General features: G+C 66.1%; 46 protein-coding genes, 4 tRNA genes, 1 pseudogene and 1 riboswitch (2 of these 52 cut by a window edge). Of the genes and pseudogenes, 34 read left to right on the top strand and 17 right to left on the bottom strand.

Going from position 1 to position 57671, the window contains the following annotated elements; genetic code table 11:
- Positions 1-606, bottom strand: partial view of a monovalent cation:proton antiporter-2 (CPA2) family protein gene (locus tag EL249_RS10120; RefSeq protein ID WP_005672647.1) — the beginning only. Its footprint begins 1323 nt before the window's first position; only the first 606 of its 1929 coding nucleotides appear in the window; its start codon is at positions 604-606; the stop codon falls past the left edge of the window.
- 327 nt (positions 607-933) lie between these two features.
- On the opposite strand from EL249_RS10120, the gene epsC reads away from it, so the two are divergent.
- Positions 934-1908 carry a serine O-acetyltransferase EpsC gene (gene epsC / locus EL249_RS10115; RefSeq protein ID WP_005672649.1) on the top strand — a complete coding sequence of 325 codons (975 nt, stop codon included), beginning with the start codon at positions 934-936 and terminating at the stop codon, positions 1906-1908.
- 2 nt (positions 1909-1910) lie between these two features.
- Entirely contained in the window at positions 1911-3011 is a 1101-nt protein-coding gene (locus tag EL249_RS10110; protein ID WP_005672651.1) for a sulfate/molybdate ABC transporter ATP-binding protein, read from the top strand.
- Between the two features lie 92 nt (positions 3012-3103).
- Here EL249_RS10110 and EL249_RS10105 read toward each other — a convergent pair whose 3' ends face one another.
- The 4 genes from EL249_RS10105 to folD all read right to left on the bottom strand — a co-directional run bounded on the left by EL249_RS10105 (position 3104) and on the right by folD (position 8260).
- On the bottom strand, positions 3104-4048 hold the full coding sequence (locus EL249_RS10105) for a CysB family HTH-type transcriptional regulator (protein ID WP_005672653.1): 945 nt from the start codon (positions 4046-4048) through the stop codon (positions 3104-3106).
- A gap of 172 nt (positions 4049-4220) precedes the next feature.
- Positions 4221-4916 carry a DUF4124 domain-containing protein gene (locus tag EL249_RS10100; RefSeq protein ID WP_005672654.1) on the bottom strand — a complete coding sequence of 232 codons (696 nt, stop codon included), beginning with the start codon at positions 4914-4916 and terminating at the stop codon, positions 4221-4223.
- 109 nt (positions 4917-5025) lie between these two features.
- Positions 5026-7134, bottom strand: a complete 2109-nt coding sequence (locus tag EL249_RS10095; protein ID WP_005672656.1) for a M3 family metallopeptidase — start codon at positions 7132-7134, stop codon at positions 5026-5028.
- A 265-nt stretch (positions 7135-7399) separates the two neighbouring features.
- A complete protein-coding gene (folD, locus tag EL249_RS10090; RefSeq protein WP_005672658.1) occupies positions 7400-8260 on the bottom strand; it encodes a bifunctional methylenetetrahydrofolate dehydrogenase/methenyltetrahydrofolate cyclohydrolase FolD in 861 nt (286 codons plus the stop codon).
- A 192-nt stretch (positions 8261-8452) separates the two neighbouring features.
- Between folD and EL249_RS10085 the strand changes: the two genes are divergently transcribed.
- Together EL249_RS10085 and EL249_RS10080 are read left to right on the top strand one after the other, a co-directional pair.
- A tRNA-Ala gene (locus tag EL249_RS10085) sits at positions 8453-8528 on the top strand.
- A gap of 182 nt (positions 8529-8710) precedes the next feature.
- Positions 8711-8786, top strand: a tRNA-Glu gene (locus tag EL249_RS10080).
- Between the two features lie 564 nt (positions 8787-9350).
- On the opposite strand, the gene EL249_RS10075 is transcribed toward EL249_RS10080, so the two are convergent.
- Positions 9351-9437, bottom strand: a tRNA-Leu gene (locus EL249_RS10075).
- Positions 9438-9577: 140 nt separating this feature from the next.
- Positions 9578-9664, bottom strand: a tRNA-Leu gene (locus EL249_RS10070).
- 48 nt (positions 9665-9712) lie between these two features.
- Here EL249_RS10070 and rnr point away from each other — a divergent pair.
- Positions 9713-12331: a ribonuclease R gene (gene rnr, locus EL249_RS10065; RefSeq protein WP_005672662.1), complete on the top strand. Its 2619-nt coding sequence runs from the start codon at positions 9713-9715 to the stop codon at positions 12329-12331.
- A gap of 227 nt (positions 12332-12558) precedes the next feature.
- Entirely contained in the window at positions 12559-13302 is a 744-nt protein-coding gene (gene rlmB / locus EL249_RS10060; RefSeq protein ID WP_005672663.1) for a 23S rRNA (guanosine(2251)-2'-O)-methyltransferase RlmB, read from the top strand.
- A gap of 45 nt (positions 13303-13347) precedes the next feature.
- Here the strand turns inward: rlmB and EL249_RS10055 are convergent, their stop codons facing one another.
- Together EL249_RS10055 and EL249_RS10050 are read right to left on the bottom strand one after the other, a co-directional pair.
- The gene (locus EL249_RS10055; protein WP_005672666.1) at positions 13348-14850 is read right to left on the bottom strand and encodes a sodium:solute symporter family protein; all 1503 of its coding nucleotides are present in this window, start codon (positions 14848-14850) and stop codon (positions 13348-13350) included.
- A 174-nt stretch (positions 14851-15024) separates the two neighbouring features.
- Positions 15025-15167: riboswitch (TPP riboswitch) on the bottom strand.
- Positions 15168-15229: 62 nt separating this feature from the next.
- Positions 15230-16171, bottom strand: a complete 942-nt coding sequence (locus EL249_RS10050; protein WP_197721583.1) for an Acg family FMN-binding oxidoreductase — start codon at positions 16169-16171, stop codon at positions 15230-15232.
- 237 nt (positions 16172-16408) lie between these two features.
- Here EL249_RS10050 and thrS point away from each other — a divergent pair, with 237 nt between their 5' ends.
- From thrS to tfpB, 5 genes are all read left to right on the top strand, one after another.
- Positions 16409-18319 (top strand): threonine--tRNA ligase, encoded by a 1911-nt coding sequence (thrS, locus tag EL249_RS10045; RefSeq protein WP_005672672.1) that lies wholly within the window; start codon positions 16409-16411, stop codon positions 18317-18319.
- A gap of 18 nt (positions 18320-18337) precedes the next feature.
- Positions 18338-18913 (top strand): translation initiation factor IF-3, encoded by a 576-nt coding sequence (gene infC / locus EL249_RS10040; RefSeq protein WP_005672674.1) that lies wholly within the window; start codon positions 18338-18340, stop codon positions 18911-18913.
- A gap of 676 nt (positions 18914-19589) precedes the next feature.
- Complete coding sequence (locus EL249_RS10035) at positions 19590-21011, top strand: hypothetical protein (protein WP_126348190.1); 1422 nt, start codon at positions 19590-19592, stop codon at positions 21009-21011.
- A gap of 11 nt (positions 21012-21022) precedes the next feature.
- On the top strand, positions 21023-22078 hold the full coding sequence (locus EL249_RS10030; protein ID WP_005672679.1) for a hypothetical protein: 1056 nt from the start codon (positions 21023-21025) through the stop codon (positions 22076-22078).
- A gap of 237 nt (positions 22079-22315) precedes the next feature.
- Positions 22316-24154, top strand: coding sequence for a type IV pilus assembly ATPase TfpB (gene tfpB, locus EL249_RS10025; protein ID WP_005672680.1), 1839 nt, complete (start codon positions 22316-22318; stop codon positions 24152-24154).
- A gap of 31 nt (positions 24155-24185) precedes the next feature.
- On the opposite strand, the gene EL249_RS10020 is transcribed toward tfpB, so the two are convergent.
- From EL249_RS10020 to EL249_RS09995, 6 genes are all read right to left on the bottom strand, one after another.
- On the bottom strand, positions 24186-25478 hold the full coding sequence (locus EL249_RS10020) for an APC family permease (RefSeq protein ID WP_005672681.1): 1293 nt from the start codon (positions 25476-25478) through the stop codon (positions 24186-24188).
- A gap of 81 nt (positions 25479-25559) precedes the next feature.
- Positions 25560-26171: a peptidylprolyl isomerase gene (locus tag EL249_RS10015; protein WP_005672682.1), complete on the bottom strand. Its 612-nt coding sequence runs from the start codon at positions 26169-26171 to the stop codon at positions 25560-25562.
- Positions 26172-26262: 91 nt separating this feature from the next.
- Positions 26263-27633, bottom strand: a complete 1371-nt coding sequence (locus EL249_RS10010; RefSeq protein ID WP_005672683.1) for a molybdopterin molybdotransferase MoeA — start codon at positions 27631-27633, stop codon at positions 26263-26265.
- Between the two features lie 54 nt (positions 27634-27687).
- Positions 27688-28314: a molybdenum cofactor guanylyltransferase MobA gene (mobA, locus tag EL249_RS10005; protein WP_005672684.1), complete on the bottom strand. Its 627-nt coding sequence runs from the start codon at positions 28312-28314 to the stop codon at positions 27688-27690.
- Entirely contained in the window at positions 28307-29452 is a 1146-nt protein-coding gene (moaA, locus tag EL249_RS10000) for a GTP 3',8-cyclase MoaA (protein ID WP_005672685.1), read from the bottom strand. Before moaA ends, mobA begins: the two co-directional genes overlap by 8 nt.
- A 58-nt stretch (positions 29453-29510) precedes the next feature.
- Positions 29511-32717, bottom strand: a complete 3207-nt coding sequence (locus tag EL249_RS09995; protein ID WP_005672686.1) for an Rne/Rng family ribonuclease — start codon at positions 32715-32717, stop codon at positions 29511-29513.
- Between the two features lie 685 nt (positions 32718-33402).
- Between EL249_RS09995 and EL249_RS09990 the strand changes: the two genes are divergently transcribed.
- From EL249_RS09990 to EL249_RS09980, 3 genes are all read left to right on the top strand, one after another.
- Entirely contained in the window at positions 33403-34407 is a 1005-nt protein-coding gene (locus EL249_RS09990; protein WP_232002010.1) for an RluA family pseudouridine synthase, read from the top strand.
- 293 nt (positions 34408-34700) lie between these two features.
- Positions 34701-35381, top strand: a complete 681-nt coding sequence (locus EL249_RS09985) for an HAD family hydrolase (protein WP_005672690.1) — start codon at positions 34701-34703, stop codon at positions 35379-35381.
- A 182-nt stretch (positions 35382-35563) separates the two neighbouring features.
- The gene (locus EL249_RS09980; RefSeq protein ID WP_005672692.1) at positions 35564-36553 is read left to right on the top strand and encodes a S49 family peptidase; all 990 of its coding nucleotides are present in this window, start codon (positions 35564-35566) and stop codon (positions 36551-36553) included.
- Positions 36554-36582: 29 nt separating this feature from the next.
- Here the strand turns inward: EL249_RS09980 and EL249_RS09975 are convergent, their stop codons facing one another.
- The gene (locus tag EL249_RS09975) at positions 36583-37320 is read right to left on the bottom strand and encodes an SAM-dependent methyltransferase (RefSeq protein ID WP_005672694.1); all 738 of its coding nucleotides are present in this window, start codon (positions 37318-37320) and stop codon (positions 36583-36585) included.
- On the bottom strand, positions 37317-37925 hold the full coding sequence (locus EL249_RS09970) for a Maf family protein (RefSeq protein ID WP_005672696.1): 609 nt from the start codon (positions 37923-37925) through the stop codon (positions 37317-37319). Before EL249_RS09970 ends, EL249_RS09975 begins: the two co-directional genes overlap by 4 nt.
- A 120-nt stretch (positions 37926-38045) precedes the next feature.
- Between EL249_RS09970 and EL249_RS09965 the strand changes: the two genes are divergently transcribed.
- The 20 genes and pseudogenes from EL249_RS09965 to pgsA form a co-directional block, all read left to right on the top strand.
- The gene (locus EL249_RS09965; protein WP_005672698.1) at positions 38046-38591 is read left to right on the top strand and encodes a YceD family protein; all 546 of its coding nucleotides are present in this window, start codon (positions 38046-38048) and stop codon (positions 38589-38591) included.
- 77 nt (positions 38592-38668) lie between these two features.
- Entirely contained in the window at positions 38669-38851 is a 183-nt protein-coding gene (gene rpmF / locus EL249_RS09960) for a 50S ribosomal protein L32 (protein WP_005672700.1), read from the top strand.
- Positions 38852-38948: 97 nt separating this feature from the next.
- Positions 38949-40016: a phosphate acyltransferase PlsX gene (plsX, locus tag EL249_RS09955; protein ID WP_005672702.1), complete on the top strand. Its 1068-nt coding sequence runs from the start codon at positions 38949-38951 to the stop codon at positions 40014-40016.
- A 23-nt stretch (positions 40017-40039) separates the two neighbouring features.
- Complete coding sequence (locus EL249_RS09950) at positions 40040-41083, top strand: beta-ketoacyl-ACP synthase III (RefSeq protein ID WP_005672704.1); 1044 nt, start codon at positions 40040-40042, stop codon at positions 41081-41083.
- An 85-nt stretch (positions 41084-41168) separates the two neighbouring features.
- The gene (gene fabD, locus EL249_RS09945) at positions 41169-42119 is read left to right on the top strand and encodes an ACP S-malonyltransferase (RefSeq protein ID WP_005672706.1); all 951 of its coding nucleotides are present in this window, start codon (positions 41169-41171) and stop codon (positions 42117-42119) included.
- Positions 42116-42886: a 3-oxoacyl-ACP reductase FabG gene (fabG, locus tag EL249_RS09940; RefSeq protein WP_005672708.1), complete on the top strand. Its 771-nt coding sequence runs from the start codon at positions 42116-42118 to the stop codon at positions 42884-42886. Before fabD ends, fabG begins: the two co-directional genes overlap by 4 nt.
- A 150-nt stretch (positions 42887-43036) precedes the next feature.
- Positions 43037-43276 (top strand): acyl carrier protein, encoded by a 240-nt coding sequence (acpP, locus tag EL249_RS09935; RefSeq protein WP_005672709.1) that lies wholly within the window; start codon positions 43037-43039, stop codon positions 43274-43276.
- Positions 43276-44511 (top strand): beta-ketoacyl-ACP synthase II, encoded by a 1236-nt coding sequence (fabF, locus tag EL249_RS09930; protein WP_005672710.1) that lies wholly within the window; start codon positions 43276-43278, stop codon positions 44509-44511. Before acpP ends, fabF begins: the two co-directional genes overlap by 1 nt.
- Positions 44512-44632: 121 nt before the next feature.
- Positions 44633-45286, top strand: coding sequence for a hypothetical protein (locus EL249_RS09925; RefSeq protein ID WP_040529678.1), 654 nt, complete (start codon positions 44633-44635; stop codon positions 45284-45286).
- Between the two features lie 39 nt (positions 45287-45325).
- Positions 45326-46876, top strand: coding sequence for a DegQ family serine endoprotease (locus tag EL249_RS09920; protein ID WP_005672712.1), 1551 nt, complete (start codon positions 45326-45328; stop codon positions 46874-46876).
- A 226-nt stretch (positions 46877-47102) separates the two neighbouring features.
- Positions 47103-48896 carry a translation elongation factor 4 gene (lepA, locus tag EL249_RS09915; protein ID WP_005672713.1) on the top strand — a complete coding sequence of 598 codons (1794 nt, stop codon included), beginning with the start codon at positions 47103-47105 and terminating at the stop codon, positions 48894-48896.
- Between the two features lie 225 nt (positions 48897-49121).
- Positions 49122-50003, top strand: coding sequence for a signal peptidase I (lepB, locus tag EL249_RS09910; protein WP_005672714.1), 882 nt, complete (start codon positions 49122-49124; stop codon positions 50001-50003).
- 67 nt (positions 50004-50070) lie between these two features.
- Complete coding sequence (locus EL249_RS09905; RefSeq protein ID WP_005672715.1) at positions 50071-50454, top strand: DUF4845 domain-containing protein; 384 nt, start codon at positions 50071-50073, stop codon at positions 50452-50454.
- A gap of 54 nt (positions 50455-50508) precedes the next feature.
- Positions 50509-51192: pseudogene (gene rnc / locus EL249_RS09900) on the top strand (ribonuclease III); the annotation flags it as partial.
- Positions 51193-51221: 29 nt separating this feature from the next.
- Entirely contained in the window at positions 51222-52151 is a 930-nt protein-coding gene (gene era, locus EL249_RS09895; RefSeq protein WP_005672717.1) for a GTPase Era, read from the top strand.
- 82 nt (positions 52152-52233) lie between these two features.
- Positions 52234-52938 (top strand): DNA repair protein RecO, encoded by a 705-nt coding sequence (recO, locus tag EL249_RS09890; protein WP_005672720.1) that lies wholly within the window; start codon positions 52234-52236, stop codon positions 52936-52938.
- A gap of 25 nt (positions 52939-52963) precedes the next feature.
- Positions 52964-53740: a pyridoxine 5'-phosphate synthase gene (locus EL249_RS09885; protein WP_005672721.1), complete on the top strand. Its 777-nt coding sequence runs from the start codon at positions 52964-52966 to the stop codon at positions 53738-53740.
- Positions 53741-53864: 124 nt separating this feature from the next.
- Entirely contained in the window at positions 53865-54899 is a 1035-nt protein-coding gene (gene nagZ, locus EL249_RS09880) for a beta-N-acetylhexosaminidase (protein ID WP_083799449.1), read from the top strand.
- Between the two features lie 28 nt (positions 54900-54927).
- Complete coding sequence (uvrC, locus tag EL249_RS09875; RefSeq protein WP_005672726.1) at positions 54928-57237, top strand: excinuclease ABC subunit UvrC; 2310 nt, start codon at positions 54928-54930, stop codon at positions 57235-57237.
- A 335-nt stretch (positions 57238-57572) separates the two neighbouring features.
- Positions 57573-57671, top strand: the beginning of a protein-coding gene (gene pgsA / locus EL249_RS09870; RefSeq protein WP_005672728.1) for a CDP-diacylglycerol--glycerol-3-phosphate 3-phosphatidyltransferase. The gene runs 480 nt beyond the window's last position; 99 of the gene's 579 nt are visible here — the first part of the coding sequence; it begins with the start codon at positions 57573-57575; its stop codon lies beyond the right edge, outside the window.

The raw sequence follows: 57671 nt of genomic DNA, 5'->3' as shown, positions 1-57671 counted from the left end.
GGTGATGCCCGCCTTTTCGTAGGCGGGCAGGCCGGCCAGCAGGTTGACTGCATCGGCATGGTGTGCGGCCTCGGTGGCCTGGCCGGCCAGCTCGGGCAGCGCCAGCAGCGGCAGCAGCGCCAGCATCGGGATCACCGCGATGTCCTGGAAGAGCAGTACCGAGAAGCTGGCCTGGCCGCCCTGGCTGGCCAGCAGGTTCTTCTCGCCCAGCGTCTGCAGCACGATGGCGGTGGATGACATCGACAGCACGCAGCCCGCCGCCACGCCCACCGTCCACGACAGCCCCATCAGCATGGCAATGCCGGTGATGGCGGCGATGGTGAGCACCACCTGCAGTCCCCCCAGCCCCAGCAGCTGCCAGCGCAGTTGCCACAGCTTGTGCGGCTCCAGCTCCAGACCCACCAGGAACAGCATCATCACCACGCCGAACTCGGCCACGTGCTGGATGCTCTCGGTCTCCTGGCCCACCAGGCCGAAGACCGGACCGATCAGGACGCCGGCGATCAGGTAGCCCAGGACGGAGCCCAGCCCCAGTCGCTTGGAAAGCGGCACGGCGACGGCCGCCGAAGCCAGGTAGATGAATGCGCTGAGCAGCAGGGAGGTCATGCAGGATCCTTCGGGGAGCGGGCCCGGGGGCAAGGGGCCCGTGCGCTCCGATTCTAGCGATTGATGACGGTGAGGGGCCGCCCGGTTGCGATGACCGGACAGTCTGCAGACGATATCCGGACGGATCGTTGCCTGCGCACTGCAGGAGGAACGCTAATGATGCGGCTCAGGAGGACTTCCGTCGACGGAGCGTCTGGCGGGGACAAGGGCAGTTCGTCATGCACGAAGCGCATCTCATGATGCAGTGCATCGGCACACACCCTGGGGGTGAGGCGGTATATTCCCCCTTTGCCTTGCAGACAACATCCTTTCAAGGGGAGAACGGCGATGGTTTCCCGATCGATATGCCAGCCGACCCGCTTCGGCGTGGACGAGGTGGTGGCGCAGCTGCGCGAGCGGCGCGAAAGCGCGTTGCGCGCGCGTCAGAATGGCAACGGCCGTCCGCCGCTGCTGCCTTCGCGGCCGGTGCTCGCCGAGGTGGTCAACGGGCTGGCGGCGGCCCTGTTCCCGCACCGGCTGGGCCGGCCCGACCTGTGTTCCGAGAACATCGACCACTACGTGGGCTACACGCTGGACCTGGCGCTGTCCGCGCTGCATCAGCAGGTGCGGCGCGAACTGCTCTTCCGGGCAGGCGGTGAAACGCTCTCGCCGCAGGACGATGAGCGGGCCATGGATGTGGTCCGTCATTTCAGCCAGGCGCTGCCTCGGGTGCGTGAGCTGATCGACAGCGACGTGACGGCGGCCTTCCAGGGGGACCCGGCCGCCAGCAGCAAGGACGAGGTGCTCATCTGCTACCCGGGCATCTGGGCGATGCTCCACCACCGGCTGGCGCACCTGCTCTATCAGGAGGGCATCACGCTGACCGCGCGGGTGATGTCGGAACTGGCCCATTCCTCCACCGGCATCGACATCCACCCGGGCGCACAGATCGGTGACCATTTCTTCATCGACCACGGCACGGGCGTCGTCATCGGCGAGACGGCCATCATCGGCCGCCATGTGCGCCTCTACCAGGCCGTCACGCTGGGTGCCAAGCGCTTCACCCAGAGCGAGGACGGCTCGCTGGTCAAGGGCGAACCCCGCCATCCCATCGTCGAGGACGAGGTGGTCATCTATGCCGGCGCCACGGTGCTGGGGCGGGTCACCATCGGCCGCGGCTCGGTCATCGGCGGCAACGTCTGGCTCACGCGCAGCGTGCCGCCTGGCAGCATGGTCTCGCAGGCGGGCGCCGTCACCGCGCCGGAAGTGGCCGAGGGCCGCATCCCCAACGACGCGGAACTCTGGCGCGCCTTCGGGATCTGATCATGAGCATCCTCATCGAGCACCTGAACAAGCGCTTCGGTCAGACCGTGGTCTGCGACGACATCTCCCTGGAGATCCCGTCGGGGTCGCTGGTGGCGCTGCTGGGGCCGTCCGGATCGGGCAAGACGTCGCTGCTGCGCATCATCGCCGGGCTGGAAGTGCCCGACAGTGGTCGCGTGCTGTTCCATGGCGAGGACACCACCCATGCCGATCCGCAGGCGCGTGGCGTGGGCTTCGTCTTCCAGCATTACGCGCTCTTCAACCACATGACGATCTTCGAGAACGTCGCCTTCGGGCTGCGGGTGATGCCGCGCAAGCGCCGCCCCGACGAGGCCGAGATCCAGCGCCGCGTGCACGCGCTGCTCTCGCTCGTGCAGCTGGACTGGCTGGCCGATCGCTACCCGTCGCAGCTCTCGGGCGGGCAGCGCCAGCGCATTGCGCTGGCCCGCGCCCTGGCGGTCGAGCCCCGCGTGCTGCTGCTGGATGAACCCTTCGGGGCACTGGACGCCCAGGTGCGCAAGGAGCTGCGTCGCTGGCTACGTCGCATGCACGACGAGATGAACATCACCAGTGTCTTCGTCACCCACGACCAGGACGAGGCCATGGAGGTGGCGGATCGGGTCGTGGTGCTCAACCGGGGGCGCGTCGAGCAGGTCGGCACGCCCGACGAGGTCTACGACCGTCCGGCCACGCCCTTCGTGCTGAAGTTCCTGGGGGATGTGAACCTGTTCCGCGGGCATTTCCATGCCGTGCACGCGACTGGGCAGAAGGCTGAAAATCCTGCGGCCGACCAAAACACGGTCTATGTGCGCCCGCACGAGATCGAGGTGGTGGACGAGCCCGCCGCCGACACGCTGGCCGTCGAGTTCTCGCAGGCGCTCACCGTCGGCCCGCGAACCCGGCTGGAACTGCGTCGTCCTGACGACGGCAGCTTCATCGACGTGGAGATGCCGCGCGAGGCCTGGCTGCAGCTGCAGCAGCGCCAGGGCATCGAGCGGGGCCGTCTGCTGCACCTGCGCGCCCGCCAGGAAACGCGCTTCGAGGCGGGGGCCGACTGGTCCAATGCCCATCCCCAGCCGATGGATCCGGCCGCGATGATCTGACGACGCTGCGCGCTGGCCCGTATCCATGCGCAGGACCGGCCGGCGGTCTCGGGACGGCTCTCGACCGGCACGGGTGCCGTGCCGGCTGCCGTTCAGATCTGGAAATCGATGCCCGGCATCTGCAGGGCAGCCTGTTCCACGACCTCGCGGGTCAGTGGCGAGGCGAAGGTCTCGATGAAATCGTAGACATAGCTCCGCAGGAAGGCGCCGCGCCGGAAGGCCAGGCGAGTCACGTTGACCGGGAACAGGTGGCCGGCGTCAATGGCGCGCAGCCGCGTGTCGCGTTCCTCGTCGAAAGCAATGGAGGCGATGATGCCGATGCCCAGACCCAGCTCCACATAGGTCTTGATCACGTCGGCATCCATCGCCGTCAGCACCATGTTGGGCTCCAGACCGCGTACCCGGAAGGCCTCGTCGATGTGCAGCCGCCCCGTGAAGCCGGGGCTGTAGGTGATGACCGGAAAGGTGGCCACCCGCTCCAGCGTCAGCTCCGGATCGTCCAGCAGCGGATGATTGGGCGGCACGATCACGCTGTGCGTCCAGCGATAGCAGGACAGCGTCACCAGGCCGTCATAGTCGGTCAGTGCCTCGGTGGCAATGCCGATGTCGGCTTCGCCGCTGAGCAGCATCTCGGCCACCTGCTGAGGCGATCCCTGGTGCAGGTTCAGCTGCACGTCGGGGTAACGGCGGCGGAAGTCATGGACAGCATCGGGCAGTGCGTAGCGTGCCTGGGAATGCGTGGCCGAAATCGACAGCTTGCCGGCCGACTGCTGCGAGTATTCCTCACCCACCCGAAGCAGGTTCTCGGCACCGCCCAGAATGCCTTCGATGATCGGAACGGCCACCGAGCCGGCATGCGTGAGCGAGGTGAGGCGCTTGCCGGCACGCACGAACAGTTCGAAGCCCAGCTCCTGTTCCAGCTCGCGGATCTGGCGACTGACGCCGGGCTGCGATGTGTGCAGCGCCCGCGCCACTTCGGTCAGGTTGAAGCCGCGTCGGACGGCCTCACGGACCGAACGCAATTGCTGGAGATTCATGGTGTCGTGTCAGGCAGATGGGACGACACCGATGATAGCTGCAACGACAGCAAGGATATTGGCGCAGCCCGCTGCAGGCCGGCGCCTGCATCGGTCCGCAAATAAGTTCATGCGGAAAGCGCATGACCGCCTCGGGGCAGGCGGCTGGTCGATCTTCCCGGTGGATCAATGCTCAGAAGCGGAAGTCGGACGGCGCCGCCGTGCCACCCGAAGCACCACCCGACGTGCCACTCGGATCCCGCCGCTCGCCACCGGCCGGCAGCACTTCGCTGGCATCGATGATCCGTGGGGGCTGGCGGAAGGCCGTGGCGCCCTGCATCGGAATGTCGGGCGACAGGTTGGCGGCCGGCGGGTACTGGTAGGAGGAGGGCAGCACCGATTCGGTCGGATAGCGTGCGCTATCCAGCATCCGGTTCCAGGCATTGGCCTCGTAGCCCACGCTGCGCTGGCTGCCCACGCTGATGGCGGGGAAGCCGTTGCCGGAAAAGCCCAGGGCCTTGAAGCGCTCGAAGTCGGCGTTGCTGGTCACCTTCCATTCCTGGAAGGGAATGCCGCGCAGGCGCAGGTGCTGGGCGGCCATCTGGCAGGGCTGGCAATCATTGGCCACGTACAGCGCCACCGGGTTGGCCCGTGCTGCCTCGCGCAAGGCCAGGGGAAACTGCAGGGTGGGATCGACGGGGGCCTTGACCGTCTGTGTGACCGTAAGGCCGCCCGGACGGCGCAGTGCCACCGCACTCTCGTCCGGCGGGTGGTCACCATAGACGACGTTGCCGTTCTGGTCGATCCACTTGTACTCGGCTGCGGCACCCGGCAGTGCTGCCAGGCCACCGGCCGTCACCACGAGCAGGGATGCCGCAAGCGCTTTCATCGAAATCCTTGTGTTCAGGGGATATCGGGAAGGGCACTTCGTGCATCAACCATCCTCCCGGAGTACGGAGCGCCCATGGCGTTCCGATCCCCGGGGGGCGCTGCCTTCCCTAGGCTTCTTCTACCATCCCATTATGCCGAAGCAGGGCATCCAGCTCAGGGGCCCGTCCTCTGAACGCACGGAACGAGTCGATGGCCGGTCGGCTGCCACCCACAGAGAGTATCTCTGCCAGGAAACGCCGGCCCACGGCAGGCTCGAACAGGCCTTCCTCCTCGAAGGCGGCATAGCAGTCGGCCGACAGCACTTCGGCCCACTTGTAGCTGTAGTAGCCTGCTGCATAGCCACCGGCAAAGATGTGGCTGAAGCTGTTCTGGAAGCGGTTGAAGGCAGGTGGCAGCAGCACGGCCACCTCGGTGCGCACCGCATCCAGAATGCGCTGGACCGGGTCGGTCTCGCCGGCGGCCAGTGCCCGCGCTGCCTGCTGGTGCAGCGTCATGTCGAAGAGCGCGAACTCGATCTGCCGCAGCGTCTGCAGGCCGGCCTGGAAGTTGCGGGCGGCCAGCATCCGGTCAAAGAGCGCACGCGGCATCGGCTCGCCCGTCTTCACGTGGTGGGTCATCGATTCCACGATGTCCCATTCCCAGGCCCAGTTCTCCATGAACTGGCTGGGCAGCTCCACGGCATCCCATTCCACGCCCGAGATGCCCGAGACCGCCAGCGTGTCCACCTGCGTCAGCATGTGGTGCAGGCCGTGGCCGAACTCGTGGAAGAGCGTGGTCACGTCGTCGTGGGTGAGCAGGGCAGGCTGGCCGTTGACCGGCGCCTGGAAGTTGCACACCAGGTAGGCCACCGGCGTCTGCACGACGGCGCCTTCCTCGTGCTGGCGGCCGCGGCAGTCGTTCATCCAGGCGCCCGGCTGCTTGGCCTCGCGCGCGTACAGGTCCAGATAGAACTGGCCCACCAGCCGGTCACCCGCGCTGATGCGATAGAAGCGCACGTCCGGATGCCAGCCCTCGGCGTGGTCCTCGGTGATCGACACCCCGAAGAGCCGTTCGACCAGCCCGAACAGACCGTCCAGCACGCGGGGCAGCGCAAAGTACTGCTTCACCTCGTTGTCCGAGAACGAATAGCGCGCCTGCTTGAGGGCCTCGCTGGCATAGGCGATGTCCCAGGCCTGCAGCTCGGGCAGTCCCAGCTTCTCGGCCGCAAAGGCGCGCAGCTCGGCCAGATCGCGCTCGGCGAAGGGACGGGCACGTCGCGCCAGGTCCCGCAGGAACTGCTCCACCTGGGCCGGGGAGTCCGCCATCTTCGGCACGAGCGACAGCTCGGCGTAGCTGGCCAGGCCCAGCAACTGTGCCTTCTCCTCGCGCAGCGCCAGGATCTTCTGGATCAGCGCGGTGTTGTCCTGCGGGCTGCCTTCGGCCGCCCGGGTGGCATAGGCACGGTAGAGCGCCTCGCGCAGGCTGCGGTCGTGCGCGTACTGGATGACCGGGAAGTACGACGGGAACTGCAGCGTGAAGCGCCAGCCCGTCTTGCCTTGCCGTTCGGCATCGGCCCGGGCCGATGCAATGGCATCCTCGGGCAGGCCCGCCAGACGTGCCTTGCCTTCTTCCGTATCGGGCACCAGCAGCTCGAAGGCATTGGTGGCGTCCAGCACGTTTTCCGAGAACTTCTGTTGCAGCGCGGCCAGTTCTTCCTGGATGGCTGCAAAACGCTCGCGTGCAGGCGAGAACAGCTCGGCGCCGCTCAACCGGAAGTCACGCAGCTCGTGCTCAATGGCCGTCTTGCGGGCGGCATCCAGCGCCTCATGGGCCGGGCTGGCGCGGAATGCGCGGTACTTCTCGAAGAGCGCCTGATCCTGCCCCATCCGGGTCCAGAACTCCACCACGCGCGGCAGGTTCTGATTGAAGGTCTCGCGCAGTTCGGGCGTGTCCATGACCGAATTCAGGTGCTGCACGATGCCCCAGGCGTGCCCGAGGCGCTCGGTGGCATGTTGCAGCGGCAGCACGAAGTCCTTCCAGGTGGTGGGCGTGTCCGCTGCCGTGGCCTTGGCCAGTGCCTTCTCGGCGTCGGCCAGCAGCACATCCAGCGCGGGTCCCACATGCTCGGGCTTCACGGCGGTGAAGCGGGGCAGTCGGCCGGGACCGTCCAGCAGCGGGTTGTCGGAGGGGGCGGCGTCTGCCGTCGACTGTGCAGCACGGGAAGCAGGAGTGGTCATGGCAAGAAGAAAGAGGGAATCGAAGAAAGCCTGAAGGAATGAAAAAGATGGCCTGAGAAATCGGGCCTGAAAGAGAAGCCGGATGATGGGACGGCCTTGCGCCGGACCCGTTCATCGGCATTTTCCCGAGATGGGGGTGGGGCGCCCTGAAGACAACCGACGCAAGGTGCGGCCCGCATGCCCAATGGCACACAGGCCGGATGGCTGTGCAGACCGGGTGCCCGGCCTGCGTCCGTCGGGGCGCCGGCCTGCGGCCAGGCAGTCGTCAGGCCAGCTTCAGGTGACGACGGGCGGCCGTGATGGTGTTCTGCAGCAGCATGGCGATGGTCATCGGGCCCACGCCGCCCGGCACGGGGGTGATCCAGCCGGCCACGTTGCGGGCACTGTCGAAGTCCACGTCACCCGTCAGCTTGCCGTCAGGCAGCCGGTTGATGCCCACGTCGATGACCACGGCACCCGGCTTGATCATGTCACCGGTGATCATGCGGGGACGGCCCACGGCCACCACCAGGATATCGGCGCGCCGGGTCTGCGCCGCCAGGTCGCGCGTCTTGCTGTTGCAGAGCGTCACGGTGGCGCCGGCCTGCAGCAGCAGGTGCAGCTGGGGCTTGCCCACCAGATTGCTGGCACCCACGATGACGGCCTCGGCGCCACGCAGCGGCACGCCTGTGCTTTCCAGAAGGCGCATCACGCCCAGCGGGGTGCAGGGCACCAGCTGCGGCGCACCGGTCATCAGTGCACCGGCATTGGCCACGTGAAAGCCGTCCACGTCCTTGTCCGGCGAGATGGCCTCGATCACGCGGCGCGTGTCGATGTGGGCAGGCAGGGGAAGCTGCACCAGGATGCCGTGCACGGCAGGATCCTTGTTCAGTTCATCCAGCCGGGCCAGCAGGGCGGCCTCGGTGGTCTCCTCGGGCAGGTGCTCGCTGACCGAATGGAAGCCTGCGGCCTCGCAGGCGCGGATCTTGTTGCGAACATAGACCTGGGAAGCCGCCGAATCACCCACCAGGATCACGGCCAGGCCGGGGCGTTGCCCGGTGGCATTCAGAATCTCTTGGGCAGCCTCGCGCACTTCTTCGCGCACCTGGGCGGAGATGGCGGTGCCATCAATCAGTCGAGCAGTCATGGGTGGAGTCCAGTAAGACAGGGAAAAGATGGTCAAGGGAAAACGGAATCGTACCCAAAAGCGTGCTTGGGCCCCTGAAAATCAGCCAATAAGGTTAAAGAAGGTTAAGAAACAGCAGTTTCTGCACTTTTTTGCTGGAAAGGACTTGCAAGGCCCAAAACCACGGGGTAATATCCTGTTCATCGATCGCTTGGGGGTATAGCTCAGCTGGGAGAGCGCTTGCATGGCATGCAAGAGGTCAGCGGTTCGATCCCGCTTACCTCCACCATCTTTCCTGATCGATCAAGGTCTCCGGAACTTCCGGAGATTTTTGATAGAGAAGAAGGGCGGTAGCAGTCGATAAGGTCTTCGGAAGGTTTTGAAAAAAATTTTCTGAAAGACTTGAAAGTAAAGATTTTCAGTATATAATGCAGTGCTTCGGTGCTGATGAGTACTGAAACAGTTCTTGAAGTCCCGTTCGTCTAGAGGCCTAGGACATCACCCTTTCACGGTGAGTACAGGGGTTCGAATCCCCTACGGGACGCCATCTCTCGGTAGCTGGTTCATCTGGCTGCTTTCTCTGCAGTAAATCCCCGCTTTCGTCATTTTCACTGCATAAGCTTTTGCTTGGCTTTGCGATTTTGTTTGCGCAAGTCGGCTTGGCTGTTGCAACGTCTCTTTGCGTCTCCTTTCCATGGCGCGCGCGGTCTGTGCGGCTGCCTGACGTGTGTTGGTGTGTCGGCCTGGGCGTTTTCTGCCTGTTGTCTTGGCCGCCAGTCGTTTACAGAGCGTTCAATGAACAGGGAAGCTGCTTCACGAAGAGGGTAGCGGCTTCATGCACAGTGTGGTCTCACGAAGAGGGGGCAGCCTCATGTGCAGCGTAGCTTCACGGCCAGCGTGGTGTCACGAAGACAGAGGTGTCACAAACAAGGACTGAGGCTTCATGAAGAGAGAAGCTTCGTGACCGAAGGGGCTTGTGGCTGAAGAAGCTTTGCCGTGTTTGCCGTGGAAGAGAAAATGTATGGGCAAAAAAAATCCCGCCGAAGCGGGAGTTTTCCTGGCGGATTTACCGCCTCAGGGCGCGCTGCAAGACATTTGCGACCTGATGAATTGGTGCCCAGAAGAGGACTCGAACCTCCACACCGTTGCCGGCGCTAGGACCTGAACCTAGTGCGTCTACCAATTCCGCCATCTGGGCGTGTACTGCTTCAGGTTTTTTCCAGTTTTCTGAATGCCCCGGAAGAGGGGAAAGCAAAAAGCTGGTGGGGCAAAAAAATCCCGCCTAAGCGGGAATTCTCTGCTTCAAGCCAGACTGCCAAGGCAGCTGACCTGTTGAATTGGTGCCCAGAAGAGGACTCGAACCTCCACACCATTGCTGGCGCTAGGACCTGAACCTAGTGCGTCTACCAATTCCGCCATCTGGGCTAATCAATAAAGTGGTATTGTAAGTACTTTCGTAGGCTTGTCAAATCGATGACAGAAAAAAATTTGGATCCCCCCAGCCGACAGGCCATCCTGGATACGCTGGCCGAGGAAGGCGCGCCGCTTTCCATTGATCAGCTGATCGAGCGCATGCGGGTGCCTGAAGGGGCCCTGGTGGGAATGCGGCGGCGTGTCGCCGCCATGCAACGTGACGGTCAGATCCTGGCCGGGCGCAAGGGCGCCCTGATGCTGGTCAGTCGCATCGACCTCATTCCCGGCCGCGTGTCGGGGCATCGAGACGGCTTCGGTTTCATGCTGCCTGACGATGGCAGCGCCGATATCTTCCTGCCGCCGCGCGAGATGGCCAAGGTCATGCACGGTGACCGGGTGCTGGTGCGCCGCGTCGGGACTGACAACCGGGGGCGGCCGGAAGGCAAGGTTGTCGAGGTGACGCAGCACAACAATCGGCCCGTGGTGGGCCGCTTGGTGCAGGAACGTGGTGTGCTGATCCTGGCCCCCGAGGACCAGCGCATCAAGCACGACATCCTGATCGAGGCGGGGGGCGCCCAGGGCGCGAAGCCCGGGCAGGTGGTGTCGGTGGAGATCACCACGCCGCCGGGCTGGAACACGCCGCCCATCGGCCGCGTGATCGAGGTGCTGGGCAACATGGACGATGCGGGCATGGAGATCGAGATCGCCGTGCGCAAGTTCGATGTGCCGCATCGCTTCAATGACGCCGTGCTGGCCGAGGCGGGGGCGCTGCCCGACAGCCTGCGGCCGGCTGACTACCGCAACCGCGTGGACCTGCGTGACGTGCCGCTGGTGACGATCGACGGCGAGGACGCCCGCGACTTTGACGACGCCGTCTACTGCGAGCCCGTGACCGACGCGAAGAGTGGCAAGCCCCGTGGCTGGCGGCTGCTGGTGGCCATTGCCGATGTCAGTCACTATGTGCGCCCAGGCAGCGCGCTGGATGCCGAGGCCCAGGAGCGCACCACCTCGGTGTATTTCCCGCGGCGCGTCATTCCCATGCTGCCCGAGAAGCTCTCCAACGGGCTGTGCTCGATCAACCCGGAGGTGGACCGGTTGGTGCTGGTGGCCGACATGGTGATCGACGCCGACGGCGAAGTGATTGCCTATCAGTTCTATCCGGCCGTCATGTATTCGGCGGCGCGGCTGACCTATAACGAGGTCTGGGGCATCCTGACCGGTGAGGACGTGGCTGCCATCGAGCGCCGAAAATCGGTGCTGCCGCAGATCTACGACCTGCATGCGCTCTACCAGGCGCTGGAGGCTGCGCGCCAGAAGCGGGGCGCCATCGAGTTCGAGACGCCCGAAACCAAGATGCTCTGCGATGAGCAGGGGCGCATCACGGAGATCGTCGCCCAGAGCCGCAACGATGCCCACAAGCTGATCGAGGAATGCATGCTGGCCGCCAACACCTGTGCGGCCGATTTTCTGGAGAGCAACAAGCATCCGGCGCTGTACCGGGTGCATGAGGGCCCCAGCCCCGACCGGCTGGCCAAGCTGCGCGAGTTCCTGGCGGGTACCGGCCTTCGGCTGGGCAACGCTCAGGTCGAAGCGCGCGAGAAGCGCGGCCCACGCCCGCAGGACTACCAGGTGCTGTCGCAGCAGATTCAGGGGCGGCCCGATGCGGCACTGCTGCAAACAATGATGCTGCGGTCCATGCAGGCCGCCGTCTACACGCCCGACAATCAGGGGCACTTTGGCCTGGCCTACGATGCTTATGCACACTTCACCTCGCCCATCCGACGCTACCCGGACCTGCTGAACCACCGCGCCATCAAGGCGCTGCTGGAGAATCGTCGCTACCTGCCGGTCATCGAGGCCGATGCAGGCAAGCCAAACGACGAAGTGTTCGAGACGGAAGGGGCGCAGGCCAAGGTGGCGGCGCTGGCCATCGAGGGGGAGGCTGCAGCGGGGCGTCCGGCCACGCGCAGCACGCGAAGCCGTTCGCAGACGTCGCGCCGCCAGAAGGCTGCGCAGGCGCAGGCCGAATCCCATGCCGTGTGGGAGCGGCTGGGCACTCTCTGCTCGGCCAACGAGCGCCGGGCCGATGAGGCCAGCCGCGATGTGCAGGCGTGGCTCAAGTGCGTCTACATGCGCGATCGCATCGGTGACCGTTACCGAGGCCACATTACCGGCGTGGCGCCCTTTGGCGTGTTCGTCACGCTCGACGACCTGTATGTCGAGGGCATGGTGCACGTCTCCGAGCTGGGCAGCGAATACTTTCGTTACGACGAGGCCGGCCAGGTGCTGATCGGCGAGCGTACCGGCCGCCGCTACGCGCTCACCGACGAGGTGGAAGTGCAGGTGATGGCCGTCAACCTGGAGGCACGCCGCATCGACTTCCGGCTGGTCGAGGATATTGGACGTGGCAATGCGCGCGCTGAAGGCCGTGGACAGCGCAGTGACGATTCTGGCGGACGCCGTGATTCCAATGGCCGGCCTTCTGCAGGCAGACGTCGCAGCAAGGCGCCCACGCAGGCGCTCCTGACGGCACCGGCCAAGGTGGCGGCCAAGGGTGTTGCCGGCACGGAAGAAAAGGCTGCATCGCGCAGCAGCGCCAGCAGCCGCGCGGGCCGAAGTGCAGCACGTACCCCGGCTGCCGCCGTGCGCCGCCGTCGCAGCAGCAAGGCCGGCGGCTGAGGTTGGCGGCTGAGGTTGGCGGCTGAGGCCGGCCCGCACCATGACGATCTGAGGCTGCTCCGCTCGGCTGCCTGTCGGGTGCGGCCTCAGTGCCCGTACAGGAGGCCCGATTCGCCGGCGTGGACGGAGCGGTCGTTGATCCGCCCTGGCGGTGGCTCTTGCCAGTTGCGCCCGGGCATGGATGTACCATCCCGGGCAATCTCATTCCTTTCTGTTCCAGTCCCATCATGCTGCTCTACGGCTTTCATGCGGTGATGGCGCGTCTGCGCCAGGCACCAGCCAGTTTCAAGTCGCTTTATGTCGACCGGCACCGCGACGACAATCGGGTGCGAGACCTGCTGAAGCTGGCGCAGCAGCAGGCCGTGCAGGTGACGCGCGTGGAGGCCGGACGGCTGGACCGGATGGCGGGGGGCAAGCGTCACCAGGGCGTGGTGGCCCAGGTGGAGACGCAGACCATCAGCACGGATCTGCCCACGCTGCTGTCGGATCTGGAGGGGCGCGAGCGGCCGCCGTTCCTGCTGCTGCTGGACGGCGTGACCGACCCACGCAATCTGGGGGCCTGTCTGCGCAGTGCCGACGGTGCCGGGGTGGATGCCGTGATTGCGCCGAAGGACCACGCGGCGCCGCTGACCGATGTGGCGATGCACACGGCCAGCGGTGCCGGCGAGTCGGTGCCCTACATTCTGGTGACGAACCTGGTGCGCACGGTGGAGCAGCTGCAGGACGCGGGCTTTCGGGTCTACGGCCTGGCCGACGAGGCCGACGCCGATCTGTACCGTACCGATTTTGCGGGGCCGGTGGCCATCGTGATGGGAGCCGAGGACAAGGGCCTGCGTCGTCTGGTCAGGGAGCAGTGCGATGCACTGGTTTCCATCCCGATGATGGGGTCGGTGTCCAGCCTGAATGTCTCGGTAGCCACCGGTGTGGTGCTGTACGAGGTGCTGCGGCAGCGGCAGGCGACCCAGGCCTGAGTCAGGCCCGGGTCACGTCCGAGTCACGCCAGAGTCACGCCAGAGTCACGCCTGGGTCGGCAGGGGCGCCTTGTCGTCACTGGCGGGCTGGGCGTCCTCGCGGTCGAAGCGCCGCACGCCGTCATCCAGCGATTCCAGCACGAAGGTCTGGCGCTGACGGCGCAGCAGTCGCATCAGGCCCGTCACGACGATCGGCACGCAGGCGGCCAGCAGGAACGATTCCAGAAGCGTGTCCAGCGGCTGCCCCGGGCGCGGGAACATCCACAGGCCTGCGGCCAGCCCGGCCAGCGTGGCCACCAGGGCATCCACGCCGTCATGCCGGCGGCTGTAGAGTCCCAGGAACACCGGGAAGGCGGCGGCAGCACACAGCAGGTCGGCCAGCAGGAACAGGTACAGCACGCTGAGTCCTTGCGCCGCCACGACGACCACCGGGATGGCCAGCACCAGCACGAGGATGCGGGCCAGCCGCAACAGGCGGGCAGGGCGTGCCTGGGGCAGCAGCCGGGCGCCGTCCACGGCAATGATGCTGGTGATGGCGCTGATGGCCGTGTCGGCGCTGCTCATCACCAGTGCCAGACCCAGCGGGATGAAGGCCAGGGCCACCCAGGCCGGCAGGTTGGGCATCACCAGGGCGAAGAGCGCCACCGAGGCTTCGCCACCCGGCTCCATGGCCACCCAGGCCAGGCCGAACAGGCCCATCAGCAGGATGAACGGCACCACGAACAGGCCGCCCAGCAGAAAGCCGCGCTGCATGTCCTGAATGCTGCGTGCGGCATAGATGCGCTGCCAGTTGCCCTGGTGGAAGATGCCGGTCAGCAGGATGGCCACGAAGAAGGTGGCGCCCGCCTTCAGGCCGCCGGCATCACCGAAGTCCAGCAGGGCCGGTGCCTTCTCGGCCAGGCGGCTCGTCACGCCGCTGGCGCCCCCCGATACATGCCAGCCGATGGCGACCAGCGCCAGCAGCATCGGCACGATGATCAGGATCTGCACCTTGTCGGTGAAGATGGAGGCACGCAGGCCGCCCACGGCCGTGTAGAGCAGCACCGTGCCCATCACGACGGTGGCCGTCAGGCCCATCGGTACCGGGGCCAGCAGCGTCATCAGCATCGAGATGGCGGTGATTTCGGCCGTCAGCTCGATGAAGACGTAGAACACCATGATGGCGAGGGTGAGCGCATACATGGGCCGGCCATAGCGGGTCAGCAGGAACTCGGTCAGCGTGTGGCCGTGGGGCATGAGCTGGCGCATGCGACGGCCCAGCAGCAGCATGGCCACCAGCGGGGACATCGAGCCCAGCGCATAGCCGATCACGGCCGGGATGCCGCCCCAGGTGGCTGCTTCAGGGGGCGAGAACAGGATCCACGCGCCCAGGGCGGAGGCCAGCAGCGTGGCGAAAGTGGCGATGGGGCCCTGCGTGTTGCGGGCCACCACGAAGTCTTCGAGGCTCTCGCGCCAGCGCCGTGCGTAGAGAATGCCGGCCGCTGCGAAAAGGGCCGAGAAAAGCACCAGCCAGAAGATGGCTGGCCCGGTGCCGATAGAGGTGTACATGGTCTCTCCCAGAGGGATGTCGTGAGTTGCAGGCCGGTGGCTGCACGACGGGGGAGGGACGACGTCGGACCGGCAGAGCCTGGTCCGCGGGCGCATGCAGGCGATGATCCCTTGCAGGGGCGCTGTCCTGCATGGGAGCCGCCTGGCGGCCCTTGCTGAACGCGGACGCGGAGGTCTGCATGCGATTTCCTTCCCTTCGCCGGCATGATCCGGATCAGGTTCTAAGGGTCTTGGCCAGTGGCCGACTCTCAGTCCTTGGATGGCAAGGCACGGCAGGTGCCGATGCGCCATCGGGTAGGACTCCCCCAGGAACGGACGTGATTATAGGAATGGTTGTGGCGCAGGAAAGGCCGGGAATCATGGTTATCCCGAATGCTGCTCAGCCCTCGTCGACGATCAGGTCCTTGATGCTGCGGCGCAGGGCGTATGCCGAGGCCTTGGCATACCCCAGACGGATGAGGATGGTCGGATACTCCTCGTTGATGCCCAGCGTTTGCGCCATGCGCTCTGTCAGCTCGGGGTTCTCGTTGGGCTGGTTGGCATAGGCGTGGGCGATGCCTGCGGCAGTGCTGGCCAGCAGGAAGCGCTGCAGCGTTCTGCCAAGCGCCACCCATTGTTCCCGGCGGTTGTCGTGCGTGGCGAACAGCGCAAAATGGGAGGCGGAGGCGATGTTCCGGCGATCGGTCCTGTTCTGTTTTGCCGCATCCAGGCTGTGGGCAATGATGAACTCGGCCATGAAGCGGGGCAGGTTCGGCGCACCGAAAACGGCATAACTCAGCCCATCGGCGGTTTCGTCCTGGTGTTTTCTGTTATAGCGCATCCACTGTCGCAGCTCGGCCTTGAATGCAGGGTCGCCCATCTGTCGCCTGTTGCCTTCACATACCAGCGCGGCAATGTCATCGAAAGCTTGCGTCCCTTTCTGGTAAAGGTGAATGCCGATGCCAGGTTCGATGGGAATCTTTTGCAGCAGGGCGAGGGTGTTGTCGGGAATCATGCTGCCGTTGTAGCAGCGCCGGTTGGTCTGTCGCCGCGCAATCTGCTCAAAATGGGGTGCCTCAATGCCGTCCTGCCGGCTGAGTTCAATATGAATGATGCCGTCAGTGCTGGTGGAAACCTTGCCCAGCCAACCCTTGTGCGCGGCTGCAATGCACAGATTCTCTGCAGCACACCCCAGGCTCACGAATAATTCCCGATGATCGGGATCGACAACGGGAAGTGCCCTGGAAAAATCGGGCAGGATGTCGATGTGGTCAGGAAACAGTCTGAACTTCCAGGGTTGGGTATTATGCCCGGAGGGGGCCCTGACCGCCTGTTCGATCATGAACAGATAATCCGCGCGGATGGAGGGGGAAATGCGGGAATCTGCATTCATTTCCTATGTCTCCTGTGAGCATCTCCATTTTGCAGCGAAAATGAACAGGCATGGGAAATAGTTATTGATAATGTGAGTGTTGCCTGTCTGGTACAAATTGTGCGGTATGGTGTGAGTGTGATATGATGGAAAGCTTGCTTCAATCGCCTTTCTGCGTTTTCAGAAAACCTCTACCTTCATTTCGTCGTGCCCATCATTACCCTGCCGGACGGCTCGCAGCGCCGTTTCGATGATGCTGTCACGGTGGCGCAAATTGCCGCCGCCATTGGTCCCGGACTTGCCAAGGCCGCCATTGCCGGCCGCGTCAACGGAAAACTGGTCGATCTGTCCCGCACCGTCAGCGAGGACGCCGAGGTGGCCATCGTCACCGACAAGGACCCGGAAGGCCTGGACATCATCCGGCACTCCACGGCACACCTGATGGCCTACGCCGTGCAGGATCTGTTCCCCGAGGCGCAGGTCACCATCGGCCCGGTCATCGAGAACGGCTTCTACTACGACTTTGCGTACAAGCGCCCGTTCACGCCCGAGGATCTGGCCGCCATCGAGAAGCGCATGCACGAGCTGGCCAAGCTGGACGAGACCGTGGTGCGTGAGGAATGGGACCGGCAGGAAGCCGTCAAGTACTTCGAGTCCATCGGCGAAAAGTACAAGGCCGAGATCATCGCGTCCATTCCGGCCGAGGAAGGCATCACCTTCTACCGCGAAGGGCGTTTCGTGGACCTGTGCCGCGGGCCGCACGTGCCGTCCACCGGCAAGCTGAAGGTCTTCAAGCTGATGAAGGTGGCGGGCGCCTACTGGCGCGGCGACGCCAACAACGAGATGCTGCAGCGCATCTACGGCACGGCTTGGGCCCGCAAGGAAGACCAGGACGCCTACCTGCACATGCTGGAAGAGGCCGAGAAGCGCGACCACCGCAAGCTGGGCAAGGACCTGGATCTGTTCCACACCCAGGCCGAAGCCCCGGGCATGGTGTTCTGGCATCCGCGTGGCTGGACCATCTGGCAGCGCATCGAGCAGTACATCCGCGAGAAGTACCAGAAGAACGGCTATCAGGAAGTGCGCTGCCCGCAGATCCTGGACGTGGACCTGTGGAAGCGTTCCGGCCACTGGGACAACTACAAGGAGAACATGTTCTTCTCCGAGTCGGAAAAGCGCGAGTACGCCGTCAAGCCGATGAACTGCCCGGGCCACGTGCAGCTCTTCAATGCGTCGCTGCGCAGCTACCGCGATCTGCCGCTGCGCTATGCCGAGTTCGGTTCCTGCCACCGCAACGAGCCGTCGGGTGCGCTGCACGGCATCATGCGGGTGCGGGGCTTCACGCAGGATGACGGCCACATCTTCTGTACCGAAGAGCAGGTCGAGGCCGAGGTGACCGCCTTCCACCAGCAGGCCATGGCCGTGTACCGTGACTTCGGCTTTACGGATGTCTCGGTGAAGCTGGCGCTGCGCCCGACGCAGCGTCTGGGAACCGACGAGGCCTGGGATCGCGCCGAGAACGCTCTGCGTGCGGCGCTTTCCGCCTGCGACGTGGCCTGGGAAGAACTGCCCGGCGAAGGCGCCTTCTACGGTCCGAAGATCGAGTACCACCTGAAGGACTCCATCGGTCGCGCCTGGCAGGTGGGCACCATCCAGTATGACCCGATGATGCCCGAGCGCCTGGACGCTGAGTACGTGGCGGAGGACAACAGCCGTCGTCGTCCCATCATGCTGCACCGCGCCATCGTCGGATCCATGGAGCGTTTCATCGGCATGCTGATCGAGCACCATGCCGGGGCCATGCCCACCTGGCTGGCACCGGTGCAGGTGGCGGTGCTCACCGTCACCGACACGGCCGCCGACTATGCCGAGGACATCCGGCAACGGCTGATAAAACAAGGATTTAGGGTTATTTCGGATTTGCGGGGCGACAAGATCGGCTATAAAATCCGGGAGCACAGCCTGCAGAAGATCCCCTATCTCGTCGTGGTCGGCGAGAAGGATCGGCAGGCAGGCACGCTGGCCGTCCGCGCCCGTGGGGGCAAGGATCTGGGCAGCATGAGTTTCGAAGGTTTCGCCAGCCTGCTGGCGCAGCAGGTGGCAGAGAAGGCGAACTGAGGTCTTTTCTCATCGCCCTTGGGCCGGCAGCCTGCTGCCGGCTTTCGTCCAGTTCATTCGGAGATAATCAGCATCGCTACCGAACGCAACCACCGCATCAACGGTGAAATCCACGCCCCCGAGGTTCGCCTGCTGGGCAAAGAGAACGAGCAGCTGGGGGTCTTCCGGCTGGGTGAAGCACGCCGCATGGCCGAAGAGGCCGATGTCGACCTGGTCGAGATCGCGCCCAACGCCACCCCGCCGGTCTGCCGGCTGATGGACTACGGCAAGTTCCGCTACCAGGAACAGAAGCGCGCTGCCGAAGCCAAGGCCCGCCAGAAGGTCGTCCAGATCAAGGAAGTGAAATTCCGCCCGCAGACGGACGACGGCGACTACAACATCAAGCTGCGCAACATGATCAGCTTCCTGCAGGACGGCGACAAGGTGAAGATCACCCTGCGCTTCCGCGGCCGTGAGATGGCCCACCAGGAGTTCGGCATTCGCCTGCTGGAACGGGTGCGCAACGACATCGAGGAAATCGCCCAGGTCGAATCGATGCCCCGCCTGGAAGGCCGCCAGATGGTGATGATGGTGGCACCCAAGAAGAAGAAGTGATCGCTTCCCCGATGAAAAGCGCCTCCTTGTGAGGCGCTTTTTTGTTTGCTGGGGCTTGTGAGGCTTTGGTACGGCGGAAGAGGGGGCTTCGTTCACGGCTTGCGTCAGACGAATAGCGGCTTCGTTGGTAGGCGTTTGCTTGTTGGAAGACGGCTTCGATGAAGGGCGCCCCGTGACCGGGTACCTTCCTCGGCTCATGCTGTCCGCTTCGCTTCCAGAGCGCCTGTGGAGGTACCCAGTCCCGGTGCGCTTTGGTTTGTGTTGGTTGTCGTTCTGGTGAGGGCGGCTTCGTTGACGGGCCTGCGCCTTTTTGGAAGATCGCTTTGACGAGTGCTCCGCATCGAGAAGCCGCTATCAAGGGAAACAACACAAGAGGCCAAGGGGGCGGAGGTCTTGTGTCACGCCTCCCTCATATAGCTGCCCCCGTACAGCTGCCGAGGCCTTTGGTGGCTTCGCACTTCCGGGCCTTGGTATGGGCAGTGTGCGCGCCGTTCGGCCCTGCCGTCCGTCTGTCTGCTTGCGGAAGATGAAGGCGCTAGGTGCTTGCTAAGGTCATGCGGGGCTGTCCGTGTCTTTCCCATGAAAGCGGGCATCGGACGCAAGGCCGATGCACCGAACCCCATGAATGACGGTGATGGCCGCAGGTGGATGCGCCTTGGGCAGGCAGGGGTAGAGCATGAAGAAGGTGTGGGACTTTCTGTTGCTGGTGGTCAGCGGATTGCTGGTCTTTGTGGCCATCATCGCGGTGGCGCTGTGGCTCAGCCAGGATGATGAACCGCCTGCGACGGCTGATTCCCGAGGCGACAGCACGGAGAAGGTGGTGCCAGCACACGCGACGGTGCCATCGGCATCTACGACCGTGCCGGAATCACCCGCGACGGTACCTGAAACACCCGGTGCAACGCCCGCCGCGGTGCAACACCATGAGTCCATGGCAGGAGCGCCGGCGTCTGCTCCTGCGGACAGCCTGTCCCGTCATGAGGAGACGCGTGAGGCGTCCCCCGAGGGGACGGACCAAGGGGCATCCGGCCTATCCGTAGCCCTGGTGTCCGCAGCCCCATCCACAGCCCCGACATCGGCAGCACAGTCTTCAGCCCCACCGCCAATGTCGGAAAGGGGTCCTGCCGAACAGCAGCTGATCGAACGGTACGAGGCGATGGCCGCGCGGGAACGGGCGCTGCGGCAGGCCGAAGACCGCATGGCGAAGGCGCATGAACGGCTGGTGGTGTGGTTTTCCACGAACCGCAAGGCGGTGCTGGAAGATCTGGCGTATCTGGAGGAGAAGGGCCGCTACCAGGAATTGCATGACCGGGCCGGGCTGTTCGAGAGCCTGAATGACAGTGAGGTCCAGCGCTATCGGCAGAAGGCGGCGGAGAATCTGCAGCAGGTCGTGAGTGGTAACGCGACGGTGGCCGGTACTGGCACGGCCGTCGCCAACCGGGGCGAGGATGACGCCGGCCGTGCAGGCACGATGCCCGGGACGGCGGGGCGCAATGACAGGAAGCCGCCCGTGGAGGATGCCGTTTCTCTGGCACGTGCGGATATGGCCACAGCCGTCGCGAAGGGAAAGGCCCGGATACGCGAGCAGCTCAAGGGCTTGAAGCGCTGGCCGTGTGTGGGACCGACACAGGGGGCCATGACCTGGTATCACGACAGCGAAGGCGTGCGATGCAGTACGGGAACCGGATTCTTCCTGCTGCTGGGCATGCAGGATGGGCAGAAGCCCGTGTTGATGCTGCGCGTGCAGTATGACGGGCCGAATGCCCTGCCCATCCGCAGTTTCGAGGTCGAGATCATCTGGACGCCGGAGGAGGTGCCGGCTGGCATCGGTGCCGAGTCCGGAGAGCAGGGCAATGTGGTGTGGTGGGCCAAACCGGTGGGCAAGCGCGAGGCCAAGCTGGTGCTGGACATCATCGACCGGAGCAGGAGCAAGCTGCGGATCGGTGGCCAGAAGGGCATGATCGAGCGTGAGATCAGCGCTCAGGAAAGGAATTCCCTGCGTCGGACGCTGACGCTCTACGAGGCGGCCCTGTCCAGCTACGAAGAGGAGCAGCGACTGGCGAACGCCAGCGCTGTGGGCACTGGCGTGGCCGATTAGGAGCGTGCAGCATGGTCTTGGGCAGCGTCTTGCTGTTGATCATCATGTTGGGGGCCTTGGGGCTTTATTTCCTCTCTGTTGATGAAGAGGACCGGGTCTTCGTCGGCATTGTCCTGTTTGTCCTGTTGGTGAACCTGCTGCTGTATCCGTTCGGCAAGGGGGTCTTCGCACCATCGGTGCCGGTGCCGACGCCGGAGCTGGCCGGGTACGAGGTGGTGGTGGAGCACCAGAAGGCGCTGTCCGAGCTGCGCTGGCATGTGGCGGCACAGCGGGAGGAAATTCTTCAGGGGATCGACAACCAGCTGGCGCTGGGCGACACCGCGGGGGCTGTCCAGGTCATCCAGGGTCTGAAGGTGCTGAATGATCCGGAGATTCTCCAGCTGGAGAAGGCTGTCAGACAGCGGGAGCAGGAAGAGCAGCGTGTGCGCCAGCTATGGCTGGCATACGGGGCCGAGGAGGCGCAGACAGACGCGCTGATCCGGGACTCGCTGGCGAAGATGAAGGAAGAGGAGCGAAAGCGCGGCGTGTGGCAAGAGAAGATGGCTGCACAGACCGCAAAACGGGATGCGGCCCTGCGCTTTCTGGTCAGCCAGAAGGACCGGGTGGGTGGCATTGTCTGGTACCAGGACCGAAGCACGCCGCCCGGGCGGGAGCAGGAACCCATCTTTCTGGTCATCCGGGATGGGCGCCATGCCCGGGACGAATCGCAGGAAGGCCTTCATCTGGGGCTGCAGGTCCATCGTCGTCAGAAGGTAGCGCCCCGAAAGGGGGCGGCACGGGACGTGAAGGTGAGCGTCCTGGCCGATGGCAAGGATCTTGGTTTCTATCTGCATGCCCGCGAGGATCTGGATGGGCTGTGGTGGTCGGACAATGCGCTTGACGACTATGATGGACTGGAGCGGCTGGACCGGTTGCTGCAGGCGCGCAAGGTTGTGCTGCGTTTTGTGGATGGACAGCGTGTCGTCGAGGTGCCGGTGAGCCCGCGTGCAAGGACGGCCATGCGGCATGTGCGCGATGCCTATCAGGCGATGAATGCACTGAAGGGGCTGGAGTTCCGGGGGCCGTGAAGACCCCGGGTGGGCGATGACGGCCGCACATGCCTGCCGTCGCCCCGGCTGTCCGGGCCCCATCCGCTCCCGGCTGTCCGACCCCATGTGCATCGGGTGTCCTGGCGTTTTGATGTTTTTCCTGGTCCGGGTGTCTGACCTTGCACCGGTCTGTGCTGTCCTTCTGTCTTGGGCACGCGGTGACGAAGACGCTGACGGGGTCTAATCGGAAACCATGGACACGATGGGGTGGTGCGCATGGTAGAGGCCGGGATGGAGGTGCGGGCGCCGGAGGGGCGTGCGCAGGCGGCGGGCACGCGGCTGATGCCGGGTGAGCCCGGCCGGCGGCTGATGATCGACCGGCTGCTGGCGCTGCTGGCCGAGCAGGGCGAGATCAGCGAGGAAACGCGCCAGACGCTGTCGCGTGATGCCTTGCTGTCGTCGGCTGACCGGCATCCGCTGGTGATGATTGCCGAGCGCAAGCTGAAGGGGCTGAACCCTCCGCATGCGATGCTGGATGTGGACTGGCTGTGTCAGTGGCTGGCAGGGCAGATCGGCTGGCGGCATGTGCGCATCGATCCGCTGAAGGTGGATTTCTCGCGCATCGGTGAGGTGATGAGCAAGGCCTATGCCAATCGCTATCGCATCCTGCCGCTGGAGGTCACGCCGGATTCGGTGACGATCGCCACGGCCGAGCCCTATCTGACGGCGGAATGGGTGGCAGAGCTGTCGCACACGCTGCGCCGGCGGGTGATGCCGGTGCTGGCCAGTCCGCTGGAGCTGCAGCGCTATCTGGCGGAGTTCTTCGATCTGGCGGGGACGATCCGCAGTGCGCAGCGCAACGGCCAGACAGCGGTCCAGAACAATTTCGAGCAGCTGGTGGAGCTGGGCCGCAATGGCCGGCATTTCGATGCCAACGACCAGCATATCGTCACGGTGGTGGACTGGCTTTGGCAGTATGCGTTCGAGCAGCGGGCCAGCGATATCCATCTGGAGCCCCGGCGTGATCTGGGGGTGGTGCGCTTTCGCATCGATGGCCTGCTGAACAACGTCTACCAGGTGCCGCCGGGGGTGATGTCGGCGATGACCAGCCGCATCAAGCTGCTGGGCCGTATGGACGTGGTGGAAAAGCGCCGGCCACAGGATGGTCGCATCAAGACGCGCGCGGGTGATGGCCACGAGATCGAGCTGCGGCTGTCCACGCTGCCCACGGCCTTCGGCGAGAAGCTGGTGATGCGGGTCTTCGACCCGGAGGTGCTGTCACGCAACTTTGCGCAGCTGGGGCTGCAGGGCGAGGATCTGGCGCGCTGGCAGGACATGACGGGACGGCCCAACGGCATCGTGCTGGTGACGGGGCCGACCGGCTCGGGCAAGACGACCACGCTCTATGCGACGCTGCGGGCGCTGGCCACGGAGGCGGTGAACGTCTCCACCATCGAGGATCCGATCGAGATGGTGGAGAACAGCTTCAACCAGATGCAGGTGCAGCCGGCCATTGATCTGGGCTTTGCCGACGGCATCCGGGCGCTGATGCGTCAGGACCCGGACATCATCATGGTGGGCGAGATCCGGGATCTGGAAACGGCGGAGATGGCGGTGCAGGCCGCGCTCACGGGTCACCTGGTGATCTCCACGCTGCATACCAACGACGCGCCCAGCGCCATCACGCGACTGCTGGATCTGGGGGTGCCGGCGTATCTGCTGCAGTCGACGCTCATTGGGGTGATGGCGCAGCGGCTGGCACGCACGCTGTGTCCGGAGTGCAAGCAGCCCGATGATTCGGTGACGGACGAGATGTGGGCAGACTTCGTGAAGCCCTTCCGCAACGTGCCCCGGCCGGCCTCCATCTACCGGCCGGTGGGGTGTCCGTCCTGCCGGATGGGGGGCTTTCGCGGGCGGACCGGTCTCTACGAGATCCTGGCCAACAACGAGAGCATCCGCCAGTACATCACCGAGCGGCCGGAGCTGCGCAAGCTGCGGTTGGCGGCCATCAAGCATGGCATGCGTCCCCTGCGGATGGCGGGTGCCGCCGCGGTGGCGGCCGGGCTCACGACGATCGATGAGGCGCTGCGGCACGCGCCACCGGTGGAGCTGTAGGCCCGTCCCGCTTCAGGTGGGATGATCCGTCTCAACCGGAGACGACGTCACGGGGTGTTCTGCGGGCGCCCCAAAGGCCCAGCAGGGCCAGCGCGCCGCAGTAGAGAACGTCGGGCAGGCTGAACAGGCTCATCATGGCCAGCACCAGCAGGATGGCGACGAGGCCCAGAAGACGTGGGCCGGTACGGTGTTGCAGGCGGGTGTAGCCCACGGCCGCCAGCAGATACAGCACGAAGAAGTTCTGGCCGGCCAGCTGCAGCAGCATCTCGACGCCCAGGCCGGACGTCTGCGTGACGAGAATGACGACCACGTACAGTACCCAGCCTGTCAGCATGGCGCGCACGGGCAGTCCCCGCTGGTCCACGTGGGCCAGTGCCCGGGGCAGCAGGCCATCGCGCCCGGCCGAGAACAGGGCGCGGGAGGTGGACAGGAAGGCGCCGGTGACATTGGCCAGAATCAGCAGGGTGGCGATGATCCCGGTCAGCCGAAGCCCGGCAACGCCCAGCCAGCTGTCGGCCAGCTGGGCGATGGGGGCGAGTCGCCAGCCTTCGTCGGCGGAGGCGGCGCTGGCTACCGTCCAGGCGACGAAGACGTACAGCAGGGTGACGATGACGAAGCTGGCCCAGATCGAACGCGGCAGGTTGCGGGCGGGATCCTGCATGTCCTCGGCCAGGAAGGCGGTGATTTCCCAGCCCGTGTAGGCAAAGAGCACCAGGGGCAGCGCCGACAGGACGCCGAGCAGTGCATTGGCGGACAGCATGGGCAGCATGTCGCTGCCTGTCAGGAGGGACGTGCCGGGAGCGGTGTCCGAGGGGGCATGAAGCCAGTAGCCGGCGCAGAGCCCCAGCAGGCCCAGAACGATCAGCGTCGCGATGGCGGTCTGGACGGCGCCGGATACTCGGAGGCCGAACATACCGAAGAGCAGCCCGATGGTGACCATGCCGATGGCGGTGGCGGCCACGGGCAGAGCCGGCAGCGTCTGCTGCAGGTAGGTGGCGCCGATCAGGGCAATGGCGGGCAGTCCCAGCGAGAAGGTGCCGATGACGATGGCTTCGCTGGCGGCACCCAGCTGGGGCCCGAGGCTGAGGCGGATGTAGCCGACCACGCCACCGGCGGACGGGTGCCGCCGCGCAAAGAAGGCGAACACGGCCAGCAGCGGCAGCATCAGGACGGACATCAGCAGCCAGGGCAGGTGCCCCAGGCGCCCGGCCTGGGCGTAGCTGAGTCCGGGCAGCGTCAGCAGGCCTGCGCCCACGACGATCGTGACCGACATGGCTGTGGCGGCCACCAGGCCCATCCGGTGGCTGTCGTTGTCGTGGTCCATCGTCGCCGTCCTGCTGCTCACACAAATCCCCGTTCTGTCAGGTCGGGGCTCTTAGGGGTGATCAGGTCCATGCCGTGTGGCTCAGGGTTCACGCGGCACGCCCACCGTCACGGGGGGCACCCACGGGCATTCGGGTTTGAAGGTGGCCGACAGCAGCTGTTCCTTGTATTGCGCGTAGCTGATCGGTTCGAGGGCCTTGACGGCATCCAGGCGATAGATGCCCCAGCCGGCGCTGGCCTTGACGGGCTTGGCGTAGATCTGCCCGGGCTTGAGGGTGTCCAGCAGCTGCACGGTGTCCCTGGCCCAGCGGCAGGTGGCGAAGGTGCCCAGCTTGCCGCCCTCCTTGGCACTGAGCGGGTGCCTGGAGTGCTCTCGTGCGGCCTTCTCGAAGGAGGCGCCGCTTCGGAGTCGGGCGATCCACTGGCGGGCTTCCGTTTCGTCGCTCAGCAGGATGTAGCTGACGGTATACATCTTCTGGCCCTTCACACTCTGCCGGTAAGCGTCGTATTCCTGGCCGATCACCTCATCGCTGATGGGCTGTGGGGGCGGTACGTCGGTATCCGGCTGGATGGCGGCCGGGTCAGCCTTCTCGATGGGCTGGCTGCCGGTGGTCTGGGCGGCCTGCACGCTGCCGGCCGACAGCGCCAGGGCTGCTGCCAGCAGCAGGCGGTGGGAATGGGGAGTGGCGTTCATGCGGTGCGGGATCCTGGTGAAAAGGCGGTGTTCGCCGGCCCTGGCTGATCGAACGTGCTGATCGGAGACGGTCTGCGGATGGGGGCGCAGATTACAGCAGGCCGTGCAGCGGCACCACGTCCAGCCGGTCGCCTTCGGCGACCGGGCCCTGGTCTTCGGGCAGCACGGCGATGCCGTCGGCCTCGGCGACCGAGCGCAGCTGGGCAGAACTCTGGCTGCCGGCAGGCATGGCCACCGGCAGATCGTCCGATTCATGGTAGCAGAGCGTCACGCGCAGCAGCTCCTGCCGGCCCGGGCGCTTGCGGATGGCCGTGCCGGCGCGGGCGCGGATGCGCGGCAGCGGGCGCGGGGCGGTGATGCCCGCCATTTTCTGGAGGGCGGCGTCGATGACGAACAGGAAGCTGAGCAGCGCCGCCACCGGGTTGCCGGGCAGGCCGAAGACCGGCGTCTGGCCGATGCGGCCGATGACCAGGGGGCGCCCCGGGCGTAGCTTCAGTTTCCAGGCGTGGGCTTCGGTGGGCAGCGCCATGCCCTGGTGGTGCATGGGCTGTGACAGCACGTGCCAGAGCAGATCGGCATCTCCCCCGGCGGCACCGCCGGTGGTCAGCAGCACATCGACCTGATCGATGCTGGAGGCCAGGGCCTTCGTCAGGATGGCGGGATCGTCGGGCAGCCAGCCCAGGTCGATGGCTTCGAATCCTCGATTGCGTGCCAGCGCCAGCAGGGTCGGACGGTTGCTGTCATGGATCTGGCCAGCGGCCAGCGGCTGCCCGCTCTGGACCAGTTCGTTGCCGGTGGAGAAAACGCCCACTTTCAGCGGGCCGAAAACGGGCAGATCGACGATGCCCTGCGAGGCAGCCACACCCAGGTCCATGGGCGAGAGGATCCGACCGGCAGGGAGGGCGGTCTGGCCTGTGCGGATGTCCTCACCCCGGCGGCGCACATTCTGGCCGGGTTTCTGGCCGGCCGGGAGGGTGATCGTTTCCTGCGGGTGGGTGCCTGTGTCCGGCTGGGCGCGTGTGTCGTGCGGGGCGGTGTCATTGGTGCGGCGCTGGACGTGCTCCTGCATCACCACGGTGTCGGCGCCGGCCGGCATGGGGGCGCCGGTCATGATGCGCCAGGCCTGCCCGGGGGGCAGTGTGGCCGGGGGATCGCCGGCCAGCGTGCGGCCTGCCACCGGCAGCGTGGTGTCGCCCTCGGGCTTCAGGTCGGCATGACGCAGGGCGTAGCCGTCCATGGCCGCGTTGTCACAGGGGGGCAGATCCAGGCGGGCAACGACGTCACGGGCCAGCACGCGGCCGAGGGCTTCCGCCTGAACCAGCATCGACCGCGCCTGGACACGCGGTGCCACCCAGTCCGCCAGCAGCTCGCGGGCCTGGGCCACAGGTACGGCGTCCGGGTTGAAGTCCGGCAGGCGGGCCAGCAGGGAAGCGAGGGAGGGCCAGTCGGTCGAGGTGCTCATGAACGGGTCTCGGGCGAGATGGGGGTGCCAGCCGGGCGTGGTTCCGGATGGGGCTCAGGGTGAAGGATGCGGATGGGCAGGCGAGCGCAGGTGGCTTTCGGCAGCCTGCCATTCCTCCGGGGTGTTGAGGTTCTGGAAGGCTTGCGGATCGGGAAAGGGTACCGCCTGAGCGCCGTGCTGGCCATACCACTGTCGCACCCGGTGGTTGCCGGCTTTCAGGAAGGCATCCAGTGAGGGCAGCAGGCTGCGATGCAGTACGGCCACCAGCGGGTGGGGCTGGTCGGGATCGTGGGCGTAGGCAATGGGGGCGCTGCTGCCCGTCAGGGCGTGCTGCAGCCGGGCAACCCAGTCGGGGGGCAGAAAAGGGGTGTCGCAGGCGGCCACGGCCAGCCACTCGGTGGGGCAGACGGACAGGGCAGCATGAATGCCGGCCAGGGGGCCGGGCATGTCGGGCAGCCGATCCGGCAGGACCGGATGGCCCAGCTGGCGATAGTCGTCCAGGTGGCGGTTGGCGCTGATGACGAGGCTCTGCACCTGCGGGGCCAGGTTGTCGATGACCCAGGCGATCAGCGGCCTGCCCGCCAGGGGCAGCAGTCCCTTGTCGGCGCCGGGGTGGGCAGCCTGCAGGCGCCGGGCTGCTCCACCGGCCAGCACCAGGCCGGTGATGGGATCTTCAGCCACCGATGTAGCTCATTTCCACCCGCCTTTTGCCGTTGGAGGTTGGACTGGCGGATTTCTGGCTGCTGCGCAGCTCGGAATAGCGGTCGTCACGTCCCTGCCAGAGGTTCATCAACGCGGTACGGATGTCTTCATCGGGCAGCTGACGGCGCAGCAGGCCCCGCAGGTCATGGCCCTGGTGGCCGAACAGGCAGGTGAAGAGCTGGCCTTCGGTGGTCAGCCGCAGACGCGAGCAGTCGCCGCAGAAAGGCTGGGTGACGGAGGAGATGACGCCGATCTCGCCAGCGCCGTCGAGGAAGCGCCAGCGTTGGGCCACCTCGCCGGGATAGTTCGGATCGACAGGGGCCAGCGGATGCACGGCGTGGATGCGCGCGATGATGTCACGGCTGGGCAGCACTTCTTCCATGCGCCAGCCGTTGCTGGTGCCCACGTCCATGTATTCGATGAAGCGCAGGATGTGTCCGGTGCCGCGGAAATGCTCGACCATCGGAAGGATCTCGCCGTCGTTCAGGCCGCGGCGCACCACCATGTTGACCTTGATGCCCGAGAAACCGGCCTGGGCAGCGGCCTCGATGCCGGCCAGCACGCGGGAAACCGGGAAGTTGGCGTCGTTGAGCTTGCGAAACAGTGCATCGTCCAGGCCGTCCAGGCTGACCGTGACGCGATCGAGTCCGGCCTCGCGCAGTGACTGCGCCTTCTTGGCCAGCAACGAGCCGTTGGTGGTCAGGGTCAGTTCGACGGGCTGGCCGTCGGGCTGGCGCAGGCAGCTGAGCTGGGCGATCAGCGTTTCCAGGTCGCGTCGCAACAGTGGCTCACCACCGGTCAGGCGGATCTTCTTCACGCCCAGACCGACCATCAGCCCGGCGACGCGGGTGATCTCCTCGAAGCTGAGCAATGAGCCGTGCGAGAGGAATTCATGGTCCTTGCCAAAGACCTCGCGCGGCATGCAGTACGAGCAGCGGAAGTTGCAGCGGTCGGTGACCGAGATGCGCAGGTCGTGCAGGGGGCGGCCACGGGCGTCAAGCAGGGCGCCGTCCGGAGACATGGGCAGCGCCGATGGGCCGTCCTGCAGGCGGAGCGGCTGCATCGGCAGGATACCGCGACTGCGCTGGTCGGCAATGGGTATGACTCGTTCTGCCATGAAGGGGAAAGAGAGTGAACCGGCCCGACAGGCGAGGCCTGCCGGGCCGGCGAGGTGGTTACTGCTCGTCCGACGGTTTGCCGGCCTGGGTTTCCACCTGTTGCAGCGGTTCAGCGGCGACCGGCGTGCGCGGCTTGCGCTGCCGGCGCGGCCGGGGAGCAGCGGGCGCGGTCACGACAGGCTCGGCCTGCGGGGCCGCGCTGGTCTGCACCCATTCCAGTCCTGCCGACTGTACCACTTCCTCCAGTGCCCGGGTGGGGACAGGCTGGGCAGGTGCTGCCTGTGGACGGGGCGACGGTGCCTGGGCAGTGTCATCCGCGTTGCCACGGCGGCGCGCCGGTGCTTCGGCGGGCTTGTCGGCCTTCTCGGCACGGGCGTCCTCCTGGCTGCGGGGCGCGGCGCTGCTGTCGGCCTCCTGAGCGGGGACCTTCTCGGCGGCTGCCCGGGGGGCACGACGCTCGCGCGGCTCGGCACGCTCACGACCTTCGGCCGGAGTCGTCACGGCGGCGTCGGCTCCTTCGGAAGCAGCCGGGGCTGCCTCGGTCGTGCCGGCGGTCTCGGCCGGTGCAGCGCCTTCACGGCCGGCATCGGCTTCGGTCCGGTCGCGGCGGTTGCTGCGACGGCGACGGCGGCGCTCGCCTTCCTCGGCAGCTGGGGCTTCCTCGTCGTTTGCGGCGGCCGACGGGGCGGTCTCCTGACGGGGAGCCTGCTGACGCGGGGCGCGGGTCGAAGCGGCTTCTTCGGCCGGAGCGGCCTCGGCGGCGGGTTCGTCCGACGTCACTGCGTGACTGTCGCTGGCGGGCTCGGCCGAGCGGCGGCCACGGCCTTCGCGCGGTGCGGGGGCCGGGGCTTCGTCAGCGGTCTCGGCCGGAAGGGTGTCCAGGCCTTCGGTCTGCACGCCCTCGGCGTTGTCGGCCTGACGGCGACGACGGCCCCGTTCCGGACGCTGACGCTCCTGGCCTTCCGCCGAGGTGGCCTCGACGCGCTCTTCGGTGGCTTCGTCACGCACGTTGCGCTCGGCACGCTCGCCCCGGTTGCGGCGCTCGCCGCGTTCACCGCGGGCTGGGCGTTCGCTGCGCTCCTGGCCGGTGGCCTCGGCGCCTTCGGGTCGCTCGTTGCGTTGGATGCGTTCGTTGCGCTCGGCCGGTTCCTGGCGCTCGGCGCGCTCGTTGCGGCCATTGCGATCGGCGCGTTCGCCGTTCTGGCGCGCGTCGCGGGTGTCACGACCTTCGCGGGATTCACGCGGCTCACGGGTGTCGCGGGCCTCGTCGCGCTGGCGACCGTTGCTCCGTTCGCCACGGGTACGCTTGCCGTTGTCGGAGGCTTCGGCACGTTCGGTCCGCTCAGCACGTTCCGTGCGCTCGCTGCGGCCATTGCGCTCGTTGCGCCGACCGTTGCGGCCTTCGCTGTCGCTGCGCTCGCCGCGACGGTTGCCGCGTTCACTCCGACTCGTGCCGTTGCCGGCGTTGCGGGCGGTGCGATTGCGACCATCGTCGGACGGACGCTCCGCTGTTTCGGCGGTCTCGGCACCGTGGGCGGCGCCCCAGCCGAACAGGTTCAGGATGCGATCAAGCAGGCCACCGTGAGTGGACGAAGCGGCAGGTGTCGAGGATGCGGCGGGCGCTGCAGCCGGACGGGCGGGCGGCGGTGCCGGCGGCTGGTCGCGGGTGATGCCCTTGACCACGGCCTCCTGGCGGTTGCCGGGCTGCTTGAACTTGTTGGCGAGGTAGGTGTTTTCCTCGTCGTTGGCCTCGGCCATGGCGTAGCTGGCACGGTAGGTCAGCAGACGCTCGTCGTCGTGCTTGAGGCGCTCCAGGCTGTAGAGCGGGGTCTCGATCGACTTGTTGGGGATCAGCACGATCTCGACCTTGAGGCGTGCTTCCAGCGTGGCGATCTCGGTGCGCTTCTCGTTGAGCAGGTAGGTGGCGACCTCCACCGGCACCTGCACGTGCACGGCGGCGGTGTTCTCCTTCATGGCCTCTTCCTGCAGCACGCGCAGCACGTGCAGGGCCGAGGACTCGATGTCGCGGATGACGCCGGTGCCGTTGCAGCGCGGGCAGGTGATGTGGGTGCCTTCGTTGAGCGCCGGACGCAGCCGCTGGCGCGACAGCTCCATCAGGCCGAAGCGGGAGATCTTGCCGGTCTGCACGCGGGCACGGTCCAGGCTGAGCGCTTCTTTCAGGCACTGCTCGACCTCGCGCTGGTTGCGGCTGCTCTCCATGTCGATGAAGTCGATGACGATGAGGCCGCCCAGGTCGCGCAGTCGCATCTGGCGGGCCACTTCCTCGGCCGCCTCCATGTTGGTTCGGAAGGCCGTTTCCTCGATGTCGGAGCCACGGGTGGCGCGAGCCGAGTTCACGTCGATGGCCACCAGCGCCTCGGTGTGGTCGATGACGATGGCGCCACCCGAGGGCAGCGGCACGACGCGCGAGTAGGCGGTCTCGATCTGGTGCTCGATCTGGAAGCGCGAGAACAGCGGGGTGGCATCGCGGTAGTACTTGACGCGTGCCACGTAGTCGGGCATCACGTAGCTCATGAACTGCGTGGCCTGCTGGTAGATGTCCTCGGTGTCGATCAGCACCTCGCCGATGTCGGCCGTGAAGTAGTCACGGATGGCGCGGATGACCAGGCTGGATTCCTGGTAGATGAGGAAGGCGCCCGGTGCCGACTTGGCGGCCGATTCGATGGCCTGCCACAGCTGCAGCAGGTAGTTCAGGTCCCACTGCAGCTCCTCGACCGAGCGACCGATGCCGGCGGTGCGGGCGATGAGGCTCATGCCGGAGGGCACCTGCAGCTTGTCCATGGCCTCGCGCAGTTCCTGCCGGTCCTCGCCCTCGATGCGGCGCGACACGCCGCCGCCACGGGGGTTGTTGGGCATGAGGACCACGTAGCGGCCGGCCAGCGAGATCATCGTGGTCAGGGCGGCGCCCTTGTTGCCGCGCTCTTCCTTCTCGACCTGGACGATGAGTTCCTGGCCTTCGCTGATCACGTCCTGGATGCGCAGCGGCTTGCCGCCTTCGACATCCTGACGGAAGTAGGATCGGGAGATTTCCTTGAAGGGCAGGAAGCCGTGACGGTCTTCGCCGTAGTTGACGAAGCAGGCTTCCAGCGAGGGTTCGACACGAGTGACGACCCCTTTGTAGATATTGCTCTTGCGACTCTCGCGTCCGGCGGACTCGATGTCAATGTCGATCAGCCGCTGGCCATCGACGATGGCAACCCGCAGTTCTTCCGAATGGGTTGCGTTGAACAGCATGCGTTTCATGCCATGACTCCATGCACACGTTGGCGTGGTGTGTAGGACCAGCGAGCATGGGTCGACCCCCGAGCCGTGCGCAGGGGCAGGCATCATCGAAACAGTGACGGCGAGAAGGCCGCAAGGGCACGTCGGTGGCGCGCACGACGGCACGGCAGCGCGCAGACGGGATCGTCTGACGGCCGGCAAAGCCGGCAGGGAGGCTGCGGGCGGGGGTTGTCGTGATCATCGGGCCGGATGGGGTGACGTGAAGGGCCTTTGGGTTCCGTTGTTCTTGTCCCGACGAGCGTTGGCGGCTCATCGTGTCGAATCGTGCTCGCGCGCCGAACCTTTCGACGCCGCGTTTTGAATCCAATGGTCGTCATCCGGGCAAGCCGGGCACAGGCCGGACAATGCGGCCCATGCGGGGCTTGTCGCGCGGCGTGCAGGGGCTGCAGCTGGAAGGGCGGGTGCAAGCGCCGGCGCACCCGGGAAGGGGTGCGGGCGGGCACGGGAAAAAATCCAGCCCTTCTTTTACACTGCAGACTGCACGACAGCCAGCAGGCGGGTCCTGACGCCGAAACCGGACCCTTGCACAAGTCGCCGAAAACCGGCGAATTTTCAAGGGTATGGCCCGGTTGGCGACGCCCAGCCTGCATGACCGACAACCGCCCGCGATTATAGCCGGATGAAAGACGCCGACACAAAAGCGCCCATGGCGCAAACAACACCCATCCAGTGGCTGACGGTGGACGAGGGCCACGAGGGTCAGCGCCTGGACAACTACCTGCTGGCCATGCTGCGTGGCGTGCCCAAGACGCGCATCTACCGGATGATCCGCAAGGGCGAGGTACGCGTCGACGGGCGCCGGGTCAAGGCCGAGCAGCGCGTGGCCGCCGGTGAGCGGGTCCGTGTGCCGCCGCTGGCCAGCGTGCCGCAGACGGCACTGCGTCCGGGGCCCGCCCGGGGTGGTCCCAAGCTGGACGACCGTCACATCCGCATCCTCTTCGAGGACGAGCACCTGCTGGTGGTGGACAAGTCCGAGGGGCTGGCGGTGCATGGGGGCAGCGGCATCTCGGCCGGTCTCATCGAGCGGTTGCGTGCCACGCGCCCGCCCGGCCAGTTCCTGGAGCTGGCCCATCGCCTGGACCGCGACACCTCGGGTCTGCTGGTCATCGCCAAGCGGCGTTCGGCGCTGCTGGCCCTGCACAGGATGTTTGCCGCCGGCGAGGTGAAGAAGCGTTACCTGGCCATCGTGAAGGGGCACTGGGGAAGGCCCCGGCCGGTGCTGGTGCAGTTTCCGTTGCTGCGCTACCTCACGCCGGCCGGCGAGCGCCGGGTGCGAGTGGATGTTCAGGGGCAGCCCTCGGCCACGCGCTTTCGGCGCCTGCAGGCGCTGGACTTTGGTGGCACGCCAGGTCTGCCGCCTCATGGGGCGCTGCTGGAATGCGAGCTGCTCACCGGACGCACCCACCAGATCCGGGTGCATCTGGCACATGGGGGGCATCCCATCCTGGGGGATGAAAAATACGGAGACTTCACTTTAAACAAGGTGCTTGATGACATGGGGGCTAACCGCATGTTTCTTCATGCCTTTCATCTTGAAATGAAGCATCCGAAAAAAGAGGAGATGCTGGTGCTGGACGCGCCCATGCCAGCCGCCTTCGAGGCACTGCTGGCCCGTTTCGGGGTGACGGCAGATGGGGTGAGAAGCGAGTAGTTATATGGGCTTTCTCAAGTGAAGTCTCAAGTTTTCATGATGATTTACCGCTGTATATTGAAGTGATTTCTGAGAATTGCATGGCTGGACGCGGTACGCGCCTGACGGGTGAGTGCGCCTGCATTCAGGGAGGCGGGCCCTGTGTATCATCCGTGACAGAGATGGTCTCCATGTGATTCATTCACCACGGTGTTTTCACTCATATGCGGGTGCGTATCGTTGTCTGGGGCTTCCATGCAACAATGCCAGCACCCGGAAAATCAATGACTTGATCCAGAAAGGGGGGCTATGGGATGACGAGAGCTGGCGTCGAGAAAGACTTGTGTCGTCGTGAGGTCGTGGTGTTCGACTGGGACGGCACGGTGGCCGACTCCGTTGCACAGGTCGTTCAGGCCATCCGGAAGACCGCCGAGTCATTGGGGCTGACGCCACCCTCGGCCGAGACCATCCGGCCCCTGGTGGGGCTGGGGCTTGGCGAGATGCTGCAGCAGTTCGTGCCGGATTTTCCGGCCGAGCGTCACGCCGAGTTCCTTGATACCTATCGACGCCACTATTTCGGCAACCGTCAGCGCGTCGACATCCCGTTTGCCGGCATCCCTGAGCTGCTGCAGGCGCTGCGGGCGCAGGGGCGGCGGCTGGCCGTGGCTACCGGCAAGTCCCGCGCCGGCCTGGACCGAGTGCTGGCCGGCGGCGAGCTGGGGGCGTTCTTCGAGGCAACGCGTTGCGCCGAAGAGGGGGCCTCGAAGCCTGATCCATGGATGCTGCAGAGCCTGGCCGAAGAGATGGGGGTCAGCCCGACGCAGATGGTGATGGTGGGCGATTCGATCTATGACATCGAGATGGCACGCGCTTTCGGTTGTGCCAGCATCGGGGTCTATTACGACACGGGAACCCTGCTCATGCTGCAATCCAGCGAGCCGGATGCCATGGCGGCAACCGTGGTCGAACTGGGCCGACTGCTCGGCTGCGCCTGAGCAGACCGGACACAAGGGATCGTGCCCGGACGTGTCGGTTCATGGCGCGGAGTGTTGGGCTCCGCCTGAAATTGGGGGTTCCCCCGTTTCGTGCGGGCCGCTTTTCCCTGATCATTCAGGGTGATCACGAATCACTATTTTTCCCCTGAGGCAGCAAACCCTCTTGGGAAGGGAGGCCATGCATGGCAGAGCAGAACGATAGAAACATCCTGGGCACGGCGGAATGGGGTCGTGGCTTCGTCGAGGAACTCGCGCGCGAGACGCTGAAGGAGCGCAAGGCGAAGCGTCGCTGGCGCATCTTCCAGTGGCTGGCGTTCCTGGCGGTGCTGGCTTTCGGCATCCAGCGCTGCACCTCGGTGGCCCAGGTTGATGAGGATCAGCGTCGGCCAGCCAGCTATGTGGCTTCCATCAACATCGAAGGGGTCATCGTTGGTGGCTCGGGCGAGGAGGGGGCCTCGGCCGACCGGATCAACAAGGCGTTGCGCCGGGCCTTTTCCGATCCGCGGGCGGTGGGCGTCGTCCTGCGCATCAACAGCCCGGGAGGCAGCCCCGTGCAGTCCGGCATGATCGTCGACGAGATGCGGCGTCAGCGCCGTCTTCATCCCGAGAAGCCGCTGCACGCGGTGATCGAGGAGGTCGGTGCCTCGGGCGGCTACTACATCGCGGCAGCGGCTGACAACATCTACGTGGACAAGGCCAGCATCGTCGGGTCGATCGGGGTGCTGCTCAGCTACTATGGCGTGCAGGACACGCTCAAGATGCTGGGTATCGAGCGTCGCACGCAGACGGCTGGCAAGAACAAGGCTTTCTTGGATCCCACGGCGCCCATGAGTGCCGAGCAGAAGGCTCATGCCCAGGCGATGCTGGACGAGGTTCATCGTCAGTTCATCGACGTGGTCAAGCAGGGACGCGGCCAGCGGCTGAAGGAAACCCCCGAGACCTTCAGCGGGCTTTTCTGGACCGGTGAGCGCAGCATCCAGCTGGGACTGGCTGATGGTCTGGGGTCGGTGGATTCGGTGGCGCGTGACGTGCTCAACACCGAGAACGTGGTGGACTTCAGCGAATACTCGCGCTGGCAGATGCTGGCCAGGCAGTTCGGGGCCGAGGCCTTCGGCGGCTTCTGGAAGCAGGTCCAGACCCGCGTCGGCGGCCAGGAGCCGGTGCTGCGCTGACGTCCTTGGCCAGGGCCCCTTCGTGGGGCTCAGGCCAGGAACAGAAAGAGTGCGGGCCGCTTGTCGGGCATGACAGGCGGCTTGCGTCGCCAGTCCTGCACAGTGCGTGTCTCGACGCGCTGCGCAGGACCCGTCAGGTCGGTGGCCACGCACAGCCGAGCGTCTTCGGGCAGATGGGCCACCAGGGCGTCGGCCATGGCCTGGTTGCGATAGGGCGTCTCGATCAGCAGCTGGGTCTCGCGTTCGTGTCGTGAACGCTGCGCCAGCCGGGCAATGGTCTGGGCACGTTCATCGGCAGCCTTGGGCAGGTAGCCCTGGAAGGCAAAGCGCTGCCCGTTCAGGCCACTGGCCATCAGCCCCAGCAGCAGCGATGAGGGGCCCACCAGTGGCACGACCTCGATGCCCAGCTGATGTGCTGCCTCCACCAGTAGCGCCCCCGGGTCAGCCACGCCAGGGCAGCCCGCGTCCGACAGCAGGCCCATGTCGCGGCCTTCCAGAGCAGGCGCCAACCAGTCGCGTGCGTCCAGTCGGGGCGCCTTGCCTTCGGACTTGCCGGGCAGGGCGCGCAGCTGCAGGTCCCGGATGGGCTGCTGCATGCCCAGAAGGCCCAGCCAGCGCCGTGCGGCCTTGGGGGTTTCCACCAGAAAGTCGGTCAGCGCCGAGACCCGCTGCCTGTCCGGCTCCAGCAGCCAGGGCTGCTGACATTCCTCGGGCTGCTGCAGCGGCGTGGGAATCAGCAGAAGGCGTCCGTGGGGTGTCGGTTTCATGATGCCCGTTCCGATGAAGGGGTGGTGGCAGCCGGGACATCCACCCCCAGCTGCCGCAGGTGGGTGCTCAGCCGGATCAGCGGCAACCCGATCAGGGCGGTGGGGTCATCCGTGCGGATGGATTCCAGCAGGCTGATGCCCAGCCCCTCGCAGCGGGCCGAACCGGCGCAGTTCAGGACATCCTCCTGGGCCAGATAGCGGTCGATCTCGGCGAGGGTCAGCGTCCGGAAGGCGACATCCACGCAGACGGCATCGTCGATGGGGGGGAGTCCACGGCCGCGCAGCGCCAGCGCCGTATGAAAGTGCATGGTTCGCCCCGAGGCCGCCTGCAGCTGAAGGCGGGCGCGTTCCAGGGTGCCCGGCTTGCCGATGGGGGTGATGCCGTCCAGCGTGCCCACCTGGTCCGAACCGATGACCAGCGCATCCGGATGCCGAGCCAGGATGGTTTCGGCCTTCAGGGCCGCCAGGCGCGTGGCCAGGTCGGCAATGGGCTCATGGGGCAGGGGCGTCTCGTCGACATCGGCGGCCACGGCTTCGAAGGGCAGGCGCAGACGCGCAAGCAGTTCCTGTCGATAGGGCGAGGAGGAAGCAAGGATCAGTCTCATGGGCTGCTATGATAAGCGCGCCTGCTTTTCGGGGTCCGGTTCGTGGATCCCGGGAGGGGGTGCATCCGCGGCGTGAACGCATGCCCGCAGATCCGAATCCAGAACGGGGAGAATGTGTCGATGAAACCCACCGCGGCCAAGCCGCCTCACAGCTCGTCTGCCACTTCCGCCCAGTCCGGCGAGGGCTGGGAGGCCGATTCCCTGCCCGAGGGGCTGGCACCCGAGATCGACCCGGCCCGCTTTGCCCGTGCCGGCGAACGGCTGGCGGGCAGCACCTCGGTTGCGCGGATGCCACGCCTGCTGGCCAGCGGTCTGCTGGATGAAGGCACGCTGGTGCACTGGCAGGTGCAGGGGGAAAGTGCGCGTGACGAGCTGGACCGGGTCCGCCAGTTCCTGGTGCTGTCACTGCAGTTTGCGCCAGTGGTGGCCTGCGGGCGCTGTCTGGGGCCGCTGCCGCTGGATGAACTGTCGATCACGCGCCGTTTCCGGCTCGCCGCTTCCGAGCGCCAGGCCGGGCTGGAAGATCCTGAAGCCGGGGTGGATGTGGACGTGATTGCTGTCGAGCCGCGGCTGGCACTGGCCGGCCTGATCGAGGACGAGGCCATGCTGGCGCTGCCCATGGCGGTCTTCCATGAGGTCTGCCCCAGTCCGGCGACGCTTAATTGAAGCAGGCGACTTGTTCAAACTTTCCCGGACTCGTTATAATCTTGGATTGCCCGCCACATGGGCTGGAGAGAATTCACATGGCCGTTCAGCAAAACAAGAAGACGCCGTCCAAGCGCGGCATGCATCGTTCGCACGATCACCTGGAAAACCCGCCGGTTGCCGTTGAGCCCACCACGGGCGAAGTGCACCTGCGTCACCACATCAGCCCCAATGGCTACTATCGGGGCAAGAAGATCGTCAAGACCAAGTCTGACGATTGATTCCTGCTGCTCGATCAGCTGATTGCGGCCCGTTTGCACCCCGAGCCCTCGGGGTGAGCGGTGCTGCATCCTTGCAACCAACCATATTCGTAGCGCCATGAGCGTTCGCCTGGCCATCGATGCCATGGGGGGAGACCATGGTCTGACGGTGACGGTTCCGGCCGCATTGTCATTCCTGCAGTCTCACCCGGATGCCGAGCTGTTGCTGGTGGGTCGCCCCGACGAGGTCGAGGGCGCACTTCAGTCATCCCGTCAGGCGGGCGGGCACGGCTCGGATCCTGCGCTGTCGTCACGCATCCGCGTGGTGCCGGCCAGCGAAGTCATTCGCATGGACGACAACCCGGTGCAGGCCCTGCGCAACCGGCGGAACTCCTCCATGCGCATCGCCATCGAACAGGTCAAGGCCGGTGAGGCCGATGCCTGCGTCAGTGCCGGCAATACCGGTGCCCTGATGGCCATCTCCCGTTTCGTCCTCAAGACGCTGCCGGGCATTGATCGACCCGCCATCGCCACCCAGCTGCCCACCCAGAAGGGGGGGTTCACCACCATGCTGGACCTGGGTGCCAACGTCGACTGCGAACCCACGCATCTGTTGCAATTCGCCATCATGGGCAGTGCGCTGGCCTCGGTGCTGGACGGTACCGAGCGTCCCAGCGTGGGGCTGCTCAACATCGGCGAGGAGCTCATCAAGGGCAATGACGTGGTCAAGGAGGCAGCTCGCCTCATTCGCGAGACGCCTCTCAATTTCGTGGGCAACGTCGAAGGCAACGACGTCTATGGCGGCAAGGCCGATGTGGTCGTCTCGGATGGCTTCGTCGGCAACGTGGCGCTCAAGACGTCCGAGGGTGTCGCGCAGATGATCGGCGCCTTCCTGAAGCAGGAGCTCTCGCGCAGCTGGTTCACGAAGCTGGGCGCGCTGTGCGTCATGCCGGCACTCAAGCGTTTTCGTCAACGGGTCGATCATCGACGCTACAACGGCGCCTGCCTCATCGGGCTGCGTGGTATCGTTCTGAAGAGTCACGGCTCGGCCGATGTGCTGGCCTACGAGGCCGCCCTGCGGCGTGCCTATGACGCGGCGCGCAACGGTCTGCTGGGCCGCATCGAGGCTGCCATGGCAGCTGCGAGCCCGGCAGGGCATGCCGCCAGTCCGCCGCCCCTTTCCTGACCCTTTTCGTGGATCCGGTACCCATGTCCCAGACCGATACAGCCGCCTCTGCTGCTTCCCGTTCCCTGCCGGGCATCCCGGCATCCGCAGGCGCGCGCTTTGCGCGGGTGATCGGTGTAGGGTCTGCACTGCCTGCACGGCGTGTCACCAACGACGACCTGGTGGCTGATCTGGCTGCCCGGGGCGTCGAGACCTCGGACGAGTGGATATCCACCCGTACCGGCATCCGTCAGCGCTGGCTGGCCGGTCCCGACGACACCACCACGTCGCTGGGCGCGCGCGCTGCGCGTGCGGCCATGGAGATGGCAGGTGTCGGCCCCGATGACATCGATCTGGTGGTCTGTGCCACCTCCACGCCTGATCAGATCTTCCCCAGCACGGCATGCCTCATCCAGAACGAGCTGGGCATCCATCAGGGCGGTGCCTTCGACGTGCAGGCGGTCTGCAGCGGCTTCGTCTACGCCATGGCCAACGCCGATGCGCTGATCCGCGCCGGTGTCGCGAAACGCGCGCTCGTCATCGGTGCGGATGTCTTTTCCCGCATCATGGACTGGAACGACCGCTCCACCTGTGTGCTGTTCGGTGACGGGGCGGGCGCCGTGCTGCTGTCGGCTTCCGACACGCCGGGCGTTCTGGTCTCGCGCCTGCATGCGGACGGCCGTCAGTCCGGCATCCTGTCCACGCCGGGCAGTGTGCGGGGCGGTGCCGTCTGCGGTCATCCGTTCCTGCGCATGGACGGTCAGGCCGTCTTCAAGCTGGCTGTGCGCGTGCTGGCTGATCTCGCCCAGGAAACCCTGCAGGCAGCCGACCTCTCGGTCGACGACCTCGACTGGCTGGTGCCGCACCAGGCCAACATCCGCATTCTTTCGGCCACGGCCTCGCGCCTGGGCCTTCCCGAAGACAAGGTGGTCTCCACTGTGGCAGAGCACGCCAACACCTCGGCGGCATCGGTTCCGCTGGCGCTGACCCAGGCCGTGAAGGACGGCCGGATCAAGCCCGGGCATCTGGTGCTGATGGAAGGAGTGGGTGGCGGCTTCACGTGGGCGGCCAACCTCATCCGCTTCTGACAAGGGATGCTCTGCTTCCCGGCAGTGCCCGGGTGGGCAGAGATAGGAACAAGATACAAGGCATAGCCAGGGAGAGTCAGGATTCATGAGCGTTGCATTCGTATTTCCCGGTCAGGGATCACAGGCCGTCGGCATGCTGTCGTCGCTGCTCGGTCGTCCCGAAGTCGATGCCCTGGTGGCGCGTGCCGATGCGGCACTGGGCCAGCCCCTGCTGTCAAAGGTCATTGCCGAAGGTCCTGTCGAAGAGCTGGCGCTGACGACCTGGACGCAGCCTGCCATGCTGCTGGCCGGCATGGCCAATCTGGCTGCCTGGCGCGCTGAAGGTGGCCCTGAGCCCGACTTCGTGGCCGGTCACAGCCTGGGTGAGTACACGGCGCTGGTCGCCGCGGGCTCGCTGGACCTGGACACGGCCGTGAAGCTGGTGCGACTGCGCGCGCAGGCCATGCAGGAAGCCGTGCCCGTGGGTACCGGCGGCATGGCCGCCATCCTGGGGCTGTCCGATGCCGATGTGCAGGCCGCCTGCGATGAGGCTCGCGCGGTACCCGGCAGCGATCAGCGCGAGGAAGTGGCGCCCGTCAACTTCAATGCACCGTCCCAGGTGGTCATTGCCGGTCACGTGGGTGCCGTCCAGCGCGCCTGCGAGGCTGCGCAGGCCAAGGGGGCACGTCGTGCCGTCGTGCTGCCGGTCTCGGCACCGTTCCATTCGGTGCTGCTCAAGCCGGCCGGCGAGGTGCTGCAGCGTGCCTTGGCCGACATCGACCTGAAGGCCCCGGCCATTCCGCTGGTCAACAACGTCGATGTGGCCTTCGAGACCGATCCCGCCCGCATCCGTGACGCACTGGTGCGCCAGGCCTGGCATCCGGTGCGCTGGGTCGAGGTCATCCAGGCGCTGGCCGACAAGGGTGTCGACCAGTTCGTCGAGTTCGGCCCCGGCAAGGTCCTCACCGGCCTGATCAAGCGGATCGCGCCCGAGGCGCAGCTGCACAACGTCAGCGATGCCGCTTCCCTCCAATCCACGCTGGCCAAGTTCTCATGAGCACAGATTCCACCCCGATTCCCGCCATCTTCGGCAACCTCGAAGGGCAGGTCGCCCTGGTCACCGGCGCCTCGCGCGGCATTGGTCAGGCCATTGCCGACACGCTGGCACGGGCCGGCGCCACGGTGATCGGCACCGCCACGTCCGAGAAGGGCGCCGAGGCCATCGGGCAGCGTCTGGGCGCCCCGCACCGCGGTGTGGCGCTCAACGTCAATGACGCCGAGGCCTGCGCCGCCCTGGTCGATGCCATCGTGGCCGAGCACGGCAAGCTGTCCATTCTTGTCAACAACGCCGGCATCACCCGTGACACGCTGGCCATGCGCATGAAGGATGAGGACTGGGCTGCCGTCATCGACACCAACCTTACCGCCGTCTTCCGCATGGCGCGCCTGGCCATCAAGCCCATGATGAAGGCACGCACCGGCCGCATCGTCAACATCACCTCGGTGGTGGGTCAGATGGGCAACCCGGGGCAGGCCAACTATGCGGCCGCCAAGGCCGGCGTGGCCGGCATGTCGCGGGCGCTGGCACGCGAAGTGGCCAGCCGCGGCATCACCGTCAACTGCGTGGCGCCCGGCTTCATCGAGACCGACATGACCCGGGCGCTGCCCGAGGAACAGGTGGCGGGGCTCAAGCAGCAGATTCCCAGTGGCCGGCTCGGACAGGCCGACGACATCGCGGCAGCGGTGCTTTACCTGGCTTCGCCAGCGGCATCGTATGTCACGGGCGTCACCTTGCCGGTCAATGGCGGCATGTACATGGTTTGACGCTACAATCCCGTTTCGTCAGAGTAACCGTGTTCTGGCTTTCCTCACGGAAGCCGTCCAGCCCGCCGGAAATTTTTCCGGCAGGTATCGAGAAACCAGAAAAAGCCGGTAGCATGTACCGGCATCGTCACTCATCAGGAGAGTATTGAAATGTCGGATATCGAGGCGCGGGTCAAGAAGATTGTGGCCGAGCAGCTTGGCGTGAACGAAGCTGAGGTCAAGACCGCATCGTCCTTCGTGGACGACCTGGGTGCCGATTCGCTGGACAACGTCGAGCTGGTCATGGCGTTGGAAGATGAATTCGGTACGGAAATCCCCGACGAGGAAGCCGAGAAGATCACCACGGTTCAACAGGCCATCGATTTCGTCAAGGCGCATTCGAAGAGCTGATGAGCAAGCGTCGCGTCGTCATTACGGGCCTCGGCCTCATCTCGCCGGTCGGTAACGACGTCGAGACCGGCTGGGCCAATCTGGTCGCCGGCAAGTCGGGCGTCGGCCCGATCACCCGCTTCGACGCCTCGCCTTTCCCGTCGCGCATTGCCGGGGAAGTGCGGGACTTCAACCCCGCCGACTGGATGAATGCGAAGGAGCTTCGGCACTTCGACACCTTCATCCATTACGGTGTGGCCGCGGGTCTGCAGGCTTTTCGTGACAGTGGGTTGGAGGTCACCGAGGAGAACGCAGAGCGCTTCGGCGCCTTCGTGGGCTCCGGCATCGGTGGTCTTCCCCTGATCGAGACCACGCACAAGGACTACCTCGAGCGCGGGGCGCGGCGCATCTCGCCGTTCTTCGTGCCGGGGTCGATCATCAATCTGGTGGCCGGGCAACTGTCCATCATGCTGGGTCTTCAGGGGCCCAGCTATGCCATCGTCAGTGCCTGCACCACCGGGCTGCACTGCGTGGGTGATGCCGGGCGTCTCATCGCCTATGGCGACGCCGACGTGATGCTGGCTGGCGGCGCCGAATCCAACCTGTCGCCCCTGGGCGTGGGCGGATTCGCAGCCATGAAGGCCCTGTCGACGCGCAACGATGATCCTCAGGCCGCCAGCCGGCCCTGGGACCGCGACCGGGATGGCTTCATCCTGGGCGAGGGCGCCGGGGTGCTGGTCCTGGAAGAGCTGGAGCACGCGAAGAAGCGGGGCGCCCGCATCTATGCCGAGCTGATTGGCTTCGGCATGAGTTCGGACGCGCACCACATCACCGCGCCAGACCTTCGCGGGCCTGCCCGGGGCATGAAGAATGCCCTGCGTGATGCCGGGGTCAACACCGACCAGGTGCAGTACATCAACGCGCATGGCACGTCCACGCCGTTGGGAGACCTGAACGAGACCAACGCCATCAAGCTCGCCTTCGGCGATGATGCGAAGAAGGTCGTCGTCAACTCCACCAAGTCCATGACCGGCCACCTGCTGGGTGCTGCCGGCGGCATCGAGGCGGTGTTCAGTGCGCTGGCCGTGCATCATCAGGTCTCGCCACCCACCATCAACCTCGACAACCCGGATCCGGAGTGCGATCTCGATTACTGCGCCAACCAGGCGCGCGAGATGGACATCGACGTCGCGCTGTCGAATTCCTTCGGGTTTGGTGGTACCAACGGCACCTTGGTGCTGCGTCGCTTCCGCTGATGCCTCACGGTCAGGCCCATGGCCTGTGCCGACATGCAACGACCAACCTGCGCAGGCAGGCTGGTCGTTGTTGTCTGTTTGCCTTTCCTGGCCTTTTCCCGCATTCCCCTGAATGGCTGCCATGCCTGATTCCTTGCTCATTCCCGTAGCCAAGGCAGACATTGGCCGTCGTCTCGACCAGCTTCTGCTCGTGCTGGTCGTGCTTGCCATTGCCGTGGCCTGGCTGGTCGAGCCTGGCAAGCCGTTGCGCTTCATCGCCTTTGCGGCCCTGATCGGGCTCTCCTGGTGGGTGCCCCGCGCCCTGAACGGCAGTCGCCGCAACACCACCTGCAACCCTGGCAGTCTCTGTGCCACGGCACGCATCCAGTACCGGAAACCGGTTGCGCTGCGCCTTCATGGTGACGGGACCCTGTTCGTCCAGTGGGAGGCCGAGGGGCCGTGGCTGGTCGCGCGGCAGACGCGTACCCTGTGGCTGGGCGCAATGCTGCACCTTGCTGTCGATACCCTGAGCGCAACCGATCCGGGGCTGTCCACCGAATCCCCTTGCCGTTCGTTAGAGAGCGGGTCTGCACCCGAAGCACAGGCACTCACGCCTTCCCCGGTGCAGGCTGCAACCGTTTCCGAGGCACCTCCTTGCGCTTCGCAGGCTGCCATCCAGCGTGGCAGTTGCCTGCTCTGGCTGCCTCGGCTGGGCCCGGCCGAGGCCGCGACCGTGCGTCGATGGCTGGTCTGGCGCAAGCGGGGCGGCCATGCTCCTCCGGGGCAGGTTGCCTGATTTCCGAATTCTTACAGAGCTTTTGAGGCTTCCTGATCGATGAGTATCCCCCATTCTTCTGACCGGCCCTGTCGCAAGGTCGCCGGACAAACCCGAGGCTCGCTGCGTACCGCGCTGGCGGGCTCGGCGCTGGCCGTGGCAGCCCTGTTCGGCACGGTCGCTCTCGTGCAGCCCGCTCCCGTGCACGCCCAGGCCGTGCGCCAGCTGCCCGATTTCACGGGCCTGGTGGAGAAGACCGGCGGCGCCGTTGTCAACATCCGCACGACCGAGCACGCCGGCAACCCCCAGGGGCAGGGTGGTGAAGAACTGCTTGACCCGGACGATCCCTTCTTCGAGTTCTTCCGTCGCTTCTTCCCGCCCGGTGCCATCCCCAACATGCCGGGCAACCCGCAGGGTCGCCAGCGTCAGGTGCCACCCGGCCAGTCCGGTGAGGAGATTCCCCGTGGCCTGGGCTCGGGCTTCATCATTTCGGCTGACGGCTATGTGATGACCAACCACCACGTGGTCGACGGTGCGGACGAGATCTATGTCACGCTGACCGACAAGCGCGAGTTCAAGGCCAAGCTCATCGGGTCGGACAAGAACACCGACGTGGCGCTGCTGAAGATCGATGCGACCAACCTGCCGGTGCTGCCGATCGGCGATCCCAACAAGCTGCGCGTGGGCGAGTGGGTGCTGGCCATCGGTTCGCCCTTCGGTCTGGACAACACCGTCACCGCCGGCATCGTCTCGGCCAAGGCACGCGAGACCGGCGACTATCTGCCGTTCATCCAGACCGATGTGGCCGTCAACCCCGGCAACTCCGGTGGCCCCCTGATCAACATGGACGGCCAGGCGGTCGGCATCAACTCGCAGATCTACAGCCGTACCGGCGGCTTCATGGGCATCTCGTTCGCCATCCCCATCGACGAGGCGATGCGCGTCACCGATCAGCTCAAGGCCAATGGTCGCGTCGTGCGCGGCCGCATCGGTGTGGCCATCACCGAGGTCACCAAGGACATCGCCGAGCCGCTGGGCCTGCCCAAGCCCTCCGGCGCCCAGGTCAGCAGCGTGGACCCGAAGGGGCCTGCCGCCAAGGCCGGTCTCATGCCGGGTGACATCATCCTGCGTTACGATGGTCGCGTCATCGAGCGCTCGTCCGACCTGCCGCGTCTCGTGGGCAACACCAAGCCCGGCACCAAGGCGTCCATCGAGGTCTGGCGCGCCGGGGCGGCCCGCACGCTGGACGTGGTGGTCGGCGAGGTGCCCAACGAACAGGCACGCGGCGCCGGTGGCAAGGGCGGGGCGGAACAGCAGGCCCCTGCCAAGGCCAACTGGCTGGGCATCATGGCCTCCGACCTGACGGCCGAGCAGCGCAAGAGCCAGGGTCAGCCGCGTGACGGCGTGGTGATCAACGGGCTGGAACCCAATGGCGCCGCTGCTCAGGCGGGTCTGCGTCAGGGTGACGTGCTGTTGCAGGTCAACAGCCAGCCCATCACCTCGGCCAGCCAGTTCGAGCAGCTGCTGGCCAAGCTGGACCGCAAGCGCACCCTGGTGCTGCTGGTCAAGCGCGGTGGAGAGGCTTCCTACGTGCCGGTCCGGCCCCAGTAAGGCATCGGGCTCAGGCGTCCGCCTCTTGCTGAAGGCAGGGGCGGCGCTTGCGCCACACGGACACAACGGGCCGCCCAGTGCGGCCCGTTGCGTTGATAGGGGCGCGCATTGCAGGGGCGTTTCCCTACCGTTGAACGGACATTCGCTGCAACAGGTGCTTCCATTGCACGTGCAGCCCCCGCGAGCCACTACAATAGCCCTCTTTGCCAACCCCCATCGCGCCGGTATGCAGCACATTCGCAACTTTTCCATCATCGCCCACATCGACCATGGCAAGTCCACGCTGGCCGATCGGCTGATCCAGCGCCTGGGGGGGCTGTCCGAACGCGAGATGGACAGCCAGGTGCTCGACTCGATGGACCTGGAGCGCGAGCGGGGCATCACCATCAAGGCACAGACCGCCTCGCTGGTGCATCGCGCGGCCGACGGCACCGAGTACCTCTTCAACCTCATCGACACCCCGGGACATGTCGACTTCTCCTATGAAGTCAGCCGCTCGCTGTCGGCCTGCGAAGGGGCGCTGCTGGTGGTGGACGCCTCACAGGGTGTCGAGGCACAGACCGTGGCCAACTGCTACACCGCCATCGACCTGGGTGTCGAGGTGGTGCCGGTGCTCAACAAGATGGACCTGCCGTCGGCCGATCCCGACAGCGCCCGCGCCGAGATCGAGGACGTGATCGGCATCGATGCCAGCGACGCCATCCCGGCCAGTGCCAAGACCGGCATGGGGCTGGACGAGATCATCGACGCCATCGTCACCCGCATTCCGCCGCCCAAGGGCGATCCGGACGCACCGCTGCAGGCGCTGATCATCGACTCGTGGTTCGACAACTACGTGGGCGTGGTGATGCTGGTACGGGTCGTCAACGGCACGCTCAGGACGCGCGACCGCATCCGCATGATGGCCACCGACGCCCAGCACCAGTGTGACCAGCTGGGCGTCTTCACGCCGCGCTCGTCGCCGCGCGACACGCTCTCGGCCGGGCAGGTGGGCTTCATCATCACCGGCATGAAGGAGCTCAAGCACGCCAAGGTGGGCGACACCATCACCCATGTCTCGCCTGCCGCCAGCGAGCCGCTGCCGGGCTTCAAGGAGATCAAGCCCTCCGTGTTCGCCGGCCTGTATCCGGTGGAGGCCAGCGAGTACGACGCACTGCGTGACGCGCTGGAAAAGCTCAAGCTCAACGACGCCTCGCTGCAGTTCGAACCCGAGGTCTCGCAGGCGCTGGGCTTCGGCTTCCGCTGCGGCTTCCTGGGTATGCTGCACATGGACATCGTGCAGGAGCGCCTGGAGCGCGAGTACGACATGGATCTCATCACCACGGCGCCCACCGTCATCTACGAGGTGGTGCTGACCGATGGGACCGTCGAGCGCATCGAGAACCCGTCGCGCATGCCCGAGCAGGCACGCATTGCCGAGATCCGCGAGCCCATCGTCAAGGTCGTCATCTTCGTGCCGCAGGAGTACGTGGGCCCCGTCATCACGCTGTGCACCGGCAAGCGCGGGCTGCAGCGTGACCTCACCTACCATGGTCGGGCCGTGCACCTCACCTACGAGCTGCCGATGAGCGAGATCGTGCTGGACTTCTTCGATCGCCTGAAGTCGGTGTCGCGCGGCTATGCGTCGATGGACTACGAGTTCCTCGAATACCGCGCCTCGGACGTGGTGAAGATGGACCTGCTGATCAACGGCGACAAGGTTGATGCCCTGTCGGTCATCGTCCACCGCTCCAATGCCACCTCCCGTGGCCGTGAGGTGGCCAGCCGCATGCGCGAGCTGATTCCGCGTCAGATGTTCGATGTGGCCGTTCAGGCAGCCATCGGCAGCAACATCATCGCGCGCGAGACCATCAAGGCGCTGCGCAAGAACGTGCTGGCCAAGTGCTACGGCGGCGATATCACCCGCAAGCGCAAGCTGCTCGAGAAGCAGAAGGCCGGCAAGAAGCGCATGAAGCAGGTGGGCTCGGTGGAGATTCCGCAGGAGGCCTTCCTGGCCGTGCTGCAGGCGGAAGAGCGCTGAGAGACATGCCAGGGTCGAGACGGACCGACCATTCGTCGGCTACCATGACGGATTCGTGAAATTCCGCGTCTCACCCTGCTATTGTCTGGGCTGCGAGCGGTCTGGCGCAGGCAATGGCCCATCCGGCAGCCTTCCTGCGCCCGAACCTTCCCGCTTTTTCATCCCGATCTTCTGCTTACCCCTTTCTGATGCCGCCCGGTTCCCGGGCCTGATCCACGCTTTGTCATGAACTTTCCGCTGATTCTCTTCCTGCTGACTGCCTTCACCCTGTGCATGTGGCTGCTGGACGTGCTGGTGCTGGCACCTGGCAGGCGTCGCCAGGCCGAAGAGCGCCTGAAGACGTGGGAACGCGAGCAGCAGGCGCGTGGCGGCAAGATCAGTCCGCAGGCGCGGCAGCAGCTCAAGAACAGCCTTCACCGCCGGCCCGCCTGGCTCGACTACACCGCCGGGCTCTTCCCCGTGCTGTTCGTCGTCTTCGTGGTGCGCTCCTTCCTGTTCGAGCCCTTCAAGATCCCGTCGGGCTCGATGATCCCCACGCTGCTGGTGGGTGACCTGATTCTCGTCAACAAGTACAGCTACGGCGTGCGCCTGCCGGTGTTCGACACCAAGATCATCGAGGTGGGCGAGCCGCAGCGCGGCGACACCGTGGTCTTCCGTTACCCGATGGATCCGTCGGTGGATTACATCAAGCGCGTCATCGGCGTGCCGGGCGACACCATCACCGTGCGGCGCGGTCGTGTCTTCCTGAACGGCGAGGAAGCGCCGCTGCGCCCGGCCGGCGACTACTTCGATGCCGAACGGGGGCGCTACATGCAGCGCTATTCCGAGACCATCGGCAACGTGCCGCACAAGATGCTGATCGATCTGGAGAATCCGGCCATCGTGCCGCTGCAGCGCACGCCCGAGACCGAGAAGTATTGCCGTCAGACCTCCGTGGAGCTGACCTGCAAGGTACCCGAGAAAAGCTACTTCGTGATGGGGGACAACCGCGACAACAGCCTGGACAGCCGCAGCTGGGGATTCGTTCCCGAGAAGAACCTGGTTGGACGGGCGTTTTTCATCTGGATGAATTTCAACGATCTGCAGAGAATTGGCTCATTCCGGTAAATGGGTCGGTCATCCGGTCCGGCCCTGACCGTTCCTCATTCCTGTCCGGCGGTCTCGCCCACACATCATGAATGCTTTCTCCCTTGCCACCCGTCGTGCCCCGCAGCGCGGCCTCACCCTGGTCGGGCTGCTCTTCACGGCCATCATCGTGGCCTTCGTGTCGCTGGTCGTCATGCGGGTGGTTCCCACCTTCCTTGAGTATCAGAACATCAAGAAGGCCCTGGTGCGCGCCGTCAGCGCTTCGGGGGCCAACAATCCCGAGGCCATCCGCAGCGCCTTTGACCGCTCGCAGGCCATCGACGATTTCCACGCCATCGACAGCAGCAAGCTGGTCTTCTCCAAGGACCAGGGCGAGCAGATGACCGTCTCGTTCAAATACAGCAAGGACATCCCGCTGTTCGGGCCGGTCAAGCTGGTCATCGACTATGAAGGAGATGCACGCGCGCGATAGGAGCCGGGGCGGATGTCCATCCGCCTGGCTTCCCGGGGCGCCGCGACGACACGCATGACGGGCACCATCCGAGATTCCATTCGCCATACCCTCGAAGGCCGCCTCGGCTACCGCTTCCAGTCCGAGGCGCTGCTCGTGCAGGCGCTCACCCACCGCAGTCACGGGCGCCAGCACAACGAACGGCTGGAGTTTCTGGGTGACAGCGTGCTCAACTGCGCGGTGGCCTCACTGCTGTACGCGCGCTTTGCCGACTCGCCCGAGGGCGCGCTGTCCCGGCTGCGCGCCAACCTCGTCAAGCAGGACCCCCTGCACGACATCGCATGCGGGCTCTCATTGCCCGATGCGCTGATCCTGGGCGAGGGCGAACGCAAGAGCGGTGGCCATCGCCGCCCCTCCATCCTGGCCGATGCCGTGGAGGCACTGCTGGGTGCCATCTTCCTCGAATCCGGCTTTGCCGCGGCCGCGGGCGTCGTCGAGCGCCTCTATCAGCCGCTGCTGGACGCCATCGATCCCCACGAACTGGGCAAGGACGCCAAGACACGCCTCCAGGAGTACCTGCAGGGGCACCGGCTGCCGCTGCCCCGATACCAGGTGGTGGCCACCCACGGCCAGGCCCACGACCAGCGCTTCGACGTGGAGTGCCAGCTCGACAAGCCGAAGCTGTCCTTCGAGGGCAGCGGCGAGAGCCGCCGCAAGGCCGAGCAGGTGGCTGCCCGCGCTGCGCTGGAACATCTGCTTCGGCACGGCCATCACTGAGGTATTCCTTCATGCCGCACGATCCTTCCGCATCCCCGTCACCCGTTGCTGAGGGCACGCCGTTCCGCTGCGGCTACGTGGCCCTGGTGGGGCGTCCGAACACCGGCAAGTCCACGCTGCTCAACCAGCTGCTGGGACAGATGCTGTCCATCACGGCAGACCGGGCACAGACCACGCGCCATCGCATCCAGGGCGTGCTGTCGCGGCCGCATGCACAGCTCATCCTCGTCGATTCGCCGGGCTACCAGACCCAGCGCATCAACCCGCTCAACAAGATCCTCAACCGCACGGCCCAGTCGGTGGGTCAGCAAGCCGATGTGGTGGTACTCGTCACCGAAGCGGGACGCTGGCGGCGACAGGACGACGAGATCCTGGGCTGGCTCAAGGGCGACGCCCCGGTCATCGTCGCGCTCAACAAGATCGACCAGCTGCGCAACGTCAACGAAGTGCTGCCGCTGATCGCCCAGGTCCATGAGGCGCATCCCGGTCTGGCTGCCATCGTGCCGATCTGCGCCCGCAACGGGCAGGGCATCGAGGCGCTGCTTGATGCCATCGAGTCCAACCTGCCGGAAGGGGAGGCCATCTACGGCGAGGACGAGCTCACCGACCGCCCCGAGCGCTTCTTCGCGGCCGAGATCGTCCGCGAGAAGCTCTTTCGCCTGCTGGGCGAGGAGCTGCCCTACGAAAGCACCGTCGTCATCGACCGCTTCGAGGAAGAGGGCAACCTGCGGCGCATCGCGGCCACCATCATCGTCGAACGTCGTGCCCACAAGCCCATCGTGCTGGGGCATGGGGGCGAGCGCATCAAGCGCATCGCCAGCGAGGCGCGCCAGGACATGGAGCGCATGTTCGACGGCAAGGTCTTCCTGACGCTGTGGGTTCAGGTGCGCAGCGGCTGGGCCAAGGATGCTGCCCACCTGCGCAGCTACGGCTACGAATGAACCCTCGGGCTGCCCCTGTCACGACGCGGCCGCGCGGCCTGTACCCGCCACGGCGCGGCTGCGTCCCTGAAGGAAGCCGGACATGGCCAGCCCGCTGACCGACGAACCCGGTTTCGTGCTGCACAGCCACGCCTACCGCGAGACCAGCCTGATCGTTGACCTCTTCCTGCGCGAGCGTGGCCGCGTCTCGGCCGTGGCCAAGGGCGCCCGCCGCCCCACCTCGGCGCTGCGGCCGGTGCTGCTGCAGTTCCAGCCCATCGAGTTCCGCCTCAGCGGCCGCAACGAGCTGCGCACGCTGACCCGTGCCGAATGGCAGGGCGGCATGGCCGTGCCGGCCGGTCGTGCGCTGCTCTTTGCCTTCTACCTGAACGAGCTGGTGATGCGGCTGCTGGCGCGTGAAGACCCGCACCCGCAGCTCTTCGACGCCTATGCGGATGCCCTGTACCAGCTGGGCGAGCAGGGGGCCGACGAGCGCATCCTGCGCCGCTTCGAATGGCTGCTGCTCACCGAAATCGGCTATGCGCCCGATCTGGCCTGCGACCACCGGGGCCTGCCGCTGGAGCCGCAACGCAACTACCGCATGGACGGCGGCCAGTGGTTCGCCACGCAGGGGGAAGACCCTGCCACGTTCAGCGGCCAGGCGCTGCAGCACATGGCTGCCGGGCGGTATGATGCACCCGGCGTGCTGTCGCAGGCCAAGCGGCTGTCGCGGCTGATGCTGGCCCTGCCGCTGGAAGGGGCTCCGCTCGATACCCGCCGCATCCTGATGGACCTGCAGCGTCTCTGAATTTCCCACTCTTGAGTCATCTCTCATGATCGAACTCGGCGTCAACATCGACCACGTCGCCACCATCCGCCAGGCGCGGCGCACCTATGAACCCGATCCCGTCTGGGCCGCCGTCGAGGCGCACCTGGGGGGCGCCGACGGCATCACCGTGCATCTGCGCGAGGATCGCCGCCACATCCAGGACGCCGACGTGCGCCGGCTGCGTGATCAGACGCAGATCAAGCTGAACCTGGAGATGGCTGCCACGCCCGAGATGGTCGACATCGCCATTGCCCTCAAGCCCGAGATGGCCATGCTGGTGCCCGAAGGCCGCCACGAGATCACCACCGAGGGCGGGCTCGACATCCTGTCCAAGGAAGCCGCCATCACTGACGCCATCCGCCGGCTGGCCGACCACGGCATCATCACCAGCGTCTTCATCGACGCCGAGCCGGCCCAGGTCGAGGCGGCCGCACGGGCCGGCGCCTCCGTCTGCGAGCTGCACACCGGTCCCTACGCCGAGACCTTCCACCGCGAAGGCCGCGACGTGGCCAGCCCGGCCATCCGCCGCGAGCTGGAGCGCGTGGCCACCGCCGGTGCGCTGATCCAGCAGGCAGGCATGCGCTTCAATGCCGGCCATGGCCTGAACTACTTCAACGTGCAGCCTGTCGCCGCGCTGCCCGGCGTGCGTGAACTGCACATCGGCCATGCCATCGTCTCACGTGCCGTGTTCGTGGGCATGCGAGAGGCCGTCTCCACCATGAAGGCCCTGATCCGTGAGGCTGCAGCAGCCGCGGCCCAGAGCCGGGGCATGGCTGGCTAGGGCTGAGCCACCGGCCGCTTATCCCGGGCCACCGGGGGCCGGATCTGCACAGGCAGGAATCCGTGCCACCCGGCATCGACCGGCCCGGGCCTGTTTCGAGGCAACCGCTTTCACGTCTTTCATCATGCCCGCTTCCTCCCGCAAGACTTCCTCGGCAGCCCGCACGACCCGGCGCGCAGCCAGCACCCCGGTGCGCCGTAGCCGTCATCTGGCACCTGGCCCCGTCATCGTCGATGTGGCCGGCCTGCGCCTGACCGAGGCCGAGCGCAAGCGCCTGCGCCACCCGCTGGTGGGTGGCGTCATCCTCTTTGCCCGCAACTACCAGTCACCCGAGCAGCTGCGCGCGCTGACCGACGAGATCCATGCCGTCCGCTCGCCGGCACTGCTGGTGGCCGTGGACCACGAGGGCGGCCGTGTGCAGCGCTTCCGCGAGGGCTTCTCGGCCATCCCCGCCATGCGTACCCTGGGCGAGCGCTGGGACGCGGACGTGCTGGCGGCCTGCCGCGAGGCCACCGAGGTGGGCCGCCGCATGGGCGAGGAACTGCGTGCCGCCGGGGTGGACTTCACCTTCGCGCCGGTGCTGGACCTGGACTGGGGACGTTCCTCCGTCATCGGCAACCGGGCCTTCCACCACGACCCGCGCGTGGTTGCCATGCTGGCCCGCTGCGTGGCGCACGGCCTGCTGCTGGCCGGCATGGCCAACTGCGGCAAGCACTTCCCCGGGCACGGCTTTGCCGATGCCGATTCGCACGTCGCCATGCCCGAGGACACGCGCAGCCTGGACGAGATCCTTGCCGATGACGCGGCTCCCTACGCATGGCTGGGCACGGCGCTCACCGCCGTCATGCCTGCTCACGTCATCTACCCGCAGGTGGACCGCAAGCCGGCCGGCTTCTCCCGAAAATGGCTGCAGACCATCCTGCGTCGTCGCCTGGGATTCGACGGCCTGATCTTTTCGGACGACCTGACGATGGAAGCGGCCACCGTGGCCGGTGACATCACGGCCCGGGCCAGTGCGGCCCTGAAGGCGGGCTGCGACATGGTGCTGGTCTGCAATCGTCCCGACCTGGCCGACGAGCTGCTGGCCCACCTGCAGCCGCCCGAGAACCCGCACCTGGAGCGCCGCCTGAACGCGCTGCGACCGCGGGTCGTTGGCTGAGCGCCTTCCCATCCCTTCCTGCCTGGCCATGACCGAATCCCGCCGTCCCGACGACCCGAAACCCGCCGCTTCCCAGGATGCGGCCGGGCCGGTGCGGCCGCAGGAAACGCCTGCTGAAGCCATGGCGGTGTCGGCTGCCGACTCCCGGGACTCCATTGATCCGGTCGAGCAGGCGGAGCAGGCTGGACAGGCCAACCAGACAGACCCGACAGACCCGACAGACCCGACAGACCCGACAGACCCGACAGACCCGACAGACCCGACAGACCCGACAGACCCGACAGACCCGACAGACCCGACAGACCCGACAGACCCGACAGACCCGACAGACCCGGCAGACCAGCCCGCGCAGCCCACTCTCACGCCCTTCGTCGAGCGCCCGGCCGAGCTGAAGCTCTTTTTGCGCACGCTGCCGGCGCTGCCCGGCGTCTATCGGATGAAGGACGCCTCCGGCACCGTGCTGTACGTGGGCAAGGCGAGGGACCTGAGCAAGCGGGTGCGTTCGTACTTCCGCAAGACGCTGGCCAGCCCGCGCATTGCCCAGATGGTGGCCCGCGTGGTGGAGATCGACACCACTACCGTCGGCTCCGAGGCCGAGGCGCTGCTGCTGGAAAACAACCTGATCAAGTCGCTGAAGCCCCGCTTCAACATCCTGTTCCGCGACGACAAGACCTACCCGTTCCTGAAGTTCAGCGCCCACGCCTTCCCGCAGATTTCCTACTACCGGGGCGGCACCGACCGGCGCGCCCAGTATTTCGGTCCCTATCCCAGTTCCTTCGCCGTGCGCGAGGGCATCCAGGTGCTGCAGAAGATCTTCCACCTGCGCACCTGCGAGGACAGCTACTTTGCCAACCGCTCGCGTCCGTGCCTGCTGCACCAGATCCGGCGTTGCAGCGCTCCCTGTGTCGGTCTGATCGACGAGGCGGCCTACCGCCGTGACGTGAACTCGGCCATCACCTTCCTGAAGGGCGGGCACAAGGAAATCCTGAAGGAGATGGAAGCCGGCATGCAGGCCGCGGCCGAGGAGCTGCGCTTCGAGGAGGCGGCCGTGCTGCGCGACCGCATCAGTGCCCTGTCGCGCGTGCTGCACCAGCAGTCGATGGAGATCAATGCCGATACGGACGCCGACATCATCGCCATCGAGCAGGCCGATGGCCAGGTCTGCCTGAACCTGGCCATGGTGCGGGGCGGGCGCCATCTGGGCGACAAGGCGCATTTCCCGTCCCATGTTGCGGGCCTGGAGGACGAGGAGGGCCTGGGCAGCGTGCTCGATGCCTTCCTGACCCAGCACTATGCGGGGGCCACCATTCCCGGCGTCATCATCTGCGCCCGGAAGCCGCAGGATCCCGAGCTGCTGGGCATCCTGCGCGCCCAGGCGGGCCATGCCGTTGCCTGGGTGCAGAACCCGCAGCAGGACCGGCGCCGGTGGCTTGCGCAGGCCCATGCCAACGCGAAGATTGCGCTCACCCGCCACCTGGCTATCGACGGTTCGCAGCTGCGCCGTACCCAGGACCTGCTCGACGTGCTGGGCCTGTCGCTGGAAGACCCGGCACGCCTGCGCGTCGAATGCTTCGACATCAGCCACACCATGGGCGAGGCTACCCAGGCCTCTTGCGTGGTCTACGAGAACAACCGGATGGCCTCCGGCCAGTATCGCCGCTTCAACATCCAGGGCATCGAACCTGGTGACGACTACGCCGCCATGCGCCAGGTGCTGCAGCGCCGCTATGGCCGCTGGGCCACCACGCGGGATGAGCCCGCCGGCGATGCAGACGCCGGGCACACATCCGTGTCCGACGCTGATGCCAGCACGGATACCGACGAGACCGCTGCGCCCGGGGAGGGCCGCACGGCCTCCGGCCGCGTCGCGCGTGACGACGCCGCACGTCTGCCCGACATCGTGCTGGTTGACGGCGGCAAGGGCCAGATCAGCAGTGCCCGCGAGGTCTTCGAGTCGCTGGGGCTGGACATCGGCCTGCTGGTGGGCGTGGCCAAGGGGGAAGGGCGCAAGGTGGGGCTGGAGACGCTGGTGTTCGCCGATGGGCGCGAGCCGCTCGTGCTGGGCAAGGAATCGCCCGCGCTGATGCTGGTGGCCCAGATCCGTGACGAGGCCCACCGCTTTGCCATCACCGGCATGCGCGCCCGCCGTGCCAAGACCCGCAAGGTATCGCGGCTGGAAGAGATCGACGGCGTGGGCGCCCGCCGCCGCCAGCGGCTGCTGTCGCGCTTCGGCGGGCTGCGCGGCATCATGGCGGCCAGCGTCGAGGACCTGGCCAGCGTCGAGGGCATTTCCATGTCCCTGGCCGAATCCATCTATCAGCAGCTGCACCAGAGCTGAGGGCCGGGAAGCGACCTGCCCGGCACGTTCCTTTCGCGTATCAGGCTCCGTCAGCGACGGGGCGCTCGGGGGTGCCATGCAGACGCTTCCCCCGCACCTGGCGCGGCCGCATTGGGGGGCTTGCTGTGCCCCGATCCGGTAGGGACGCCCTGGGCGGGTGCCAAGGGCTGTTGCATTTTTGCCTGCACCGGCCGTTGTGATAGGCTTGTGCCAGTTGCTGCACTTCCGCCAATGCGCGGCCGTTTTGCGCCCCCGGCGCAGCGTTTGGCCTCCGCAAGGGCGTTCCGTCATTGTGGCTGCCGGTGCAGCGGTCGTTTACCCGAACGTGCACCCCCATGGCCTTCAATCTGCCCAACCTGCTGACCTGGCAGCGCATTCTTGCCATACCGCTGCTGGTCTGTGTCTATCTGGTGCCTTTCGACGCATGGGGCGAA

The organism is Lautropia mirabilis (assembly GCF_900637555.1).
GTDB lineage: Bacteria > Pseudomonadota > Gammaproteobacteria > Burkholderiales > Burkholderiaceae_E > Lautropia > Lautropia mirabilis.
This window is presented reverse-complemented; position numbering and strand designations above follow the sequence as displayed.

Bases quoted from the DNA above. Each gene is read 5' to 3' on its own strand.
- epsC (WP_005672649.1), top strand. From the start codon at position 934: ATGGTTTCCCGATCGATATGCCAGCCGACCCGCTTCGGCGTGGACGAG.
- EL249_RS10110 (WP_005672651.1), top strand. From the start codon at position 1,911: ATGAGCATCCTCATCGAGCACCTGAACAAGCGCTTCGGTCAGACCGTG.
- EL249_RS10105 (WP_005672653.1), bottom strand. From the start codon at position 4,048: ATGAATCTCCAGCAATTGCGTTCGGTCCGTGAGGCCGTCCGACGCGGC.
- EL249_RS10100 (WP_005672654.1), bottom strand. From the start codon at position 4,916: ATGAAAGCGCTTGCGGCATCCCTGCTCGTGGTGACGGCCGGTGGCCTG.
- EL249_RS10095 (WP_005672656.1), bottom strand. From the start codon at position 7,134: ATGACCACTCCTGCTTCCCGTGCTGCACAGTCGACGGCAGACGCCGCC.
- folD (WP_005672658.1), bottom strand. From the start codon at position 8,260: ATGACTGCTCGACTGATTGATGGCACCGCCATCTCCGCCCAGGTGCGC.
- rnr (WP_005672662.1), top strand. From the start codon at position 9,713: ATGACAGAAAAAAATTTGGATCCCCCCAGCCGACAGGCCATCCTGGAT.
- rlmB (WP_005672663.1), top strand. From the start codon at position 12,559: ATGCTGCTCTACGGCTTTCATGCGGTGATGGCGCGTCTGCGCCAGGCA.
- EL249_RS10055 (WP_005672666.1), bottom strand. From the start codon at position 14,850: ATGTACACCTCTATCGGCACCGGGCCAGCCATCTTCTGGCTGGTGCTT.
- EL249_RS10050 (WP_197721583.1), bottom strand. From the start codon at position 16,171: ATGATCGAACAGGCGGTCAGGGCCCCCTCCGGGCATAATACCCAACCC.
- EL249_RS10035 (WP_126348190.1), top strand. From the start codon at position 19,590: ATGAAGAAGGTGTGGGACTTTCTGTTGCTGGTGGTCAGCGGATTGCTG.
- EL249_RS10030 (WP_005672679.1), top strand. From the start codon at position 21,023: ATGGTCTTGGGCAGCGTCTTGCTGTTGATCATCATGTTGGGGGCCTTG.
- tfpB (WP_005672680.1), top strand. From the start codon at position 22,316: ATGGTAGAGGCCGGGATGGAGGTGCGGGCGCCGGAGGGGCGTGCGCAG.
- EL249_RS10020 (WP_005672681.1), bottom strand. From the start codon at position 25,478: ATGGACCACGACAACGACAGCCACCGGATGGGCCTGGTGGCCGCCACA.
- EL249_RS10015 (WP_005672682.1), bottom strand. From the start codon at position 26,171: ATGAACGCCACTCCCCATTCCCACCGCCTGCTGCTGGCAGCAGCCCTG.
- EL249_RS10010 (WP_005672683.1), bottom strand. From the start codon at position 27,633: ATGAGCACCTCGACCGACTGGCCCTCCCTCGCTTCCCTGCTGGCCCGC.
- moaA (WP_005672685.1), bottom strand. From the start codon at position 29,452: ATGGCAGAACGAGTCATACCCATTGCCGACCAGCGCAGTCGCGGTATC.
- EL249_RS09995 (WP_005672686.1), bottom strand. From the start codon at position 32,717: ATGAAACGCATGCTGTTCAACGCAACCCATTCGGAAGAACTGCGGGTT.
- EL249_RS09990 (WP_232002010.1), top strand. From the start codon at position 33,403: ATGGCGCAAACAACACCCATCCAGTGGCTGACGGTGGACGAGGGCCAC.
- EL249_RS09985 (WP_005672690.1), top strand. From the start codon at position 34,701: ATGACGAGAGCTGGCGTCGAGAAAGACTTGTGTCGTCGTGAGGTCGTG.
- EL249_RS09980 (WP_005672692.1), top strand. From the start codon at position 35,564: ATGGCAGAGCAGAACGATAGAAACATCCTGGGCACGGCGGAATGGGGT.
- EL249_RS09975 (WP_005672694.1), bottom strand. From the start codon at position 37,320: ATGAAACCGACACCCCACGGACGCCTTCTGCTGATTCCCACGCCGCTG.
- EL249_RS09970 (WP_005672696.1), bottom strand. From the start codon at position 37,925: ATGAGACTGATCCTTGCTTCCTCCTCGCCCTATCGACAGGAACTGCTT.
- EL249_RS09965 (WP_005672698.1), top strand. From the start codon at position 38,046: ATGAAACCCACCGCGGCCAAGCCGCCTCACAGCTCGTCTGCCACTTCC.
- rpmF (WP_005672700.1), top strand. From the start codon at position 38,669: ATGGCCGTTCAGCAAAACAAGAAGACGCCGTCCAAGCGCGGCATGCAT.
- plsX (WP_005672702.1), top strand. From the start codon at position 38,949: ATGAGCGTTCGCCTGGCCATCGATGCCATGGGGGGAGACCATGGTCTG.
- EL249_RS09950 (WP_005672704.1), top strand. From the start codon at position 40,040: ATGTCCCAGACCGATACAGCCGCCTCTGCTGCTTCCCGTTCCCTGCCG.
- fabD (WP_005672706.1), top strand. From the start codon at position 41,169: ATGAGCGTTGCATTCGTATTTCCCGGTCAGGGATCACAGGCCGTCGGC.
- fabG (WP_005672708.1), top strand. From the start codon at position 42,116: ATGAGCACAGATTCCACCCCGATTCCCGCCATCTTCGGCAACCTCGAA.
- acpP (WP_005672709.1), top strand. From the start codon at position 43,037: ATGTCGGATATCGAGGCGCGGGTCAAGAAGATTGTGGCCGAGCAGCTT.
- fabF (WP_005672710.1), top strand. From the start codon at position 43,276: ATGAGCAAGCGTCGCGTCGTCATTACGGGCCTCGGCCTCATCTCGCCG.
- EL249_RS09925 (WP_040529678.1), top strand. From the start codon at position 44,633: ATGCCTGATTCCTTGCTCATTCCCGTAGCCAAGGCAGACATTGGCCGT.
- EL249_RS09920 (WP_005672712.1), top strand. From the start codon at position 45,326: ATGAGTATCCCCCATTCTTCTGACCGGCCCTGTCGCAAGGTCGCCGGA.
- lepA (WP_005672713.1), top strand. From the start codon at position 47,103: ATGCAGCACATTCGCAACTTTTCCATCATCGCCCACATCGACCATGGC.
- lepB (WP_005672714.1), top strand. From the start codon at position 49,122: ATGAACTTTCCGCTGATTCTCTTCCTGCTGACTGCCTTCACCCTGTGC.
- EL249_RS09905 (WP_005672715.1), top strand. From the start codon at position 50,071: ATGAATGCTTTCTCCCTTGCCACCCGTCGTGCCCCGCAGCGCGGCCTC.
- era (WP_005672717.1), top strand. From the start codon at position 51,222: ATGCCGCACGATCCTTCCGCATCCCCGTCACCCGTTGCTGAGGGCACG.
- recO (WP_005672720.1), top strand. From the start codon at position 52,234: ATGGCCAGCCCGCTGACCGACGAACCCGGTTTCGTGCTGCACAGCCAC.
- EL249_RS09885 (WP_005672721.1), top strand. From the start codon at position 52,964: ATGATCGAACTCGGCGTCAACATCGACCACGTCGCCACCATCCGCCAG.
- nagZ (WP_083799449.1), top strand. From the start codon at position 53,865: ATGCCCGCTTCCTCCCGCAAGACTTCCTCGGCAGCCCGCACGACCCGG.
- uvrC (WP_005672726.1), top strand. From the start codon at position 54,928: ATGACCGAATCCCGCCGTCCCGACGACCCGAAACCCGCCGCTTCCCAG.